The organism is Bradyrhizobium sp. 142, assembly GCF_023074015.1.
GTDB lineage: Bacteria > Pseudomonadota > Alphaproteobacteria > Rhizobiales > Xanthobacteraceae > Bradyrhizobium.
In genome coordinates, this window is record NZ_JADPKQ010000165.1 from 1 (window position 1) to 57,671 (window position 57,671).

Here is a 57,671-nt window from a genome sequence, read left to right on the forward strand (position 1 = left end):
CGCCTCGCGACGGCAGCCCTTGCGTTTCACTAACCCTTCACCTCCATCAGGTTGGGTGGAAGACTTTCACTTCCGAGCTATTGAGCATGCCCGGCACACGACTAAACCGCTCGCGCGGTAGGGCGCTGCGGCAGGCGACCCGACCAAGACGATAGCGCGACGGGGCGTCCTGTCTTGAGATGAGGGGTTCGCAACCTCACTCAAGACAGAGTGTGCCGTAGAGCGATCAGGCTGCAGTTCTGTTGCGACGGCGCACGATCGAAGCATGAAGATGCTCGATCTCGCGCCGAACATCCAGCAAGGCTGCATCCGCGGCGTCAACGATTTCGAATGACGAAACCGATGCAATCGGAGATGCGGCGATCCTCATCAGTGATGTATAAGATGACGTCTCGAAATAGTTTTCGTTAGACAAGCTCAAGGTCTTTTCGAGCCCTCAAGCATCGGTCGCCGGCCCCGGTGTGCGCGGCGCCACCTTTCATGGGGCCGGCATCCGAAAACCTTCACAAAATGCGAAGAACTCAACGTGAGCAAATCTAGCATTACAGTTGCCCTTCCGGAAGATTTCTGAATCCATGAGCAACCATGATTCGAAGATCGTGGGCGCAGGCAGCGTCGATTGAAGAGACGCTTGCGTTGTGGGCTGCGTCGCTTCGGGAGGTTAAGAAGCGGATACGTCCGTTGTTCGGGCAAGAACGTGTTGCGAGGAACGCAGGGTTGTTTCTTGAAGGTCTGCTCGGCGATGAGCAACGCAAGACCGGCTGGATGCGCGCGGAGGCGGCTGGCGATCCTGGTCCATGGCGGCAACAGGCTATCCTGGGTCGCAGGGATTGGGATGCCGATGCCTTGCGCGATATTGTCCGCGACTATGTCATCGAGCATTTGGCAGATGACGATGCGGTTCTCGTGATCGATGAGACCGGCTTTCTCAAGCAGGGCAAGGCGTCGTGCGGCGTGGCGCGGCAATACACCGGTTCGGCAGGCAAGATTACGAACTGCCAGATCGGCGTTTTCGCCACCTACGTTTCGCGTCATGGCCATGCGTTCATCGATCGCGCGTTGTATCTTCCGAAGGAATGGGTCGACGATCCAGATCGTCTGGAAGCCACATACGTGCCTGCCGACACGGGCTTTGCGACCAAACCGAAGCTTGCGACTGCAATGATTGCACGCGCGATAGTCGCGGCTGTGCCATTCAAGTGGGTGGCCGGCGATACGGTCTACGGTGTCGGAGATATCGAACAGCAACTACGCCAGGCAGGCAAAGGCTATGTGCTCGGAGTCAGCAGCGCTCATGTGTTCCGATCCTGGGGCAAGCGGCGATCAGTCTCTGGCACCGCCGCGGACATCGCCTCGACGCGGCGTTCGTCCGACTGGAAACGCCTGTCGGCAGGGGACGGAACCAAAGGACCGCGGCTGCATGATTGGTGCTATCTCGAACTGGCCGATCTCGATGCCGGGCAGTTCAACAGCGCAAATGACGGTTTGTGGACACGCGGTCTGCTGATCCGTCGTCGCATCGCAGATGATGACCTCGCCTTCTTCACCACCTGGTGCCCAGCAGGAACGGCCATTGAAACGCTGGTCGCAGTCGAAGGCCATCGCTGGGCGATCGAGGACAGTTTTGAGACTGCCAAGAATGAGTTCGGGCTTGATCACAACGAGAGCAGATCCTGGCATGGCTGGCATCGCCACGTCTCTATGGTGATGCTCGCATTCGCCATGATGGCGGTGATCCGCCATCGCGCCAATCCGCCGGCACCCAAAAAAACACCGCGCCGAACCACGGCAAAAGCACGGCCGTCACGTCATTGATCCGCTGGTCAATTCAGGAAATCCGCCGCATCGCCATCAGACTCGCTCGAAAGCGAATCCAACCCGCCCACGTCATCGCATGGTCACTCTGGCGCAGAGCTCACCAGGCGATCGCCCGGCGTGCGCACCTCAAAGCAAAACGGCAACTGTAATGCTAGGGCCGCCGCTCGCCTTCGAAGTAGTTCAACAGGCCCGTGCCCGGCGCGCAGTTGACATACTCGAAAAGCTGGTTGTTCTCCGGCAGCACGAACACTTCATGCCAGGTTCTGAGCTGGTTCTTCGCGCCGAACTTGCGGTAGCGGGCCATCGCGGCGCGGAAGATCGCCCCGTGCGACGGATGATGCTCAGCCCAGTTCTCCATGTGGCCAAGCGACAGAAAGTATCCGAGCGCATGAGTCTCGAGCTCGGGTGCCCCGCCGACATCGCATGTTTGCTGGAATCGAAGCGAGCAGCAACCCGTTGCCTCAGGACTTTCGCGCAAGAAGTCCATTCCGCGTTCGAGGGGAGCCCGCAGGTCGCGCATGTAATCTTCGGTTTGGTCGGCATCGCAGCGCCCCCAAAAGGCCGCCGACCGAATGACCGTGAGGTTCTGGGGCGTAGCGATCCGCCACCGATTGGACCTGGTCTCGCGCGGCGTCGCTGATGGTAGCTCAGGCAGCGCCGACGGCAAAGGATCGACCGCGGCGAGTGGGATCCGGTCGCGCATCGCGCCGTAATAGCCGCAATACGGCGTCGGGTAGAGCGCCACTTCACTAGAGCGACTTATCCCCGCTGGATAATCGTTCCAATACAGCGTCTCAAGGCGTTCGATAGGGACGGTCAAGCTCTCGCGGAAGTAGCCCGTCGCCTCCGAACACCTCGCCGAATCGTTCCACCAATTCGCCACGCGACTATCGTCGAGCCAATCATTACGACGGGTCTGGTCAACCCAATAGCTCGCAACCACATGCGTATAGAGGCCGTTGTGATCGACGAACCACGCATGATCGTGCACGTGCGGGCCGTTCGGCAGGAAGACGGCCTCTGATATCCACGGGATGAAGCCGGACTTGTAGACGGCTTCCGCGTTCGGTCCCTGGATGCCGTGAAATGCAAGGCACAAAGCTTCGCATTTGCGTGGGAAACCGACGGACCAACGCTGGACCACCGGCTCGAAACCTTTCGGTTTACGCAGCGGATTGATCCGCTCCAATACCTGAAAATTCATAGCGAGCTCCGTTCCCTAGTGGATTCCAAAATATGCCTTGTGAAGTTCGGAATTCTCTTTCAAGAGTTCAGCGCTTCCTTTGGCGACAACGAGTCCTTGCGCCAGCACGTAGCCGTAATCGGCCACGTCGAGCGTTTGACGCACGTTCTGCTCGATGAGCAGAACCGAAAGTCCGGCTGTCTTCAGTTGTCGGACTATTCCGAAAACCTCCGAGACAAATAACGGCGACAAGCCGAGCGAGGGCTCGTCGAAGATCACGAGCTCCGGATCGGCCATCAGCCCTCGCGCGATCGAGAGCATCGACCGCTCGCCGCCGGACAGTGTTCCCGCGAGCTGGCTTCGCCGCTCCTTCAGACGCGGGAACACCTCGAACATCTCATCCATCCGCGCCGCAACGCGCCTGTCGTCACGCATGATCAATCCGCCGACCTTGAGGTTCTCAAGGACGCTCATGCGCGGCATCACGCGATTGCCTTCCGGGATCGTCGCGATCCCGAGAGCCGCGATCTTGTGGGTGGGCATATTGGTTGTCGCCACCTGCCCAAAGCGTACCTCGCCTTTCCGAACACGGGTCAACCCGAGGATGGCCCGGATCAACGTGCTCTTGCCGGCGCCGTTGGCTCCCAGGATGGTCGTTACCGTACCGGGCCTGACCTCGATGGTCACGTTCTTCAGAACGTCGGCGCGATCGTAGCCGGCGTTGATCGCATTGACCGACAATGTCCGCGCCGCGGTTCGTCGCACGCTGATCATTGCCCTCTCCCGAGATAAGCCGCCTGCACTTCGGGGTCGGCTATCAACCCGTCAAAACTGCCTTCGAAGACTTTCCTCCCGAAATTGAGCACGATGCAGCGATCGGAGACACGCCGGATGACGTCCATTTCGTGCTCCACCAGGACCACGGCCAGATCCGGCATCTCGGACCTGAATGCGAGGAGGTCGTCCATGAGTTCGCGCGTCTCATCGGGGGTCATACCGGCGGAGGGCTCATCCAGCAACAGCAGGCGCGGCCCGCCGATCAGCGCCCGGCAGATCTCGATCCGCCGACGGTCGATCATCGGGAAAGAGCTCACAGGCTGGAACAGCCGGTCGGCTATCCCGGCGTTGAAGCGGGACGCAATCTCCCGTGCGCGATTGACCGTCTCCCGCAGCTCTCTGCCCCACCTCGCGCGGCGAAACAGATTTGTCAAAAGACCGAGATCGCAATGGCAGAGGGCTCCGACCGCAATATTGTCGAACACGCTCTGATCGAGCATCAGCCTCGATCGCTGAAACGTTCGCGCGACACCGGCACGACCGATCATCTGCGGCGCACAGCCAAAGAGGTCGTGGCCATCAAGCCGGATCGATCCCCCGCTCGGGTCGTAAAGCCCGGTAATCACGTTGAAGAATGTCGTCTTCCCCGATCCGTTGGGCCCAACCAGTCCGATCGTCTCGCCGCGGCCGATTTCGATGTCGAAACCGTCGAGCGCGACCAGCCCGCCGAACTGCTTGGTGAGACCGGCACATTGCAACAGAGTGCGGCTCATTTTGGCGCTCCGTCGATGAAGCGCGACAGGTCCCTCACCGGACGAGGCAGGATGCCGCCCGGGCGGAACAGCAAGATGACGAGCACGAGCAAGGCGAATAGCAACAGGCGGAATTCCTGGATCGTCTGCAGTTTTTCCGGCAGGACCAGGATGATCATGGCGGCCACGACCGAGCCCCACAAATTGCCGATTCCGCCCAGCACCACGATCGACAGCATCAGCAGGGAATCCCCGAGCCCCGCGCCGTTGGGTGTCACGAACCCGTTCATCATCCCGTAGACCGCGCCAGCCATGCCGATGATGGCGTTGCCGAGGACAAAGCCGACGACCTTCCACAGCCTGATCGACAGGCCGAACACCGCCGCGGCGGTCTCATCGCTGCGGACCACGTCCAGGGCGATGCCGACCCACGAGTTTTCCACGCGCCGGACGAGGATGAACACGAGGCCGAACATGCAGACCGAGAGCGTTGCATAGGGCAGATAGAATGACACGCTCCATGGACCAATCTGGTTGAGCCGGGCGAAATCCAGCCCCAGGATCGAGAAGCTTCCGATCTTCAGGCCCTGGGGGCCGCCGAGGACGTCGTTGACCTCGAGCCAAGTCCGCAGCAGCACGCCGAAGGCGATCGTCACGAGCGCCGCATAGTGCCCGCGCGTGCGCAGCACCGGCAGCAACAGCACGAGGCCCATTGCACCCGTCACAATCGTGCCGATCAACGGCGCAAATGCGCGCGGAACGGTGGTGTATGCACTCACTACGGCGGCCGTATATGATCCCATGACGAAGAAGGCCGCGCCTGCGAAGTTGGCGATGCCGGCGAATGCGAGCTGCAAGTTGAGCGCGATGCAGGCAGTCGAGAAGATTGCCACGGTTGCCAGCATGAGAAGCGCGTAGTGATCGGCGTGAAACAGGACAATCAGGATCAACGCACACAGCAATGCCGTTCCATTGGCAACACCTCGATAGTCGTCGCAGGTCGCGGCGATCTCCCGGCCCATCTGCGTTCGATCCGCCAATCCAAACGCCAGGATAAAGGCCGCGAGCAAGGCGAGAACCACGGGCTGGGATTCGGCGTGCATGATCACGCCGCCGGCGGCAAACAGAAGCGCCACCACAGCTGCGACGAGGGCGCGCGGATGACGACGAATCCGCGGGACGCAGAGCGACGGAGCCGCGCTTGAAAGGCTGCTCATGTCACACCCGGTCGCTGCGCTGTTCTGCAATCATTCCTGTCGGGAACAACGCAATCAGGATGATGATGACGGCAAAGGCCACGACATCGCGATAAGCGCTCGAGATCGGCATCGCGACCACGACCAGCGTCTGCACGCCGGCGAATAGAAATCCCCCGATGATCGGCCCGATCAGGCTTCCAAGACCGCCCACCACGGCCGAGGCGAATCCGATGATGCCGAGCAGAACGCCCATGTTGAAGTTGATCTCGCGGTAATACAGCCCGAGCATGCAGCCGGCAAAAGCGGCGAGCCCCGATCCCAATGCGAAGGTCCCCAGCACCACGCGCTGCTGGTCGATGCCTGCGAGGCGTGCAACCTCGTCATCCTGGGCCACGGCGCGGATCGAGAGCCCGAACCGGGTGCGGGTCACCAACAGATGCGTTCCCACCACCAGCAGCAGTCCGGCACATACGATGATCACGCTGTCGATACCCACACTGAAGGAACCGGCCCTGATCATGCCGCTCGGCAACAAAGCCGGAAACGGCTTCGGGTTGCCGCCGTTGGGCACGCCAAGCCGGATGGCCTCGCGCAGCACGGTGCCGGCCATCAAGGTCGCGAGCAGCACATTGATGCTGGGGGCGCTGCGCAAGGGGATCACAAGAACCCTCCCGATCACGACGCCCGCGAGCGCCCCGGCGCCGACCGCAGCCGACAAACCGGCGAGCAAGGCCAGCGCAGGGGGCAGCGCAAAGAGAGCTCCCGAAAGGCCGGCGGCTCCCAAAGCCGAGAAACTTCCCAGCGTCACGACGTCACCATGCGAGAACTTGATGACGTCGAGCACCCCAAAGAACAGCGAAAATCCAACGGCGATCATTGAGTAGATCACGCCCAGCATGAGGCCGTTGAACACCTGCTGCGCTACGATTCCGAGGTCCATCAATGTCTCCGCGCGCTAGGGCGACCCATGACGTCTTGGTCAGTTGAGGCGGAGTTTTCGTTTGCCGGCGGAATATTCGCTATCCGGCCAGTAGACCCATTTACCATCCTGGGCGACATAGACGTTGGCCCTCAGGATGTTCTGCCTGTGGTCGTCGAAATTGATCTCGCCGACCAGCGACTTGTATGCCTTGGTCGTATTGAGCAGGTCCTTGACTTTGGCCCGGTCGGGGCCAACCTTCTCGATAGCATCCATGATCAGATTGGCGGCGGAGTAGGCGAAGGGGCCATAGGCGTCCGGGTCCTCGCGAAAGCCGGCCTTGGCGTATGCGTCGAGAAACGCTTGGCCCTGCTCATATTTGCTGATGGGAGCGCCGTTGTGGAAGGAAATCGTTCCTTCCGCCGCGGCACCTGCGCCTTCCAGGAAGCCCGCGTTCATGATGCCGGAGACGCCCGCAAGCTGGGCGGTGACACCGACCCGATCCATTTGAGCCCGCAATCGCACGCCAAGCGGCGTCAGGCCGCCCACGATGATCAGATCCGGCTTGAGCTCCTTGATCTTGGTGAGCTCAGCCGTGAAGTCCTGCTGATCCGGGCTGACCGGAAAAGTCGCGACGATCTCGCCGCCGGCCAACTTGAGATATTCGCTGAAGTATTTGTTCTGTCCCTTGCCGTAGTCGGTGGTGTCGTGAACGACAACGTATTTCAGGAAGCCCTGCTTGGTGAGGAACTCCGCTGCGAGCTTGCCTTCATTGATCATCGTCCCGTTGACGCGATGGATTTCGTGGTAATCGTTGCCATAGGTGATCTCGGGCAGGATGGCGCCCCACACCACGACCGGCAATCCGAACCGGGCATAGGTATCAACCGTCGCGATGCCTACGGCCGAGCAATAGTGGGTCACACCGGCGATGATGCTACGATCCGATGCGGCCTTGGTTGCGACCTGGATGCCGATATTCGGCTTGCATTCGTCATCGAAGGTGACGAGCTCGTAAGTATACTTTGCCGTGGGATCGGCGTTTCGCAATTGCACGGCCAATTGCGTGGAGTTGCGGCCCCCGATACCGGGAGCTGAATTGCCGCCGGACAATGGTCCAATAAACGCAAGCTTTACGGTCTCCTTGGCCAAGACCGGAACCGTTCCGGTCGCTCCCGCGACCAGCGCGCGCATGTCAGCAGCAATAATTTGGTTATCAGCTTCATTGGCAATGCCCTCCCTCGCTCGCAAAACTGTATCCATCCCGGGCCGGCGAGGCAGTGCGAATCTTCGCAAACGGGCGTGCGCAACGGAGCACGAGCAGGTGCGCCGGCGTTGATCGCCTACAATCGAGACAGATTGCTGCTGCTTTGAGCATCGGGCTGCCTTCGACGAAGCAGATGCGGGTCTCAAAAAAACACCCCGTTGCAATCAGCAACGGGGTGACTGCGTCGCAGGACATCTGCGACAAGTCGAGGGAGGAATTCTTCGCAGTCACGACAGCCAGGGGCTCATCGCAGACGTCGAATGAATCCTTCATACCATCTTCGCGGCAAATTCCCGCCGGGTGTTCGTGCAAAGGGTATTGCACGAACACCTTGATGGCGATTGGCGGCTTCCCGGCTCATGCGGTCTGGCGGCCGGCTGCCGGTGTCGTGCCGAATTCACTTGAAAGGTCGACTGCGACAGCCTTGGGCAGGCAGAGGACATTAACCGCCGCCGTCATGAGTGCGATCGCGATCGGATAGATCAGGCCGGCGTAGATGTTGCCAGTGTAGCTGACGAGCGAGAGGCTGATCAGCGGAACGAAGCCGCCGAATATCCCAGTGCCGATGTGATAGGGAAGCGACAGCGAGGTATATCGCAGCCGCGCTGGAAAGAGCTCCACGAGAAACGCGGCATTCGGTCCATAGACCAGCGCTACGAAGATGAGTTGCGCCAGGATAAGCGCCGTGACGACCACGTAATTGTGCGCAGCCGTGGCGCTCGCAATCCCCATGTAGATGGGAACGTAGAGCGCGGCGGCGAGCAGCAGTCCGGTGACGATCAGCGGACGACGTCCGATACGGTCTGACAAGGCCCCGCTCACGACGATCAGCGGCGTGCCGATGGCTAGAGCAACGGCGACGCAGACATTCGCCGTCAGGAAGTCCACCTTGAGAACGCTCTGCAGGAAATACAGTGCGTAGAACTGCCCGGTGTACCACACGCATCCAAGACCCGCCGTCGCGCCGAAGAGAGCATAGAGCGCATAACCCAATCCTTGTCTCGTGCCGAAACTTTCGCGAACCGGCGCGCGCGAGACCGTGCCGGCCTGGCGCATCTGCGCGAAAACAGGCGACTCGCTGAGCTTGAGGCGAAGATAGATCGAAATCACGACGAGAAGTGCAGACAGCAAGAACGGGATACGCCATCCCCAAGCACGGAATGCTTCCTCCCCGAGCGATAGCCGACACGCCAGCACGACCAGAATTGCAACAAAGAAGCCCAAGGTGGCGGTGGTCTGGATGAAGCTAGTGAAGAAGCCACGACGGTTTGCCGGTGCATGCTCAGCCACATAGATGGCAGCGCCACCGTACTCGCCGCCGATGGCCAAGCCCTGTACCAGTCGGAGCACGACCAGCGCGACAGGTGCGGCAAAGCCGATACTTGCATATGTCGGCAAAAGACCGACCGCGGTGGTCGCAATTCCCATTAAGATAAGAGTCAGCAGAAAGGTGTGCTTGCGTCCCAATCGGTCGCCAAGACTTCCGAACAGGATGGCACCGAATGGCCGGATGACAAATCCGGTAGCAAAGGTTGCAACGCTGATCAGGACGGCGGCGGTGGGATCGTTGGCGGGATAGAAAAGGGTCGAAAAGAACACGGCAAGGCTTCCATAGAGATAGAAGTCATACCACTCGATAATCGTGCCCGCACTTGAGGCAAGCACCACCGTCCAGATTTCCGGGTTCGGGGCGTCCGCTTTAGGTTCGCTCATCATATCTCTCCTTCGGCCTTGTTGGGCACGTGTTTTCGCGGGCGCGTGCGCCGCAGCGCACGCGCCGTTTCCACCCGGCACTAGGTAGAAAGTTGCGGACCCGTTAGGCCGCGATAGAATTTCGCGTCGGCGCGTAGCGCGCAAGACATGCGCTTGCTTCTGCTGAAATGCGCTTCACCAGCTCACCGGCGGTTGGAATGTCGTTGATGAGACCGATTGCTTCTCCGACCGTGACATTGGCGGTATCGTAGTCGCCGGAGACCCACGCCTTCTCGACGCGCTGCAGCTCGGCTTCTTGCAATGTGCGGAGCTCGTCTTCCCGGCCATGCCACCTTTCGATGAAGCCGTTCTTCATCAGGCGCCCAGTGTACTCCGCGGGCCAAGCCTTCTTGCGGACAATGTCGTAGACACGCGTCCGGATCGTTTCATCGCCGGTGGCTGCAAGCACTTTTTCCTTGGCGTTGCGATGAATGACAGATTCTTGCGTGGCCCAAAACCGCGATCCGATCAAAGCACCGTCGGCACCTAGCATTAGCGCGGCGGCGAGACCGCGCCCGTCAGCAATGCCTCCGGCGGCAAGAAGGAGAACGCGCGGCGCTCGTTGCGCGATCAGATCGGCGACCGCTGGAACGAAGGGCATCGTCGAGCGCGCCGTGAGTCCGTGGCCACCGGCCTCCGTGCCCTGTGCGATAACAATGTCCGCGCCGACGTCGATCGCCCGCTGGGCATGCTCGAGCGTATGCACCTGACAGATCAGCGGGATGCCGGCCTGCTTCACTTTCGGGGCATATGGCGCAGGATCCGAGAACGACAGCATGATCGCTTTCTTGTGCCGCTCCAGAGCGAGATCGAGCAGACCCGGATCATTCGCGAGCGCCCACGTGATGAATCCACAGCCGACGTCTGGGCGGCTCACCTTTGCGGACTGTTCTTCGAACCAGGCGCGGTTGGCATAACCGCCGCCAAGAAGGCCCAGAGCACCTGCCGCGGAAACCGCGGAGGCCAGCTCGCCGCCGGAGGCCGGATCCATCGGCGCCAGCACGATCGGGTGCTCGAGCCCAAAAAATTCGGTCAATCTCGTCTTGATAGCCATGTCTCTTCCTCTTTCTAGGCTCGGTTCCCACCCTGGATACCGGGAAGCTAGATCGGCTATTGACAACATAAAAGTGATTATTATTGATCAGAGTCATCATTCCCGGAGATGACCATATGGACAGTACGGATCTGAATTTCTTTTCCGCGGTCGCCTTGGCCGGCGGAATCGGCCGCGCCGCCCACGATCTCCACACCGTCCAATCGAACGTGACCCAGCGAATTCGAGCGCTGGAGAACCAGCTCGGCGTCCAACTTTTTCATCGATCCAAGAAAGGCGTCACGCTCACCTCGATGGGCAGCAGGCTGCTCCCCTACGCCAAGCGGATCAGCGATCTGTTGGCCGAGGCGCATTGCGCAGTGAAGGACGAGGCGTGGCCGGGCGGCGAACCGCGCATTGGGTCGATGGAGACGACGGCGGCGTTACGCCTACCACCGTTGCTCACCCATTACGGCATCGCTTATCCCGATGTTGACGTCCAAATCGAGACGGGGCCGACCGCAGCGCTGGTTGACAGCGTATTGGCTCGGAAGCTTGATGGAGCTTTTGTCTCTGCACCGGTCACGCACGGTGAACTGACCTGCACACCGGTCGTGGAGGAGGAGCTGGTGCTGATCACGCCGCCGATGGTGACGTCTCCCCAACACCTCGGCAAATTCCTGGCTTCGGGAAGCGGCCGCAAGGTGATCGTGTTTCGCGCCGGCTGCTCCTATCGACAGCGCCTGTCGGAATATCTTGCGCATCGTGGCTTCGTCGACCTGCGCTGGATGGAGATGGGAACGCTCGACGGGATCATCGGTTGTGTGGCGGCTTCAGTCGGGCTGTCGTTGATGCCGCGCGTGGTCGCTGATTCTGCCGAACGACAGGGGCTGATCCATCTGCATTCGTTGCCGAACGGGACCGGCAGGGCCACCACGGTTTTCGTTCATCGCAAGGACGCATTCGTGTCCTCCGCGCTGCGGGCGTTCATGGAATGCGCCGGATCGGCAACGAACCACACAGCCCCGCCCGAGCAACCGGCAGCGGCGCTCAAGCAGCCTCAAAAGACGACCTCGCTGCCTTGACTGATGCCACGATGAAGCGATGCACTTCCGCAACGCGCCGCGTTTCGTGCGTATCGGGATGTGACGTCAGCCAGTAATTCCGCACGAAACGGATGTCGGGAAGCAGACGCGGCAATTCGGGATAGCGCTGGGCCACGTAATCATGAAGGATTCCGACGCCGTGTCCGCCGCGAACGGCCTCCATCTGCGCAACGACGCTGCCGCATTCATAGCGTCGCGACATGAGCCGGCCGAGCACCGAGGCATAGTCCAATGCCCTGCTGTAGACGAAATCCTCGACCTGGGTGACGAACAGGCGGCCGGCAAGATCGGCTTGCGTCTTGATGGGCCCCTCGCGCGCCAGATAAGCATCAGCAGCATAGACACTGAGCGTGTAGTCGGTGAGCTTGGACAGGATCAGCTTGCCCTGCTTGGGCCGGTCCAGGGTGATCGCAACGTCAGCCTCGCGCCTTGACAATGAGAACGTGCGCGGAAGCGGCACGAGTTGAATGACAAGGCCCGGGTGCTTCGCTGCCAGCGCGCCCAGCCGATCGGCCAGGAAGTAGTTGCCAAGCCCGTCCGGTGCCCCTACGCGCACCGTTCCGGTCAGGGCCTCGGCGGCGCCTCCAATGCTCGATCCCACTTTGAGGAATTCGCTCTCTGCGCGTTCGGCAGCCGCGACAAGCGCCTCGCCTGCCGCCGTCAGCGTGCAGCCTGAAGCGTGTCGTTCGAGCAGTTTGGCATTCAAGCCACTCTCAAGCGCCGTCAGTTGCCGGGCGACCGTTGCATGGTTTAGCCGTAGGCTTTTCGAGGCCTTCAGAATCTGGCCGGCACGCGCCACCTCCAGGAATATCCGAACACGCTCCCAATCCATTGACTACACTTTCTGCACAACGGAGCCGCGAATTCGGCCGTTGATGCAGCATTTTTATGCGCTGCATATCTGGCTCGATCAAGCATCATGTTAGGGAGAGCAGCCAATGCCCGTGACTATTTTGAACTTCATCAATGGCGAGCTGGTGCCGAGCCGGGGCCCTCGCACCGCGCCGGTTTACAACCCCGCGACCGGCGAGCAATCGGCAACGCTCGCACTCGCCACGACGCAAGACGTGCGGTCCGCCGCTGCGGCGGCCCGCAAGGCCTTCCCGGCCTGGGCGAACACACCGCCACTGCGCCGCGCTCGTATTCTCAACCGTTTCCTGCGGATCATGGAGGACCGAATCGATGAACTTGCCCAAGTGATCACCGCCGAACACGGCAAGGTGCTTTCCGACGCCAAGGGCGAGATCCAACGCGGCATGGAGGTGGTGGAGTTCGCGACCGGCGCGCCGCAACTGCTCAAGGGAGAGATCAGCGAGAATGTCGGGACCCGTGTCGACAGCCACTCGCTGCGTCAACCGCTCGGGGTGGTCGCTGGCATCACGCCATTCAATTTTCCGGCCATGGTCCCGATGTGGATGTTCCCGGTTGCGCTGGCCTGCGGCAATACGTTTATCCTCAAGCCGTCAGAGCGCGATCCCTCGGCCTCGCTCGTGCTTGCGCAGTGGCTGAAGGAGGCCGGGCTGCCCGACGGCGTGTTCAACGTCGTGCATGGCGACAAGGAAGCGGTGGATGCCATTCTAACGGATCCCGACATCGTGGCGGTCAGCTTCGTCGGCTCGACGCCGATTGCGCGATACATCTATGAGACGGCGACCAGCCACGGCAAGCGCTGCCAGGCGCTGGGCGGCGCCAAGAACCACATGATCGTAATGCCTGACGCCGACATGGACCAGGCGGTCGACGCTCTCATGGGCGCGGCTTATGGCTCCGCCGGCGAGCGCTGCATGGCAATCTCGGTAGCCGTTCCGATCGGAGACACGACCGCCGACCGTCTGATCGAAAAGCTGACGCCCAAGGTCCGCGCGCTTAACATTGGTCCCGGTACCGACCCCGATGCCGAGATGGGCCCGCTGGTGACGAAGCAACACCTCGACAAGGTCCGAGGCTATATTGACGCCGGCGTTGACGAAGGCGCGAAGCTGATCGTGGACGGGCGCGATTTCCATCGCCAGGGCTACGAGAAGGGCTACTTCATCGGCGGCAGCCTGTTTGATCGCGTGACCACGGACATGAAGATCTATCGCGAAGAAATCTTCGGACCGGTGCTCGTGGTAGCTCGGGCCAAGTCCTATGACGATGCGGCCAACATGATCAACCAGCACGAGTTCGGCAACGGCACCGCAATCTTCACCAGGGACGGCGATGCGGCGCGTGAGTTCGCGCATCAGATCCAGGTCGGCATGGTGGGCATCAACGTACCGATCCCGGTGCCGATGGCATTCCATTCGTTTGGTGGATGGAAAGCCTCTCTGTTCGGCGACCATCACATGCATGGCCCCGAGGGCGTTCGCTTTTATACCAAGCTGAAAACGATCACGACCCGTTGGCCGACCGGCATCCGGGCAGGCGCCGAGTTCGTGATGCCGACGATGTCCTGATCGTCTCCAAATGGAAGGCCGTGGCAGCTCCACGGCCTTCCAAACCTCCACTTGGCTCAGGCCTCAAATGGTGAACTCTGGCAAATTGCCGCCAGAGAGGCCGATTCGGCCGATCAATCCGTGAATATCGCCCTAGAATCGTCGGACCAGACGCAGATTTGCCCTGTCGATCTCCATCGGCGGCCGAGGCCCTCTGCTGTCATGCTCGCTCTCCTCAACTCCGTTGGGTCATTGGAAACGCTCACCCCTCGGCCAAGCTCCCGTGGTGAGCGCCCTCGGAGAATATTCGACCACCTCTCCGATGAGAGGGATCGCCGCAGCCCGCACTCTCCGGGCAGCTGTGACATGAAGCCGCCAGGCGCGCTCGGCGCCCTTGAAGCCCTGAATCGGCGGATCATTCCAGAGCAACTCGATCGTCCCCTGCAGAACTAGGACATCTCCGATGACAAAGTCGACAAAAAGCAGTCCCGCCCTGGGATTGGACACAAAATTGCCGAGCGTGTTGAAAAAGGAATTACCCGCAAAGTCCGGAACGGTGATCTGGTTACCCGCCACGTCAATGAAGCCCGGCTTGCCACCGCGGTGAGAGATATCGCAATCGAACGATGATCCGTCATCTGAAGGCGCACATGAGGCGACGAAGAAGGTCGCGGACCGGCGGATCAGGTCTCGTGCCGCATCGTCCAAGTCGTCGAACGCCTCCACCTCGCCGGGACCGAGTTGCTCCAGTGGCGCGGATCGTGCCGGGCTGATATGGCGCGTGTGGATGTATTGAGGGCAATTGCCAAAGCTCTGCACGACCGCCACCTCGAAACCTGTCTCGTTGACAGCTATCAGCGTTCCGTTCATGCGGTTTCGCCGGCGATTGGTCAGGTCTATGCCCAGCACGCCCACGCTGGCGCTCATGGAAAGATTCGTTCCGAGCTGGTCGAAGGTCTTCGGTAACGATTCGATGCATAGCCGTCCTGGATCCGGCGAAGAGACGAATCCGCGCGGGCCAAACAGGATCGAAGGGACCGGCCAGCCCGTTCGGTCCGACGAGCCGACAAGGAGGTATTCGAGTCCTGCGAAGAACGCGCGGTGCTGATCTGGCATCCATGTGCGGATGGAGGTTTTCCCGCGCTCGCTCACTCTGTCGGCAACGCCGACGCGTCGCTGCACGTCGATCTCGCCCTGGTGAAAAGGAGACGAGCTCCGTTCGGAAAGACTGGCCATGACCGCACCTCGAAGAAGGTTTTCCGATCAGCTCGCAGGCGCGCTTGGCATCCGCTGAAAATTCGGAAGTGCTTCCAGTCGCCCCAGCCAGGCGACAATGTTCGAATAGGACGACAGCTCAATGCCTCCCTCGGGAGCGGCTCGCGTGTAGCTGTAGCAGGCGAGATCAGCCACGGTCGGATGCGTTGCTGCGAGAAATTCGTGCTTCGCAAGATGACCATCCATCACGCTGAACAGACTGCTGGCGATCTCGGCCGCTTGCCGGCCATCGACGGGCAATTTGAACACCGTTGCGAGCCGAGCTGTCGCTGGTCCATATGCGAGCTGTCCCGCCGCCACGGACAGCCAACGTTGCACGGCAGCTGCACTAACGGGATCTTCCGGAAGCCACGTCTCGGTATTGTCGTAGCGCTTGGCCAGATAGATCAGGATTGCGTTGGAGTCGGCAACGATGGTGCCGTCATCGTCGATGACAGGTATCTGCCCGAACGGATTCATCGCGAGATAGGCCGGCGTCTTCCGCTCCGCAGGCGGTGTCGGGATCAACTCGTAGGAGAGCGAGAGAAGCCCGAGCAAGAGCTCGACCCGGTGGCTGTGCCCCGACAATTTACCGCCATAGAGCTTGATGGTAGCTGACATTTCCAACTCGCTTTCGCTATTCGAACATTGTCCCGGTCCTTATCATTTCCCATTCGGGCGATAATCGAATGTTCTTTCAATTTACCATTGCGGTTTTCGCAACGATCCAGACGAGCAAAATGACTGGCCGGTCGAGGTGTTGAACTGCCGGCCTCCGTTTCTCCGTCCAGAGCGTTTGCGCTTCTATCCTCTGAACTCCCCGAGATAGCGCTCGCACAACACGTTCTTCTGAATCTCTCCCCATGGTATTCGGGGGCAGCTCGATCGCGCAGAAATCGCGGTTCGGCAGCTTGTAGGCAGCCAGCCGCCCTTCAGCACCGCGACAATGTCCGTTTCTCGAGCAGCGCCTCCTGCCGTTGGACGACGGCCGCGACAACTCGCTCGCCGAAATCAGTATGCGGCAGTCCGACGACCGCGCTTTCGAGCACATCTGGAATGAGGTCGATCTCGATCTCGACCTCGACCTCCTTCGGATGAACGTTGTAACCGCCCGAAATGATCACATCCTTCGCGCGCCCACCTTCAAGGGGAGCCGATGGCGGAACACCCGACTTCTATCGGTCACTGCCTCCAACAGCTCGCTGAGAAAGCGCTTCATGTCGGCCCCCTTGATGGATCACTCAGTCCGCAACTGCCCGCTCGAGCTCGGCCGCTCTGGGTCTGACCGTCTCGCGCTGCGACGACTGGACCGGCCGTTCGTCCCCCTCGCCCGCCTCCATGTCGATAAAGATGGCCGGCTCGCGCTGCGACCGGTCAATCGTCAGCGAAAACACATCGAAACGATTGTAGTAGCCTACGACGTCGTGAAATTGTTTTGGTTCGACGCATTGCGCGACGTCGATATCGGCATATGCGATACCTTCGCTGTCTGAGAGAACGTCGCTGATAATCTGCCCGGTTGGATCGAGGATCATCGATACAGCATTCGGTGTGCCCTCGATCAGATCTAGCATGGCGGGGTTCGCCTGTCCGAGCGCATCCTTCATACCCACATCGATGCAGGCGGACGAAACGATGTTGAAGCATTTGGCTTCAAACGAATGAGCTCCAGCCCGGATCTCAATGGCCTTGCGTAGGTCATAGCCCCCCTTCTCCTTGGAGGGACGCGTCGGCCAGATCGGCGGGTAGGTCGAAATATGAACTTGCTCGCCCTGCGCCATCAATGAATAGCGGGCAAGTGGATTCGTATTCTCACCACAAATCAGCATGCCAATGCGGCCGATGGAGGTCTGCGCGACGCGCAATCCGCGCGCATCTCCGGCAGCCCAGACCAGCTTCTCGTAAAAGGTCGGAACGAGCTTGCGATGATGATTCAGGATTGATCCATCTTGGCCGATCAGAAGATTGGAGTTCCAGATGCAGCCAAGGCTGGCAACCGTTCCTTCCGTAAAACCGATAGAGACCACGACGTTGTGGCGCTTGGCCGCCATCCTGACCTTCGTCAATTCCGGGCTGTCGAGCCGCAATGCTTGGGCCGACAACGCTCTGAAGAAATCATGAGACATGATCGGCGCCTGCAGCGCCGCCCACACGGGAAAGCCGGGAATGAACGATTCGGGGAAAGCAATCAGCGAGGCGCCGTTGCGTGCTGCCTCGGCGATGAGGTCGCAGGCCTTGTCTGCACTTTTGGCCGCGTCGAGGAAAACTGAAGATGTGTGGCACGCGGCAGCTTTGAAGCGCGGCAAATTCGACGGCATTTGAGACGATCCTCTCGGTTTCTGGCACCACAGGTTAGTCTTTCGCCGGCGGGCGGCGAATGCGGAAAATCTGCACGAGCGGTTGCGCGTCTTCAGACGACCAGGACGGGCACGCGATAGATCGCGTTGCGCCGGCCGACAGCCGGCTGACTCTCGCCCGATTGCGAGGTCGCCCGAGACAGGAGACCGCAGCATCCCTCTTTTACAATCCAATCACAGATGAACTTGGTCCAGGATCGTCCTGACACCTTCTCCAACCGGCATCCCTGCCAGCTCCGTCCTTCATCGGCGCTCAGTTCGACCGCCGCAATTCCGTCTTCACCCCAGGCCCATCCCCAGACTTGCAAAACCTCGTCACGCCTGAGCTGACTATTTGGCTTTGGCGCCACGATGACCGATTGGGGCGCGATCGCCCACACCGGCTGGGTCGAGCCGTCGGGCGCGAGGTCGTTGTACCACGTCGTGGTGAAGACGCCCGGAGCCCGCTCCGAGCGCAATTCGATCTTGCGGAGCCATTTGACGCTGTTCGTGCCGTAGAAGCCCGGGACCACCAACCGCAACGGATAGCCGTGCTCAGGAAGCAGCGGCGCTCCGTTCATCTCGTAGGCGAGCAAGACGTCGTCGGATATTCGGGAGAGCGGCAGATCCTTGGCGTAATGTCCGCACTCGATGCCTCCGAAGTCGCCGGAGTCCGCCCCCTGCGACCAAAGGAAATTTGCGCTCCTCGCCACGCCGGCCGATCCTAGCACATGATCCAGACGAACGCCCGTCCAGCGCACGTTGCAGACCCGCTGCGTGGGCTTGTCGGGCGCCAGCGGGCTGCCTGCACATTGATGCACCGACACCACCTCGGTCTTTGGAAAGGACTTGAGCTGACCGACGGAGAAGCTCGCGGGCGTCTCGACCACGCCGGCGATTTCCAGCGTCCAATCGTCCCCATGAGCGACATCGAGAACACCGAGATGGCACAACACGATGCAGCCTTCGACTGGCGTGATGGGGTCGGTCAGCAGATGCGGTTCAGAGGGAATTCGGCCGAAGAAGCCGCGTACCTTGTACGTAAAGTCGTCAGCCATCGCAGCGCTCCCTCGCGCCGGCATTCTAATACATCCCGGGAGGACGCCGAGCGTAAGAAACTCCGCAGATACTCTTGCGGGAATTCGATCACTCGAAGTCGTTCAGATACGCTCTGTCCGCCTTGAAGATCTCATGAAGGAACCGCAGCAGCGTACGCACCCTACCCATATATTCGATATCCTCATGGACGGAAATGTATAGCGATCGCGTGACGACCACATCCTTCATGAGCCGCACAAGGCGAGGATCCTTTTTTGCGGAAAAGAAGGGCAGAAGGCCGATGCCATGCCCGACAGCGATCGCATTCTGCTGGGCCGCCATGCTGGTCGATCGAAAGACGACGCTCTCCGGCACCAGGACATCATGCAGCCATTGCACCGGCTGGATAGCCACGAGATCGTCGACATAATCAATGAAATCGTGACGCTTCAATTCTTCCATCGTGGCCGGCGCCCCCCGTTCCACGATGTACCTGGATGATGCAAACAGCCCAAGCTTGAACTCGCCCGCGTTTTTGACCGAAAGTTTGGGGCCTACGAGGGGAACGAAGCTGATGCAGACATCCGCCTCGCGTTTGGTCAGATTGATCAGATGCCTTTCGGTGACCAGCTCCACGACAACACCCGGGTGCTTCTCATTGAATTGGACCAACTTCTCTGCAAGGTAGAAGGCGGCAATACCCTCCATGCTCGTAAGCCGGACGCGACCAGTGGGCTCGGTTGGCGTGGCGCGGAAATCTTCCGATATCACTAGGGCAGCGCCCTCAATTTTCTCGGCAGCCTGGTAGAGCTTGTGCCCGTCCTCCGTCAGCACGAACCCGTTCGGCTTGCGGTCGAAAATCTTGATACCAAGATCCCGCTCAAGCTCTGAAATGCGCCGGCTGACCGTCGTGTGGTCGACCTTGAGGCGCCGCGCGGCCGGCATCAACCGCCCCTGCCGGGCGAGTTCAAGGAAGAATTTCAGGTCGTTCCAGTCGAACATTCGCTCCTGCGTGCCAATCCGGAAGAGGCCAACGACCCAAAATCCGACGGTGGGTGACCGCCAGGCGCCCGATCAAACAATCTTCTACGGCGGCTTTCAAGATGCCTGAAAGCAAATTCCATCTTCGGGGGCCTGAGGCCGCGGGCCGCAACCCGCTCTTGTGGATCGAGGCGCAGGACCTCGGCCGCTACCGCTCTCCCATTCCCTGCGGAACGCATTCTCTCTTGTAGAGATACTCGAGAATCTCCTTTCTGTACTGCAGACTCCCGGCGTGGGTCGCCAGCTTAAGCCGGTCCCGCGGTCGCAAGGTATCGATCTCCCAAATCCGGCCGATTCGCGCCGCTGGTCCGTTCGAGAGCGCGACAATTCGATCGCTCAGGAAAATTGCTTCGTCTATGTCGTGCGTGACCATCACAACGGTGGTCCGGGTCTTTTCCACGATGCGAACTAGTTCGTCCTGAAGGCTCGACTTGGTCAGCGCATCGAGCGCGCCGAACGGCTCGTCCAGCAGCAGCACCTTAGGCTCGACCGCAAAAGCGCGAGCGATGCCCACCCGCTGCTTCATTCCGCCTGACACCTCGAATGGATACTTGTTGATGGCGTGCTCCAGGTGAACAAGCTTGAGCGCCTGTTCCGAGCGATCCTTCAATTCGGATGCCGCGGCACCTTTGAAGGCCTGTTTGACCGCAAGGCGGACATTTTCGTAGCAAGTCATCCAGGGCAACAGAGCATGGCTCTGAAAGACCATTGCGCGCTCCGGCCCCGGGCCCGAAATCGTCGTCCCGGCGCAGCGTATTGCCCCCTTTGTAGGCGCCAGAAGGCCAGCAACAATGTTTAGCAACGTGCTCTTGCCGCAACCTGAATGGCCGATCAAGCAGACAAACTCGCTGTTCTCGATAGCGAGCGAGACTCTATCCAGCGCCAGAAGCCCCTTGCCAGAACGGTCAACAAACGACATTGACACATCGTTGATCTCGAGATCCGCCATCGTCCTATTCCCGGAAACTGAGGCCTTCGCCTATTCGCTTGAGCAAAATGTCTAGCCCCAACCCAATGCCGCCGACCAGGACGATGGCGACGATCATGCTTGCGATCTGAAGGTTATTCCATTCGTTCCAGATGAAGTACCCGATGCCGCTCTGCGCGCCGACCATCTCGGCGGCCACGATGACAAACCAGGCAATACCGATCGAGATCCTCATTCCCGACAGGATCATGGGTACACTGGCGGGAAAGACGACGCGCGTGACATGCTCTAGTCGGGGTAGGCCGAATACGCGCGAGACGTTCAGCCATTCGGCCCGCACGGAAGCTGTCCCGGTTGCCGTGCTGATCAACATCGGCCAGACCGCACAGATGAAGATGATGAAGATCGTCGAGACGGTGCTGTCGCGGAACGTATAGAGCGCCAGCGGCATCCACGCGAGTGGCGATACCGGCCGCAGGATCTGAATGAAAGGATCCAACGCGCGATGGCAAGCAGGCCATAGACCGAGCACGAAGCCTAGGGGCACCGCGACGAGCAAGGCCAGCATGAAGCCCAGTGCTACGCGGCCCATGGAATAGGCCAAGTGCCATGCGATGCCGAGATTGTTGGGATTGTCGCGATCGAAGGCGTGTGTGATCAGCTCCCGGCCGCGGAGCGCGACGGTCCACGGTGACGGGATGGCACCGGCCTGCTGACCCGGCGCGCTCTCACCGGCGAGGCGAGCATATTCGGCGTCGGCGGCGCTAACACCTCCCGATGAAGCGGCGGTGAACCAGCCCCAGACGCACACAAACACGATGAAAATCGCGACCGAGGATACCCAGGGCTGCTGCAGCCGGCGTGGCACCTCCATCAGCCCGCCTTCCGGACCGAAGCCAGATAGTCCTGCGGCATATTTGAATCGAATTCCTTCCCGAGAATTCTTTCGGTGCCGAAGCCGACGGTTGGCGGCGTCACGCCCTGCTCGCGCATGATCCGCGCGGCATCGGTCGCCAGCATCACCTTTTCCGCCAGCACCTTGTAATCGACGTCCTCCTTTAGCATGTTCCAGCGCCGGAGCTGGGTCATCAGCCAGACTGCCGCCGAATATTGCGGAAACGGCTGATAATCAACCCGCCGCGCATCTTTCCTGATGGTGCCAAGGCCGTCAGCATACGTGCCGCTCACAACCTGCTCGAGGACAATTTCGGGCGCGTTGAGATATTGCGGTTCCGACAGCACCTTCGCCATGCCGACCCGGTTCTCCGGCTTCGAGACATGAAGACTGGACGCGATGATGGCGCGGTAGAACGCCATGAAGGTGTTGGGATTCTGCTGGATCCAGCTTTCCGCCGCGGTGACGGAGCAACAGGGATGGCCATCCCAGATATCCTTGGAGATCAGATGAATGAAGCCAGCGCCCTCGTAGACCGCGCGCTGACCGCCCGGCTCGCCGCCGAAAAAGCCATCGATGCTTCCGACGCGAAGGCTCGCCACGTACTCGGTCGGAGGTACGATGCGGTATTTGACATCCTGGTCCGGATCGAGCCCGGCGGCAGCCAAATAGTTGCGGAGCTGCAGGGTCTGATGACTTTGCTCAAACGGGACCGCGAACGTGAAGCCCTTCCAGTTCTTGGGATCCCGATTGTCCTTGTGTTTGTTGGCCAGGACGAGGGAGTTGCCGTTCTGGTTCAAGATGGTCAGCACCTTGATCGACTGGACGTTGCCGCCGAGGCCGGCCGTCATCGTCAGGGGAACCGGCATCACCTGCTGCGAGACGTCCAGCTCGCCGTTGAGCATCTTGTCGCGGATTAGCGCGATGCCAGCAATCTTCTGCAAACTGACGTCCAGGCCTTCCTTGCTGTAGCTGCCGAGCCTCTCGCCGTAGATCAGCGGAACGGCGCAGGTGATCGGCAGGAAGCCAACAGCCAGTTTGGTTTTCTCGAGAGGCCTTCGCTCTTGGGCAATTGCCTTCAAGGTGTCGATTGGCAGGATGCTGGAGAGAGCGCCGATGAGTGCCCCAGCGCCAACGGTGCGAAGCAGTTCACGTCGCAAGATCGGCCGCGGGAAAAGACCATGCAGAAGTGCCTGCTGAACGCTGTGGGACACGGCCTCTTCGACAGTCGGCTGCGCGGGAGCATGCGCTCCGCAACTGCATAGGTTCCCGGTGAAGCGATGGTGATGTGAGGCGTCGCGCATGTCTGTCCCCTCTGGTCAAAACGTCCGGCTCAAAATCGTAACATTGACGCTCGAATGGCCTACGGCCGAAATTCTGCAGGAGCGTCTGCAATCCCGCGCACGCCATTCGGAGTTACCAGCTTTGGCTCACTCCGCCGATTGCGGCACCGTCCTTGAGCGCCCGAACAGGATGCGATGCTGCATCTCGTCGAAACGGCCATCCGCGTTCGTTTCCCGCGTCATCAGCGAGACCGCGATCGCCACGGCAAACGACAGCGGCATGCTGATGATGGCCGGGTTGCGCAGCGAGACGAACCACCAGGCGCCGCTGACCTGCGCCAGCGGCTTGCCGAGCACGTCGACCTGGATGGTCGGGGACAGCGCAATGAGCACCAGCGAGCTCAGCGTGCCGATCATGATGCTAGCGACGGCCGCTGGCGTGGTGAAGCGACGCCAGATGATGGCGAGGACCAGCGACGGAAAGTTGGCGGCACAGGCGATGGAGAAGGCGAGCCCGGCCATAAAGGCCACGTTCTGGCCTTCGAAGGTGATACCGAGCACGATGGCCAGCACCGAGATCGCAACCGTGGCGATCCGCGCCACTTTGAGCTGCTCAGCCTCCGATGCCGCGCCGTGGCGAATGACGTTGGTCCAGACGTCATGACACAACGTAGCCACGCCGGAGAGCGTCAGGCCCGCCACCACCGCCAGCATGGTGGCAAACGCAACCGCGCAGATGAAACCGAAGAAAGCGTCGCCGCCGACCGCGAGGGCGAGCAGAGGTGCGGCCATGTTGCCGCCACCGCCGGCTTTCGTCACCGCCTCCGGGCCGACCAGCACCATGGCACCAAAGCCGATGATGAACACCATTAGATGGAAGAAGCCGATCAGCCCGGTGGCATAAAGTATCGATAGTCGGGCGGCCTTGGAGTCCCGCACCGTGTATACCCGCATCAGGACATGCGGCATCGCCGCGGTGCCGAACATCAGCCCGAGGCCGAGGGAGATCGCGTCCCATTGCCCGGAAACCACCTTCGAACCTGGCTGCAGCACTCTTGTGCCGTACTTATCCGCCGCTGCGGCGAACAGCTTGAGTGGGTTCATTTCGAAATGCATCAGGACCAGGACTGCCAGGAGCACTCCGCCGGCGAGCAGCAGCGCCGCCTTCACCACCTGCACCCAGGTGGTGGCGAGCATGCCGCCGAACAGCACATAGATGAGCATGGCGGCACCGACCAAAGCCACCGACCAAGTGTAGGGCAGGCCGAACAGCAACTTGATCAACGATCCGGTCGCAACCATCTGCGCGATGAGGTAGAACAGGATCACCGCCAGCGTACCGATCGCCGCGGCGAGCCGCACCGGCTTTTGGCTGAGCCGATAGGCGACCACGTCCGCGAACGTGAACTTGCCGACATTGCGCAGTGGCTCGACAATCAGAAAGAGGATGATCGGCCAACCCACCAGCCATCCAATCGAGTAGACCATACCATCGAAGCCATTCGAGGTGACAATACCGGCAATGCCGAGCAGCGCGGCCGCGCTGAGGAAGTCGCCGGCGAGCGCCCAGCCATTCTGCCAGGCAGTGATTTCGCCGCCCGCGGCAAAGAAGTGCTCCGTGGTACGGGTGCGCCGCGCCGCCCAGTAAGTAATCAGGAGCGTCAGGACCATAAACGCGAAAAAGAAGCCGATCGAGAGCGAGTTGTCGGCCATCGCGAGGTCCTAACGTTCGAGGTCACGAAGGCTGGGATCAAATACCCGGTTCGCCCACAGCACATAGATCAGGCAGAGCAGGAACGACGAAATGATGACGAGGGGGCCGAGCACGATGCAGAGCGAGAGTCCAGGCGCAAGCACGGTCCCCAAAAGCGGCTTGTCGAACGCGAACAACGCCATGAAGCCGAAATAGATCGCGATCATCGTCGCACAAAGCAGCAGCGCGAGCCTGAGGCGCCTCCTGGCGAGCGTGTAAGAACGAGGCGCGACGCCGGAATTGACGGAAGTCTGCGCGTCCATCCACCCCCCAAGAGTTCTTGATATCCACACTACCAGGCAGCTTCCGCCGAGCCGTAAGCAAAGGGAACCACGAAATTTTGCAATGTGCCGTGCGGATTTGCAGCCTCCGGAGAGGATGCAGTCTCGCTGGCAGCGTAGTGCTTGGCCAACCATTCGACCGTTTCTAGGCGTGTCGCCGACGCCAGGGTACGGGCACCGCATTGGCGGCTCGCCGCCGCGGTCCAGGCCAATTATTGCAACTTCGGGTTCGAGAGGGGGCGAACGCCGGTCGCAGCTTGACAGTCGGAACTGAGCGAGACTCCATGCACGCAAGGTCCATGTTGTTCGGATGAGCGGCCTTGCTGGGAGCGGCTGACGGCGGAAAAGTGAACTGTCCACGTCAGACGGCCGCTACCAGCAAATGTCAGCGTCGGTGGTTGCGAGCCCCTGATCTACTGTGGCCCCCTTCGCATGTCCGCCCTGGCGCGCCATCTTATGATCGAGCGCTTGGTGCCGTCCGATGCGCCCGCACATCAGATAGAAAGCCGATATGCTACCGCTTTGCGGATATGAGAAGCATCATCGGCCTCTCGATTTCCTCCTCCAAAGCGGGGTTTTCTCTGATCTGATCCAGCGATGGCGCGAACTCTTCAACGGCTTTAATTTCAAACCCGGCTTGGATCAGTGCGTTCAGGGTCGTGCCAATGGTCCGATGATATTTGACCACTCCTTTTACAAACCAGTCGGTCTGGCGCTCGCCCTCAACAGAGTAACGGTTCACGGGCCAGGTCTTGCGACCGTCCTCATCTTCGGTCCATCGCGGATAGGTGGCCGCCATGAAAATCGGATGTTCGATGGTAAAGACGAAATCGGCTCCGGGGACGAGCGATCGATGAACCATGCGAGCGAGCCGTTCGAAGTCGCGAACGTAGTGGAATGTCAGGGCGCTATAAGCGAGATCGAACGTCGCTTCGGGCAACTCAAGTGTTTCGAGATCGGCCATTTGGTACGTGATCGCGTCCTCGCGCGTGAACTCTTGCGCACGGGAGATCATGTTCTCGGACAGGTCGATTCCGAGGACTGACGCGGCACCCTGTTCGCGCATCCAGCGGGAAGCCCAGCCGAAGCCGCAACCAAGGTCGACGATCCGTTTGCCGACCAGGCTAGGAAGCAGAGCGCGTATCGCCGGCCATTCGGGCGCGCCGGACAGCCCCTGAACTTGTCTGGGAAGCTGACAATAGCCAGAAAAGAAGTCGGGATTGTCGTAGATATTTTGTGCCATGATGGACTCCATCGAAGATGATGGGACGAGGCACAGGTCAGGCGAAAAGCCTCGTCCACGAAGGGCGCGAGGCTCGGTATCGTTCCGCTGTCGATATTAAAGCGGTCGACATCCCGGCATCCCGCCTATTGGGATGCCGGGGAACAGGGAGACAATATGAGTATCCTTCTCGACCATGCAGAAATGATATTATCCCGTGCTGTCGGCGTCAACGCCGCATTTGCCGTTGCTTCCATTGGCCTCACATCGACTCGGAATGGCGCCGCGCCTGCGACCGCTCTCCTAACGAGGTTTGCCGACCAGCGCCGGTGAGGTCGCCTTTTGCAACGTTAGCCCCCTGTCTCAATAATGGCGACAAATGCGAACGCCCGTACGTCGGCTGTATCGTGATCGCTGGAAGCGGGCGGATCTTTCGGCGGCGATCTCGATCTGTATGCACGAGCACTGCGCGCGAGCAATTGACGAGTCGACTGCGACGTATGATCGGCAGCCAATATCTTGTGATCGAGCGTTTCACCAGCATCGATACGCTGGTGATTGCCATTGGCGCGGCGGTGGACGGGCCTGCTCTACACCGCTGACATTGCAGTGGCGGTCGATGATGCCCGCGGTCTGCACTCGGCAACGGCGCTGAGCCCCGGCCGATGGCGGCCAACACTTGGTTCGCATTACGCGTGCTTAGCATACGACGTGCGCAGGAGCTGTCCTGTTCAACCGCCACCTCGCAGATAGAGCTGGAACGGGTCGAGCAATCCGCACTTAATCTTGCTTCTGAGAGCCGCAGGCTAGACAGGTGAATGTAGCTCACCCATGCTTGCAAAGTTCTCATTTGTCGAAGAGTTCTGCGACAACGCAGACTGGCCCCAAAATCAGAGCTTAATTGCGTTTTGGGGGAGGATGCATGCTTCAAGGAAGCCACATCGCGTGCACTCGGGAAGCCCAGTCTGGCTGATCCAGACCTGGCCGAAAGACGCTGAGTGGCAATTCTCGCCATAGATGACTCGATTTGCCCGCGACGTCGGATCTGCCCGTGCGTGCTCGCGCCGCGGGGCGATATCCGCACCTGCTGATCAGCCAAAAGTCACGTGAGAAGCGCTCCAAAGCCGCCTGGCGGTTTGCGGACGCCAGGAGGAGGAAGAAGGGATGAAGTTCAGGACGTTTCTCTGCGCCGCCGCTGTCCTGGCGCTCACTGGTGCCTCGGCGCCAGCCGCCGATAAGGATGCCGCCGACGTCGCTGTCGAAGCCGCAAAGAAGTATGCGGGAACGACGATCAGCATCGTTTGGGAGGCCGGTCTTCAATCGCTCGACCCGCTGAACTATTCGGGCCCGAAATGGGAGAAACTCACCGGGATCAAGGTGAAGGTGGTCGAAGTGCCCACCGACCAGATGTTCACCAAGATCATGCAGGACTTCAAATCGGGTGCCGGCGCCTATGACGCGGTGAACGTCATTCCGTCCTGGATGCCCGACCTTGCGCGCGCTGGCGCGCTCGAGGCTCTCGACAAGTATGTCGACAAGTTCGGCTATCGCGACGAGTTGCAGGATATCGCGGCCGCGTACCGTGACAACCAGATGCAGTATGACGGGAAGATTTACGGCTTTCCGGACGACGGCGACGTGATGCTGCTCTACTACCGGAAAGACATCTTCCAGGATCCAAAGATGAAGGAGGAGTTCAAGGCCAAGTTCGGCTACGAACTCGCTCCGCCAGAGGACTGGAAACAGTTCGACGAGATCGGCCAGTTCATCACCGCCAAGATGGCTCCCAAGGTTTACGGCGCCGGCTTCTTCCGCACAGCGCCCTATCCGCAGTACATGTTCCAGGAACGCTTCCGCATGGAAGGCGGCAAGTTCTTCAATGCGGACACCATGAAGGCGACGGTGAATAGTGACATCGGCCTCAAGGTGTTCAAACAAATGCTGGCGGAAAACAAGTTCATGCCGCCGGGCGTAGAGCAGTGGAATTTCGTCGACAATCTCGCGGCATTTCTTCAGGGCACAACCGCGATGACGATCTCCTGGCCGCCCTATGGACGGTGGGCCGCTGGCTACGGTTCAGGCGAGGAAGCGTTGAAATGGGTGCCCAGATCACAGGTCGTCGGCAAGGTCGGCTACGCACTCACGCCTCTCGGCCGTCCGGAGCTCGGCGTCGGTTTCGACTTGTCGGTGTCGGCGACCAGCAAGAACAAGGAGGCCGCCTATCTCTTCATCCAATGGCTGAACAGCAAGAAGACCAGCCTCGAGCGCGTCCAGCTCCCCTATACGCTCCGCGATCCGTTCCGCCTGTCGCACTACGCGAGCGAAAAATACCGTGCGCTCTGGCCCGACGCTCCCGCCTATCTCGATGCGGTCAAGACTTCCGGCGAGAAGGGCCTGCTCGATCTCTCGCTGCTGCAACAGGACAAGTACGACGAAGCAGTGACCAAGGCGATCTCGAGCCTCTGGGCTGGCGAAGACCCCAAGGCTATCCTCGATCGCCTGGCGCAACAATTCGACGCCATCACTGAGAAGGTCGGCATCGACAATCAAAAGGCCGTCTACAAGGTCTGGGCGGCAAAGCCCGGCGCTTATCCCCAATAGTTGCCTTGGACACAGCACGGGAGGCGTAGTCCTCCCGTGCTGTGCTGTGCTGTTTCCTGGACTGATGATGACGCTTTCCGCAAGTCTCAATGGTGCCGAACAACGTCGGCCTAGCCGCCTCGGGCGCATGCTCGAGGACCGCCTGCCCTATCTCATCGTCGCGCCGGCCATTCTGATCCTTCTCCTGGTCGGCTTGTTCCCCTTGATCTATTTGCTGATCGTGAGCTTTCAGCGCATCACGATGACCGAGAACGACACGTCCTTCGTTGGCCTCTTGAACTATGCGGAGCTGTTCAGGGATGCTCGCCTCTGGGCCTCGCTCGGCCACACTGCCATCGTCACCGCGATCGCCCTGCCCCTCGAGCTGCTGATCGGCTTCCTGATGGCGCAGCTTTTCATCGATCGCATGCCCGGACGTCAGCTCTTCGTCGCGCTGCTGGTGCTTCCGACTGTGATCTCTCCGATCGTCGCGGGAGCAACCTGGCGGCTGATGTTCGACGTTCGCTTCGGTCCAATCGGTGAGATCCTGAGCTTCATTGCGGGCGAGCCGGTGCGGATCCTTTGGACGGTAAATCCTGCCTACGTCTATCCGGCGATCATCGTCTGTGAAGTCTGGCAGTGGTCGCCGTTCATGTTCCTGGTGCTGCTGGCAGCCTTGTCGAACGTCGACCAATCGCAGCTCGAAGCTGCGGAAATCGACGGTGCATCATACTTTCGCGTGCTTCGCGCAATCGTTCTCCCGGCGATCGCCCCCGTTGTCGCCGTGGCCTGCCTGATCCGAGGCCTGGACCTCGTCCGCATCTTCGACATCATCTGGGCTCTTACCGAAGGCGGCCCGGGCTCGATGAGCGAGACCATATCGCTCTACACCTATGTGCAGGGCTTCTCGCAATTCGAGACGAGCTATACGGCGGCGATCTCATTCCTGGTAATTGCGCTGCTGACGCTCGTCACCACCCTGGTCCTTAAGCGCATGGAGCTTGCGCGATGAGGGTCGCCAAGCTTCCGACGAGAAAAGCCCGCATCCTGGCGCTTCGCTATCTCGGCGCCGGCGTCGTAACCCTGCTGTTTCTGTTTCCGGTCTACTGGCTATTCATGATTTCGTTCAAGACGCCGGACGAGATCTATCATGTGCCGCCCTTGTGGATTCCCGGTCAGATCCAGTTCTCGAACTATTACGTGCTGTTCAAGGACGGTGATGTCCTTGCCATCCTGAACAGTCTGATCGTCGCCGGCGTCAGCTCCGGCATTGCGATCGTTCTTGGGACGCTCTGCGCCTACAGCCTCGCCCGGTTCGGCACCGGCGGCGAGAACCTGGCAATGTGGATCATCTCCCAGCGCATGATCCCACCAATTGCGGTCGTCTTTCCGATCTTCCTGATCTACGTCTATTTTGGTCTCGTTGACGGTTACTTCGGGCTGATCCTGCTCTACACAGCGTTCAATCTCCCTTACGTCATCTGGATGATGCGCGGCTACATCGTCGACGTTCCACTGGAGCTCGAGGAAAGCGCGCTCGTGGACGGTCTGAATCGATGGGAAGTGATCTGGAAAGTCGTCTTTCCGATGGTCCGCCCGGGACTCATGGCGACGTCGGTCTTCACCTTCGTCTTCGCCTGGAATGACTTCCTCTTCGCGCTGGTGCTCACGCGTACCGAGGTCATTACCTTTCCCGTCATGCTGACGCACTACTTCGGCGGACAATCGAATTTCTGGGCAAAGATCGCGGCGATGTCCGTCCTGGGGACTTTGCCGATCTTCGCCGCGGTCTCGGTGATGCAGCGCTATCTCGTGCGCGGCATCTCCTTGGGCGCAGTCAAGGGTTAAGGAGGGCGGAGTGGCTGACGTCAAGCTGTCCGGGGTGCACAAGTACTACGGCAACGTGCACGCGGTTCAGGGTGTGGATCTCACCATCACCGACGGCGAATTCGCGGTGCTCGTAGGGCCGTCAGGCTGCGGCAAGAGCACGCTGTTACGAACAATAGCCGGTCTTGAAGACCCGGACGACGGAACGATCACCATCGGCGGCGCAGTGGTCAACGATCTGCGCCCGCGCGAGCGCAACATCGCGATGGTGTTTCAAAATTACGCGCTCTATCCCTATTTGACCGTCAACGAGAACATCGGGTTCGGTCTACGCTCCCGCAAGACTCCAGAGATGGAGATCAGGAAGCGGGTCAGCGAAGCCGCCGAAATGCTCGGCATCGGCAATCTTCTGCAGCGCTATCCTCGGCAGCTCTCCGGCGGACAGCGCCAGCGCGTCGCCATCGGCCGGGCCATCGTCCGGAAGGCGGACCTCTTCCTCTTTGACGAACCTCTCTCGAATCTGGACGCTCAGTTGCGCGACGAGATGCGGACCGAGATCAAGCGTTTGCATCACGAGATCACGACCACGATGATCTACGTCACCCACGACCAGGTCGAGGCGATGACGCTCGCTGACCGCATCGTGCTGCTCCGTGACGGAAAGATCGAGCAGCAAGGCGCCCCGCTTGAACTGTTCGAGCAGCCCCGTACGGGTTTTGTGGCCGGCTTCCTCGGGTCTCCGTCGATCAACCTCATCCCGGCGACCCTCAAGACGAACGGCGGCGTTGCAGCAGTTGTGTTTCAGTCCGGCGATGCGCTGACACTTCCGCCCGCAAAGGCCACATTAGTCACCCACGAGGATGGACGGGAGGTTCTCGTCGGCATTCGTCCCCAGCACCTTACCCGGGCTGGCGGCGGACCTCTGCGCGCCGGAGTGGTCTCTTATTCAGCCGTCGCCGATCTCATTCAGCCGACCGGCACCCGCACTTTCACTACCATCAAGATCGGCGGAGTGGATGCGGTTGCCGAGCTGCAAGCTCATGACGTCAGCAGCCATGGCGAGCGGATCGACCTCGCCATCGACCTCAATCGTGTGGTGCTGATCGATCCGGCCAGCGGCCTGGTCATCGTATAACGAGAGCCAATGATATGGAAAAGGGGGAAGGAAAAATGGCGCCGAGCCACTTTGCCACCGGAATCGGAGCGCCCGAGGGCCCGGTGTGCCTGCCGGATGGATCAATGTATGTCACGGAGATGTCCGCGTCGACTCTTTGCATCACGCGGCTTGACTCTCGCGGCAACCGCAGGGTGATCCGGACAACGGGCGGTCGTCCGAACGGACTGACGACCGATGGTCACGGCCGGATCTGGATCGCGGAAGCCGGCCTGCGAGCGCTGATTTGCATCGACGAAAGCGGCACCGAGATCCGGCGCATGCAGGGCGAAGGTACGGACCGCTTTCTGTTTCCGAACGATCTCTGCTTCGGTCCGAATGGACTGCTCTACATGACCGACTCCGGCATGGTCGCTGAGGATTTCATCAACGGCCAGGCCTTCGTCGACGACTATATGAATCTTGACTGGGACGGCCGTGTGTATGAGATCGATCCAGCGGCCATGAAGGTCCTCCGCGTGCTCGATCGCAAGATCCGGTTCACCAACGGCATTGCCTTCGGTCCCGACAATCAGCTCTATGCCAACGCGTCCTTCACCGGCGAGATCTACCGATACGACGTGCTCGGCGAAGCCTCGCCGACACGTGCGGTCTTCGGCAACGTCCTGCAGCCTGATTCCAATCCCGACTTCAAAGGGCCGGATGGTATGGCCTTCGGGACGGATGGCCGCCTCTATTGCACGGTCTACAACCAGAAGAACGTCACGGTGCTGGACCGACGGGGTGAAGTGGTCGACCGGCTGATCCTGGATGGGCCGCAGCCGACGAATTGTGCCTTCACGCTCGATGGCAAGAAGCTGCGTGTCACTGAAGTCGGCAAGGGCCAGGTCGAGGAGATCGATATGGCCTGTGACGGCCTGCCGCTGTATCTGCCGAAATTCGCTTGACGAGGTGCCTCGCGGTTTTGTCCCGCGAGGCGTCCCGCCGAAGCTCAAAGGAAGCCGATCGATAGCCAGGGCACGGCCGCGACGATCAGTGTGCCGATCAAGAGCGCGATCATGTAGCCCACGATCGGCTTCATTCCCTCGTCCGGGTTGATGCGGCTGATCGCGCAGGCCGCGTAGTAGCCGACGCCGAAGGGTGGCGCGAACAGCCCGATTCCCATCGCGAGAACGACCACCATCGCGTAGTGGACGTCGTGCACCCCCACCTGCCGCGCAATGGGGAACAGGAGCGGACCGAACAACACGATGGCCGGGATCCCCTCCAGCACGCTGCCCAGGATCACGAAGGTCACGATCGTCACCGCCAGGAAGACAGGGACGCCGCCGGGAAGGCTGGTCATGAACTTTGCAAGAGAGGCAGAAAATCCCGACTGGGTCAGCGCCCAGGCCATGCCCGTCGCCGCGCCGATGATGAGCAGGATCGCCCCCGACAGCGAGGCCGTCTCGACCAGCATCGGATAGATGCGGCGCCAGTCAAACTGCCGATAGATGAAGAGACCCGCACAGGCTGAGTAAAGGATCCCGATGGTCGAGACCTCCGTCGCCGTCGCAACGCCTTCAACGACGGCGGTCCGGATCACGAATGGCAGCGCGATGGCGGGAAGCGCGATCACGAAAGCGCGGCCAATCTGCCGCCCCGTGGCTCGTTTGACGTGAGACAGATCCTCGCGCCGATATCGCCACCAAACGACGGCGGCGAGCATGCCCGCGAGCACCACGCCGGGGAGCAACCCGCCGGTGAATAGCGCGGAGATCGAAACACCCGTCACCGAGCCGATCGTGATCAGAACAAGTGACGGCGGAATCGTTTCGGTTTGGGCCCCCGTCGCGGCCAGGAGCGCAACGAGATCGCCGGGCTTGGCCCCCCGCTGCCGCATCTCGGGAAACAGCACCGGAGCCACCGCAGCCATGTCCGCCGCCTTGGAGCCGGAAATGCCCGAGACCAAATACATTGCCCCGACGAGCACGTAGTGCAGTCCGCCGCGGACGTGACCGAGAAGGCTCGCCAGGAAGCTGACCATAGCGCGTGCCATGCCCGTCATCTCGATGAGAAGGCCAAGAAAGACGAAAAGAGGTACGGCAAGCAGGATCAGGTGGCTCATGCCCTCATCCATCCGTCCGATCATCACCACGTCGGGCGTGTTGGTTGTCAGGGCGAGATAGCCGACCGTGGCGAGGCCAAATGCGAACGCGATCGGCACGGCCGCAAAGACCATCGCGCCGACCACGAGAACGAAGAAGATCAGGAGATTCAGATTGCCGAGCGGCTTCAAGACCGGCGCCAGCAGAACGAACGTCCCGATGACGCCTGCGACGATCGCCAGAGAGGCCAGCAAGCTGCGCAGGTTCGCGATGCGGATGAGCCGGAGGACGGCTGCGATCAGCATCAGCCCGATCCCGATCGGCAGCGCTGCCGCACGCCAGGTGTTGACGATCTCGAGCGCCGGAGTCGTGACGAATGCCTCATCGGCCGCGAATTCATAGGCCGGCCAAACGACGAGCACGAGAAATGCCAGCGACGCCGCGGCCGCTATGACATCCAGGAACGCGCGAACCTCCGCACCGAGCACGCCGACGATGGCGGTCATCCGCATGTGCTCGCCGCGCTGGAACGCAATCACCGATCCGAGCATGGCGAGCCAGAGGAAGAGAATACCGGCGAGTTCGTCGGACCAGACGATCGGCGAGCGGAACACGTATCTGCCCACGATGCCCGAGGACAGGACCGCGATCTCCGCCAGGACAATCATTGCTGCCGGGACTGCGACGACGTGACCGAGCACCGTATTCGCTTTCACTATCCAACTGCGCGAGCCTGCTTGAGACGCGCCGGCCGCCATACTGGCATCTGCGTGCGGCGTATGGCTCACGCTGGTCATGATAGCTGACCCGCGGCTTTTTCGAGCTGCGACCACGCCTCCTCACCGAACTTGCCCTTCCAGTCGGCATAGAAGCTGGTTTTGGACAAGGCCTGGCGGAAAGCGGCACGATCGACGTCGATGAACTTGAGGCCTTTGGCCGAGAGATCGGTTCGCAATGACTGGCTGAGCTTTGCGATATCGGCTCGCTGATCGACGGCAGAGCGGTCGAGCTCGCGAGTCACGATCTCCTGCACGTCCTTCGGTAGGCGGTCGAAGGCGCGCTTGTTGCTCAGGATCCAGTAGCCGTCCCAGACGTGCCCGGTCAGGCTGCACGTGCTCTGCACTTCATAAAGACGCGCGGTGGCGATGATCGGCAGCGGATTCTCTTGGCCGTCGACGACCTTGGTCTGCAACGCGGAATAGACCTCGTTGAAGTTGATCGGGGTCGGACCGGCGCCGAGCGCCTTGAAGAGTGAGGTCAGCAGCGGCGCGGGCGGTACGCGGATCTGGAAATTCTTGAGATCATCCGGCGTTCGCACCTCGCGGCCGGACGAGGTCACCTGACGAAAACCGTTGTCCCAGGCCTTCGACACCGCCATGATCGGCGTCTTGGCAATCTGCGCCCGGATATAGGTGCCGAGGTCGCCGTCCATCGCCTTCCAGACGCTGTCGTAGTCGGCGAATGCGAAGCCGGTGTTCACGATGCCCGCGCTTGGCACCAGGGTGGCAAGAATCGAGGACGATTGATTGAAGAACTCGACGCCGCCGCTGCGAACCTGGGTCAAAAGCTCGGTGTCGGAGCCGAGCTGATTGGCCGGGAACAGCCTGATCTCCAGCCGGCCGCTCGTGGCTTCGCGGATACGGTCGATCGCCTCCTGCGCCCGGATATTCACCGGATGGGTCGGGTCCTGTCCGGTCGCGAACTTGTAGACGAACTCGGCGGCGGACGCCGGGCGGGTCAGAATCCCGCAGAGAGGGACGGCCGTGGCCGCCATCAAGAGCGAACGGCGGCTGATGCTTCCGGGCTTCGAGATAGTCATGTCTTCCTCCTGATCCTGCATTGACGTTGGTGCCGACTGCATCAATCTGCGCTGGCATGCAGCCTTCCGGGCTCTTCGTTCACCGGCTCTCGACCGCCGGCATTAGGGCAAGAACCATCGCTCGCCCCCGCAACATGCGACGGGCGTAGCTCCTCACTCGGGCTTGGATGGGTTGACGCTTAGTGCCGGTGCGCTAAAGCCACTGCTTGATCTGCCGTGCGACCTCTGCGGTGGAAATCCCGTAGCGGTCGTGCAGCGTCGGAAGTGCGCCAGCGTCAAGAAATTCGTCCGGCAATGCGATCTGGCGGAAAGGCGGATGGACGCCTGAACGCATCAGAAGTGTGGCAACCGCCTCGCCAAGACCGCCAATCGTTGTGTGGTTCTCGGCAACGACGACAAGGCGGCCCGACTTGCCAGCTTCACGCAAGATCGTCTCGGCGTCGAGCGGCTTGACGGTTGGAACATGCAGCACCGCAATATCGATATTGTCGTCCTTCAAGGTTTGCGCGGCCTCGAGCGCACGCATGGTCATGATGCCGGATGAGATGACCAGGACGTCCTTCGCGTCGCGGATCAGCTTGGCCTTGCCGAGCTCGAACTTGTAATCATATTCGTCCAGCACGACCGGCACCTGGCCGCGCAGCAGGCGCATGTAGACCGGCCCCTGATGCGCCGCGATGGCGGGCACCAGCTGCTCGATTTCGTGGGCATCGCAGGGATCGATGACCGTCATGTTCGGCATGGCGCGAAACAGCGCAAGATCCTCCGCGGCCTGATGACTCGGGCCGTAGCCCGAGGTCAGGCCCGGCAACGCGCAGACGATCTTCACGTTGCGGTCTTCCTCCGCGATCGTCTGGTGTATGAAATCGTAAGCCCGCCGCGACGCGAACACCGCGTAGGTTGTCGCGAATGGCATGAAGCCTTCGGCCGCTAGGCCGGAAGCGGCGCCGAACAGAAGCTGCTCGGCCATGCCCATCTGATAATAGCGGTCTGGAAATTCCTTCGCAAAGATGTGCAGGTCGGTGTACTTGCCAAGATCGGCCGTCATGCCGACCACATCAGGACGGCTGCGTGCGAGCTCAACGAGTGCGTGTCCAAAGGGCGCCGGCTTCGTCTTCTGTCCTTCGGCCGCGATCGATGCGATCATGGCGGAGGTCGTCAGGCGCGGCTTGCCCGGCTGCGGCGCTGATTTGACGGTCTTCATGCCTGCCTCCCGGCTTCCAGCGCGGCAAGCGCGAGCTGCCACTCGTGCTGCTCAACGCGGATGAAATGGCTCTTCTCGCGCTGCTCCAGGAAGGGAACGCCTTTCCCCATGAGCGTGTCGGCCACGATCATCCGCGGCTTGGGCTCGGGATTGGACTTGGCCGCGTTGAAGGCGGCAACCACGGCATCGAGATCGTTGCCATCAACGCGCTGCACGAACCAGCCAAAGGCCTGAAGCTTGTCCACCAGCGGCTCGAATGCCATGACCTGCGTGGAAGGGCCGTCCGCCTGCTGATTGTTGACGTCGACGATGCCGATCAGATTGTCCAGCTTGTAATGGCCCGCCGACTGGATGGCTTCCCAGACGGACCCTTCATCCAGTTCGCCATCAGAGAACAGCGTGTAGACCAGCGCCTCAGACTTCTTGCGCTTGAGGCCCAGCCCCATGCCGACCGCGATGCTAAGCCCAAGTCCGAGCGAGCCGCCCGACATTTCCATTCCGGGTGTGTAGGAGGCCATGCCCGACATCGGCAGTCGGCTCTCGTCGCTGCCATAAGTTTCGAGCTCTTCCTCGGGCACAATCCCTGCCTCGATCAGCGCTGCGTAGAGCGCGATGGCGTAGTGCCCATTTGAGAGAAGGAAGCGGTCGCGTCCTTCCCAGGACGGATCTTCCGGCCGGTAGCGCATTGCGTGAAAGTAAGCCACGGCGAGAACGTCGGAGATGTCCAGCGCCTGTGCGATATAGCCTTGGCCCTGGACTTCACCCATGCGCAGGGCATTGCGGCGGATGTTATAAGCGTGGTCCGCCAGCTTGGGGGTGTTGGTAAGCGTCTTGCTCGGTGTTTCCATCGATTCGACCTTGTCTCGCTGGCTCAGTGGATGAGCATGCCGCCATTGACGTCAATCACGGCGCCGGTCACGTAGGCGGACAGATCCGAGGCCAGGAACGTGTAGATGCCGGCGACGTCTTCCGCCGTGCCGAGGCGATTGAGCGGAATGCCTTCCAGGATCTTCGCTCTCATCTCATCGGTCAGCTTCCCTGCCGTGATGTCAGTGCCGATCAGGCCGGGCGTGACGCAGTTGACGCGAATGCCGTCCGGACCGAACTCACGGGCCATCGCCTTGGCGAGACCAAGCACGCCGGCTTTCGCCGCGGAGTAGTGCGGGCCGCCAAAAATTCCACCGCCGCGCTGAGCCGAGACCGACGACATGCATGCAATCGATCCGGATTTCCGTGCGCGCATATGCGGGATCACGGCTTGGGAGAGGAACAGAACACCCTTCAGATTAACGTCCTGAATGCGATCCCAATCGGCCGCCGAAATCTCCAGGAACTTCACCGGCTGGGTGATGCCGGCATTGTTGATCAAAACATCAATGCCGCCAAAGGATTCGATCACGCGGTCGACCGCCTGCTCGCAGGACGATTTGTCGGCGACGTCGCACCCTAGTCCGATGTGGGAGTTTCCAAGCGATGCCGCAGCATCCGCCGCAGCGCTTGCGTCGATATCGAGAATAGCGACCCGAGCGCCCTCCGCCGCGAACCGCCGGGCGGTGGCAACCCCGATCCCGCGCGGCGAGGCCGCGCCCGAAATGATTGCCGTCTTACCGCTGAGCAGCATCAGTTCCTCCCACGAATTTATTCTTCCTTGGCAAGGCTAGGAATGACCCGCGGAGGGCGAACGGACAAGCGCACAGTTGTCACGGATCGATGAATCTGGTTCACTTATGAGATGCTGTCGAATATCCCTATATCGGCAATTCGCGCCTTCGAAGCTGCTGCCCGCACCGGATCGTTTCGCGATGCGGCGAATGAGCTTCACCTGACGCCAAGCGCCGTCAGTCACGCGATCCGCAAGCTGGAGGGCACGCTTCGCACAGTTCTGTTCGAGCGCAGTTCGCGGTCTGTGCGGCTCACGCCGGCCGGCGAGAACCTGATGCGTCACACGGGAGCGGCATTCGATCAGCTCCGCCGTGGCCTGGAGGAAGTCGCTGCGCGCGGGCCACAATTGGTGCGCGTCCATTCCGCGCCCAGCTTTGCCGCGCAATGGCTGGCGCCACGGCTTGCACAGTTTCTCGCCGCTTACCCGAAGCTGGAAGTTCGACTGGCTGCAAACACCGACTACGCACGCTTCAGCAACGATGATTTCGATATCGACATCGTCTACGGTCCGCCGCGCGCGGAAGGTGTCGAAATTATTCCTCTGCCGGAGGAGACGGTAACGCCGCTCTGCTCTCCCTCGCTCGCAAAATCGATACGAAAGGCTGCCGATCTCCTCGATCAGACGCTTATCCGTTCCGACGTGAAGCGGGTGCAGTGGCACCAATGGTTCACCGGGAATGGATTGGAAGCGCCTGCGCTTCACGGCATGAGATTCGACCGGAGCTTTCTTGCGATTGCGACCGCTGCGGAGGGATTGGGCGTGGCGCTGGAATCAACCCTCCTGGCCGAGCGCGAACTGGCGAGCGGACGATTGGTCGCTCCGCTGGCAGGACGCGCAAACGATGTCCGCTACGTCGGTCACCGCCTTATCTACCCGCGCGCCAGCCGACAAAGATCGGCGGTACGAGCCTTTGCAGATTGGCTCATGGCGCAACTCGGCGAAGAAGAGGCGGCACCACCGAGCGAACGCGATCGCAGAGAATCGTAGGCCGGCGCAGGAAATCGTGGAAAAGAGAGAGGGTGAAGCGCTCCGATGCGGAAATTTCCTTCGCCCTCTCGACGATCGCTGCGACCGCGAAGGCGTTCGGCGTGAACACGATACCGCCGAGATAACTCACTTTCTCCAGCTACGTCTCAGCGAGCACCTTGTTGGTCGTTCAAGGCCGATCTGGCGCGCCTTGATGCATCCGTGAGAGCATGGTGCTCACGGATGGCTTCCCGCAGTGCGAGCCATCGCTCAATGGGCAACGGAAGCCAATCGCTCACTCGACGCGAAGAACTCACCTGTGAGCGGCCGCGCGCGCTTCACGGCAGCTCGCCAGCGTTCGCCTTCCGTTGCCTGGCGCCGTTCGCGGAAACGCTCAAAAGGAAGAACCACATCTCACTCCTCAGGTCTAGTCAGCGCGGAGCGCCTCAATCCTTCGCTTGGCGAGGCGGACATCGCGCTCAGGATGCAACCGTCCGATGAAATGATCTGATCGCGGTGGACGAAGTTCTGGTTCCGATCGGCGCCTATGCGAGCAGCGGTTACGTGCGGCGACCACAGGCAACATACGATTTCCGGGACGTCGACTGGGTCGCGTAGGCAGGCCAGCACGAGATGGCGAGCCCGAATCCAGAGCTCGCGGCCAGGATCCCGGACTTTCGTCCCGCTTTCACGTCACTCGATTACACCGTGCTGGTCGTGGCCGGTCAGGCCCGTCTCGGCGCGATGATCCTTTCTAAAGACCTCCCATCGGCTCACACGTCCGGGTGTGCTCGAGGCGCTCAAGCTCCAGCTTCCGACCGCAATCCGCGCACCACTCGCGATCATCCGCGAGTGGATTGAACCAGATTACCGCCAATAGTGCGAAATGGTCCAAAAATCGTTTTTGCCAAGCCATGGAGCGGGGGACTGGGAGCGCAACGCGCGGTCACGCCTCGCTTGCGGGTAGCAAGCCAACAAGCGCCTGCGCTTCCAACTTGAGCGATGTCAGCGCGAGCTTTTGCGCCCGTGCGTCGAAACGGCTTCGGATGGCTGATACCGATAATGCGCCGCGTAACTTGCCCTGGCCATCGAGTACAGGAACCGCAGCAGCAGCAACCTCCGGATCGCGCTCGCCGAGCGAGACGTAATAACCCTGGGCCAGCACTTTCTTCCGGCTCGCGCCGATGCCTTCTCCATAGGCGGCGAGCACATGCCCCGCCGCGCCGCGATTGAGTGGCAGTCGTTGCCCCTCGTCGAGATGATGCCTCACGGCGCGCGGCGAGTTCACGCGGTAAAGGCAGATGCGCTGGTTGCCGTCGCGGATATAGAACGACGCGGTTTCACCGGTGGCATCGACCAGCCGGTGCAACGTTGGCCGAACGAGATCGCCGAGATCCAGGCTCTGGCGATACAGCGTCCCGAGCCTCCATAGCTCTGGACCGGGACGGTACAGCCGGTCATCGCCGCGTGTCACGAAACCGCCCTCTTCCAGCGTCGCCGTGAGCCGCAGCACGGTGCTCTTGTAGAGATCGGTCGCCGTCGCGAGCTCGGTCAGGGTCATTTCGCGGCGCTCAGGCCCGAATGCCTTGAGAATGGCGAGCGCGCGCGCCACCGCATCCACACCGATTCTGGCCATTCGTATCCTGTTCTGTCCTACAGAACTACTGTCTGCTGGTATCGAGAAAGGCAACTGATCAAGCTGTCAAGCCGTTCTTTGTAACAGAACAGACTTGACTCGGGGGCACGCTGATGGTTTGAGGGTTGCGCACAACAGAATAAGTTCTATGGAGCGAAACAATGGAAGGGCGCGCGGCTGCCGTTGATTTGCGCGACGTGATGATCCGCTTCGGCGATTTCACTGCGGTCAAGAGCATGAACCTGACGGTCGGCGAGACCGAGTTCGTCGCGGTGGTCGGCCCGACCGGCTGCGGCAAGTCCACCATCCTCAACACTGTCACCGGGCTGCTGAAGCCCGCCGCCGGCGACGTGCGCATTTTCGGCAAGCCGCTCGCCGGGCTGAACGATCAATCCGGCTACATGCTGCAGCAGGAGGGACTGCTGCCCTGGAAGACCGCGCAGGACAACGTTGGCCTGGGCCTCGTTTTTCAGGGGAAGTCGGTTGAGAAAGCGCGCGAGTGCGCGCGGCCGTGGCTCGCCAAGGTCGGGCTGAAGGGATTCGAGGAACGCTACCCGCATCAGCTCTCCGGTGGCCAGCGCAAGCGGGTGGCGATGGCCCAGACGCTGATCATGGAGCCCCGCATCGTGCTGATGGACGAGCCGTTCTCGGCGCTCGACGTCCACACCCGCCGCCTGATGCACCGCATCCTGCTCGATCTCTGGCAGGCCGACCGCCGCTCGCTGATCTTCATCACTCACGATCTCGACGAGGCGATCACGCTCGCAGACCGCGTCGTCGTGATGTCCGCGGGGCCCGCGAGCCATATGGTTGGCAACGTCAGGATCCCCCTCGCCCGGCCGCGCGACGTCTCGGTCCTACAGACCACCGACGAATTCGTCGCCCTTTACCGCGAGATCTGGTCGCTGCTCGGCGCCGAAGTGGAGAAGAGCTATGCAACGCAGAAGTAAGGTCGTCCTCACTCAGGCCGCGATCGTGCTCGCGCTGCTGCTGACGTGGGAGCTCGGCATGCGCGCCGGCCTGGTCGATCCCTTCTTCTTCCCGGCGCCGTCGGCCCTGATCGCACGGATGAGGGAGTGGATGTCGACCTCCGACTTCTGGACTGACGTCGGCATCACGCTGCTCGAGACCGTGCTGTCCTTCGCGGTCGGTATCGCGATCGGCACCGCGTTCGGCATCTGGCTTGGCCTCAGCCCATTCGCCGCGGAGGTGGTGCAGCCGTTCATCAAGATGTTCAATGCGATCCCGCGCATCCTGCTCGGGCCCATCTTCGTGATCTGGTTCGGCCTCGGCCTGACCTCGAAGGTCGCGCTCGGCGTCACGCTCGTCCTGTTCGTCGCTTTTTTCAATACTTTCCAGGGCGTGCGCGAGGTCAACCCGGTGGTGCTGGCTAACGCGCGGCTGTTGCGCGCGTCGAAATCCTCGCTGCTGCGCCACGTCTATCTGCCCTCGGCCACGACCTGGATCCTGTCGAGCCTCCGCGTCTCAGTCGGCATGGCCGTAATGGGCGCGGTGGTCGCCGAATATCTTGGCTCGTCCGCCGGCCTCGGGCACCTGATTGCACAGGCCGAAGGCGTGCTCGACGCCACCGGTGTGTTCGCGGGCATCGTCGTGCTCTCTGTCTTCGTCGTGGCACTCGACGCCTTGGTCGACCGCGTCGAACGCCACCTGCTGGTCTGGCGCCCCGCTCCCGACCACGAAACCTGATTTGCACGACAGCTTCACGGGAGAAACTACTATGCGTTCCTTGACTCGGCTGATGCTTGGTATGACCGTCGCCGGCCTCTCGGTGGCATCCGCTCATGCGGTGGAGCCTGAGAAGACGAAGCTGAAAATCGCCGTCGGCTCCCAGATCCTCAACTACATGTCGCTTGAGCTCGGTGTGACGCTCGGAAACTTCAAGCAGGAAGGTCTCGACGTCACGGTCGAGAATTTCCAAGCCGGCGGCTCGAAAGCACTGCAGGCGCTGATCGGCGGCTCGGTCGACGGCACTGTCGGCTTCTACGACCACACCATCCAGATGCAGGCTCAAGGCAAGATAATTTCCTGCGTCTTCTTGCTCAACGACATTCCGGGCGTGCTCATGGGGGTGCGCAGCGACCTCGCCGACAAGGTCAAGACCGGCGCCGACCTGAAGGGGTTGAAGCTCGGCATCACCGCGCCGGGTTCGTCGACGGACACCATGGCGCGTTACTACATGAAGAAAGCCGGTCTCGGCCCGCGCGACGTCAACATCATTGCAGTCGGCAGCGGGGCACCGGGAATGGTCGCGTTGGAGGCCAAGAACATCGACGCGCTGGTCTACTTCGACCCGATCGCCACGATGCTCGCGCGCAAGAAGGCGGCCGTACCGCTGTTCGACGCACGCACCCACGAAGGCTCGAAGCAGGCGTTCGGCGGCGTCTACCCGACCGCCTGCCTCTATTTGCAGCAATCCTTCATCGACAAGAATCCGGAGACTGTGCAACGGCTCGTTAACGCGTTGCTGAAAACTCATCGATGGATCAATTCAGTGCCGCTCGAACAATTGGTCGAGTCGATCCCCGCCGGCTACAAGACCGAGAACACCGAGGTCAACATCGAGATCCTCAAGGCATCGAAGCATCTGTTCTCGCAGACCGGATTGATGGACCCGGAATCGGCCAAGGTGCCGCTCGCCGTGCTGAGCGATTACGATCCCAAGACCGCCGCAGCGAAGATCGATCTCTCCAAGACCTTTACCAACAAGTTCGTTGAGCAGGCGGCACAGCAATTGAAGTGACTACGCGCTGCGTTCGCCTGACCTTTCGGAGTTGATCAGATGTCCCTGCCGCTATCGGGCCTTCGTGTCCTCGATCTGTCGAACGTGCTCGCCGGTCCGTTCTGCGGCTATCACCTCGCCCGCCTCGGCGCCGAGGTGATTAAGATCGAGAATCCCAAAGGCGGCGATCTTGCACGCCGGCTCGGGGCCGACCCGAAAATGTCCGACCGGCTGCAGGGACTGTCCTTTGTCGCCGTCAACGCCGGTAAGCAATCGATTGCGATCGACCTAAAGTCGAAGGACGGCAAGCAGATTTTCCTGCGCCTCGTCGCCACTGCGGATGTCTTGCTGGAGAACTTCCGGCCCAAAGTTATGGAGCGGCTTGGACTCAGCTTTGCGACGCTAGCGAAGCACAATCCGCGTCTGGTCTATTGTGCGATTTCCGGCTTCGGGCAGACCGGCCCCTGGGCTGGACGCCCAGCTTACGATCAGATCGTGCAGGGCCTGTCCGGCGCGATGAGCGTGACCGGCGACACCCGCTCGGCGCCCCTGCGCACGGGCTTTCCGATCTCCGATACCATCGCGGGCCTGACCGCGGCATTCGCCATTGCCTCGGCGTTGATTGAGCAACGCCAGACCGGCCGCGGCCGGTTCATCGACGTATCGCTGCTGGAATCCACGATTGCCGCGATGGGATGGGTGGTTTCGAACCATCTCAACGCCGACGTCACCCCGCAGCCGATGGGGAACGAGAACTTCACCGCCGCGCCATCGGGCACTTTTAGGACCGCGACCGGGCCGCTCAACATCGCCGCAAACGAGCAGAAGCAATATCAGACGCTTTGCGACCTGATCGGTCGGCCGGACCTCAAATCCGATCCGCGCTTCGCCGAACGTCAGACCCGCAAGACCCATCGCGGCGCGCTCACGGACGAACTGAACCGCGCGCTTGCAGCAAAGCCTGCCGAGGAGTGGGAGGCACAGTTCAATGCGGCTGGCGTACCGGCCGGATGCGTGCTCACGGTCCCCGAGATTCTGACCGAGGCGCAGGTCGTCGGAAGACATTTCATCGAAACACTGCCGGCGACGCGGAGCGACGGCAAGGCCTTGCGCGTGGCGCGACCGGGCTTTCGCTTCGAAGAGGACTTTCCTCCGCCGCCTGCACCACCCGCGCTCGGCGCCGATACTGTGCACTGGATGACACAGCTCGGCTATTCGGAACGGGAGATTGACCAGTTCGTCGCGAACGGAGCCATCGGCGTGGCACCGATCGCGGCGGCCGTTTCGACGCGAAGCGCCTAAACTATGGCGATGCCTGAGAAGAATAATCTCAATGAGCCGTGGCTACTAGCCGACTAAGACGATAAGCCGGAAAATGGGGACCTAACGATGACCGATGCTTCCACATTGGAACTGGCTGCCGCGCAATGGTGGCGGACCTCGATCTGCGACATTTCCCCGGGGCGCATCGCCTATCGCGGCTATGACATCGAGGAATTGATCGGCGGTATCTCGTTCCCGGCGATGATCTGGCTGATGCTGCGTGGCGAACTGCCGACGCCGCAACAGGAGAAGCTGTTGCAGGCCGCACTCGTCGCATCCGTCGACCACGGGCCGCATGCGCCGTCGATCGCGATCGCGCAGATGGCGGTGAGCTGTGGGCTTCCGCTAAACGGCGCGATGGCGTCAGCGATCAACACGCTCGACAACGTCCATGGGGGCGCCGGCGAGCAGGCGATCGAGCTCTATGACGATGTGCTCCGCCGCAGCGAGGCACAGGAGATCGACGCAGCGGCGGCGGCCGCCGTCGACCACTTCACCGCGAGACGAAGCAAGTATCTGCCAGGGTTCGGCCATCGCTTCCATCCGGTCGATCCGCGCGCGGCGCCGCTTCTGGCGTTGGTGGACGCAGCGGTCGCAGACTGCAGTGTCGGCGGCCGCTATGCCAAGGCGGCGCGCGCGATCGAACGCCTGATGCAGCAGCGCAAGGGCAGGCTCATTCCGATGAACATCGATGGCGCCACCGCCGTCATCTATGGCGAACTCGGTTTCGCCGCGCCGCTGGCTCGCGGCATTTTCTGCCTATCGCGCGCAGTCGGTATCCTGTCCCATGCCTGGGAGCAGACCGCACGCAAGGACCGTAACAAGGGACCGATGCCCAAGCTGTTCGGTTACAAGTATGAGGGCCAGCAGCGCCGCCATCTGGACGTTACGCCGTGATGTATTTGGAGCAGCCACCGAAGCTCGTTCCTTCACGAGTGTTCTCGGCTATGCCGGACGAATTCCGTCGCCGGGGGGTGCGCTCCGCATGGGCGGATGCCAACAAGGGTGGCGCACCCGTCGACTGCTTCATCGAGGGGCCGGCGTTTGATCGCGACGGCAATCTCTACATCGTCGATATCCCGTTTGGACGCATCTTTCGGATTTCGCCGGACGGGACCTGGTCCCTCGTCGCCGAATATGACGGCTGGCCGAACGGTCTGAAGATTGCCGGTGACGGCCACATCCTGGTTGCCGATTACATGAACGGCTTGATGGAGGTCGATCCGCAATCAGGCGCAGTCCGGCCGCTGCTGCGGCATCGCAATTCGGAATCGTTCAAGGGATGCAACGATCTCCATATTGCATCGAATGGAGATATCTACTTCACCGATCAGGGACAGACCGGCCTGCATGATCCCACAGGCCGCCTCTATTGCCTGCGCCCGGATGGCCGACTGGATTGCCTGATCGCGAGTGGGCCAAGCCCCAATGGTCTCGTGCTCGATCGCGAAGAAGCGGTTCTCTTCGTGGCAATGACCCGCGACAATAGCATCTGGCGCGTTCCACTGACGAAGGACGGCGGAGTCGCGAAAGTCGGACGGTTCAGTTCGTTCTTCGGAACGAGCGGTCCTGACGGACTGACGTTTGATCCTAAGAGACACCACCTCTTCGTGGCCCATGCCTCGCTCGGCCATGTCTTTGTCATGCAAGCGAACGGCGAATGCGTTGCCCGCATCAAATCTTGTGCGGGCCCAACATGCACTAACGTCGCACTGAATTTAGCAGCCGACATGTTGGTGGTTACGGAGTCATCGACCGGTTCGGTGCTGATCGCAGATATTGGGACCATCTGACATTCTCTGCCGACTGTCCGGAGCCAAAAGCCATGTGCGCCCGTTCCAATGTGCTTTCGTTTCTCTGCGAAACGTTGCGCACCTTCTGGCGCATCCGCAGAGGCAGGCATCGCGTTCATGACCTCGAGGGTCTAGCGGAAGTGCCGTCTGGACGACTTGTCGAGGGACTATCGACCGAGATCGAAACGCTGTCCCGTCAAGACCAGGCCTGCCGGCTAGCCGAGCTAAGCGGACCCACCAGCATGACGCCACGCTTGCTCGTTCCGGTCTCACCGGTAACGGCATCTCTCTTGCGGTCAGGCTCGAAGCCGCGATTGACAGCATGTGGCCTCTGTCTTCTGGACGCCCGCGCCGATCTTTAAGAGCGGCAGCGCCTCCTGGTCGTCCCGTACGAGTGGCTGGACCGGGGTCGTCGCGGCGGTCATCGCAACGGGTCCGAATGCCAGGAGAATTCGCCTTCGTCGGACCATCGGGGAGACGACGCCGAACTTGATGAAAATGGTGGCGACACGAAAAGCAGAACGTCGGCGATCACCGGCGCCATGACGGGTTCCCATCCCGGACCGACCCTTGTCCGCCTGTTTATTGGTGGACGCGTTTTCCGTCGTTAGTGAAATATTTTCACGAGAATGGCATTGAGAGATTGTTTTTCACGTGGCATGATGTGATTTCGGAAATCGACGCCCTGAGTGACGAAAATTCGAGGACAGAAAGTGTTTTTCAGAGGAAAGTAAGTGAGCGCAGAATTTTCAGGGTCAGTGAATGTTTTTCACGATAGGCGATTGCCTGAGCCCGCTGTCCCGGCGGGTTATGCCGCGCTCATCGACGCTTACAAGCTGGCCGTGCCGGTCCCCTGTACCCTTTCGGCCATCGGAGTCAGGCACCGCATCATTGAACGGGATGGTTGGCGCATCTACACGCCTCGCCATGCTCCCCAGGCCTCGCTTGAGGGACACCTGACTTTTGCCCTCAAGAACGAAGGGGTCGATCTTTCCGTCCTGAAGCGGCTTTTCCTCGCCGTCAACGAGGGCGATATCGCTGAGCTTGTCCGGCAGAAGCCAACCGGCATTTACACGCGCCGCATCTGGTTTCTGTACGAGTGGTTGCTTGGCCGCGAGCTGAATCTGTCGCTTACAGACAAGGTCTCATATGTAGACGCCATCGATACCGATCTCCAGTTTGGAGGGGTTGGCAGGAATTCCGCCCGGCATCGCGTTCGCAACAACCTTCCCGGCACCCCGGAATTTTGTCCGCTCGTTTTCAAGACGCCTGCGCTGAACCAATTTATCGCGCAGAACTGGAAGGAGCGCGCGCGCGCTGTCGTCAGCGAAGTCCCGAAGGATTTGCTCGCGCGCACCGCCGCCTTTCTGCTGCTGAAAGATTCAAAGTCCAGTTACATCATCGAAGGAGAAAGGCCGCCTCAGGATCGCATTCAAAGATGGGGACGCGCCATCGGCGAGGCTGGACGCGCGCCGCTCGACGAGCAGGAGTTTTTGCGCCTGCAAGGCATCGTCATCGGAGACGAGCGTTTCGTGAAGCTCGGGTTCCGGCAGGAAGGAGGCTTCGTCGGAGAGCATGACCGCGATACACAGCGGCCTATCCCGGACCATATCAGCGCGAGGCATGAAGACATCGCCTTTCTTATGGCGGGATTGATCGCATTCGATCTCGCCGCCGAGAACGAGCTCGATCCCATTATCGCGGCGGCGGTGCTCGCCTTCGGCTTTGTTTATATCCATCCATTCGAGGATGGCAACGGACGCATCCATCGATATCTGATGCATCATGTCCTCGCGCGGCGCGGGTTTAATCCGGCTGGGGTCCATTTTCCAGTGTCGTCGGCGATTCTTGACCGGATCACCGAGTACAAAGGCGTGCTGGAAAGCTATTCCAGCAGGCTACTTCCGTGCGTTCAATGGGAAGCGACCCCAAAGAATAATGTGAAGGTTTTGAACGACACCGGGGATTTTTACCGCTTCTTCGACGCGACCCCGCATGCGGAATTTCTGTACGAATGTGTACGCCAGACGATTGAGCTGGACCTTCCGAATGAGACGAGCTTCCTTCGCAACTTCGATATGTTCCGATCCGGAGTCGAAAACATCATCGACATGCCCGAGCGAACGCTCAACAACTTGTTTGGCTTTCTGCGACAGAATCAAGGAAGACTTTCAAAGCGGGCACGAGAGAACGAATTTGCCGAGCTCACTCAAGATGAAGTTGCGAAAATTGAGCAATCGTACGCGGATTCATTCGGCCAAAGCGGAGCCGTAAGTGAGTGACGGCGCGTCTTGCTCAGACGCGGAAAGAGACGCAAAGCATCGTAGCGTCAAGCATTGCGTATTACGGCACATACTCGATTGACGAAAATACAAAAGTGATGGTGGTCAGCCTTGGGGCCAGCACCTACGCGAATATCGCGGCCATTCCCAATCAGAAAAGAACGATTACTTTGCTTGGGATCGGCACTCTCGACTCTGTGCGATACGGCATAGAGCGCCGCCGCGAGCAGGCTGACAATTATCGCCGCGACTCCGGCGCGGGATAACCGATGGCCTGCACGAGCACCCCGTCGGAGAGCGGCGCGATCGTGAAGCCCGACATGATCATGGCCGGGGTTGCAGCGACCGCGCGTCCGGCCGGCTCCAATGGCCAAACGGCCAAGGGGCGTCTCGCTTCATTGCATCGATCCGAGTCTCGACAGCCAGCCAACCGAGGCCGCAAAGCGATTGAGCCCGACGAAGAGGCATGTACCGATCAAGAATGAGGTTCGTCGCGTTGGGCGGCCCTGCCCTCAACCGCACCCGGAACATCGCCCTCGCTTTTGACGTAGCTATCTATTCCGTCCTACTAGATCCGCCCCGCAGACACGAGGCCGGTCAGGATCACAAGAGATTCAAACAGGTAGTAACTACCGAATATCAATTCTGCGTCATGCGCTGTGTCGATATCCCGCGCGACCGCTTTCCGGGTGAAGCATCCCCCAGTGAGCATTCCAGGCGGACGCTGGTCGTCAGGACCGACAGGCGTCAGATAACCCGAGACCAGCTGAGTGACGGTACGTTCCGCGAAGTCTCGGTACTTGGCGCCACCACTGGGGCCGAGTGCTGACGCAAGTCGCAGGGATGCTGCCGCAGCGATAGCAGTGGCCGCGGTATCCCTGTTGCTCGTCGGAATTGCCGGGTCATCAAAGTCCCAGTACGCAATGAGGGCCGCGGGAACGTGGTCGATCCACCAGTTCAGCACGCGCACGGCATATTCGCGCCACAAAGGCTCCTCTGGACGAACCATGGCAGCATGGGCGGTATAGAGCATCGCCCAAGCCTGCGCACGTCCCCAGGTGCTAACGTCGCTGTATCCCTTATGCGTATGCGTTCTCAGCACCCTCGCCGTTTGCGGGTCGAGCGTGGATGATTGGATCACCGAGTCGTCGGGGCGCACGTGGATTTCCAATACCCTCCGCATGTGGGCGTTGGCGACCTCCTCCATGTGCGAGTCGCTTAGCTGGTCCGCGGCCCAGTAAAGCAGGCCGGTGGCCTGGAGGGAGTCGATGCTGCTTTCGGCTGTCCCCACCGCGCTGGCTTCTTCGGCATCCTGGCCGAGAGGGATCAAGCCCAATTGTGGGTCGAACATCTCCTCCAGGGATCTAGCTGCCGTGAGCGCGGCATCACGTGCCGTTTCATCCCCGAAAAGGATACTTCCAAGCGCCGCACCGTGGTAGAAACCAAAGCCCTTGAATGCCGTCCGGCGCTGGGCACGAGGCAGCATGCGGGCCAGAGCTGCATGCGCGTCAGAAATGGGGAAGCGTCGCGGATCCGCCAAATGCGCTAGCCACAGTTCGCCGACGAAGGCTCCGCCAGTCCAATCACCATCGGGTGTGGATATCCATTTTCCATCCTCAGTACCGGCCCAATGCGGCAGGCCCACCGTGACAGCATCCCGCGTTTGCGCAATGCGATCCAGCATGCGCTGGCGTGCAGATGAGAAATTGCTTGTCGACATAATTTCTCCCAAGAAGATTCTGGGCTCCAGGCTGAGCCGAATTGCAGCTACAAGGGCTTTGTCATTAGTCGCCGATGTAGACGTGGCCGCGCTTCTTCGCGACGTGATAAACGACCACGCTCAGCACCGCGACCACCGATCCATAGACGGGAAATATCCAGGCCATATTCGCGTGCTGCAACCACACCAGCAAATAGGGTGAGGTCCCGCCGAACAGTGATACCCCGAGCGCATACCCGACAGCGATGCCCGTCGTGCGCACCGCTCGTGGCATCAGCGTAGTTGCGATGAAGTTGTAGAGAGCCATGTTGAAGCCGACGATCGCGCCTCCGAACACCATCACAAAGAAGAACGTGGAAATGCTCTTCTCGGAGTAAACCAAAGTGAGAAAGAAGCACGCGACGAGCAGTAGCCGGAGCAGCGTGAATGCGCGCGAGGGGCGGACCCTGTCTGCGAAGGCGCCCACGAAGGGCGCTGCGACGATCCAGATCAGGCCCATGAGAGTCGTTATCCCGTACACCCAGGTGCTGTTCTCCTTGAACACGCCGTTGGCGAGGTTGGGCAAACCAGCATTCCACGCGTAGTTCGCGATCTGCACCGCTCCGACAACCAGGATGACGGCGAGCAGCGAAAGCCGTACGCTCCAGAGCGTCTTCCACACGTCGCCTGTGGTCTCCTGAGTGCGCGACAGTTCGTCGCGATGCATGACGTGCTTGATTAAGGTCTCTGGCAGTTTGCTACGCAAATAGATGATCAGCAGGCCGAGTACTCCGCCGACTGCAAAGGGCAGCCGCCAAGCCCATTCATGCATTGTCTCGGGAGCTACCGAGGCACTCACGAAAAAGGCGACCAAACTGGATGCGAAGACACCGAGCTGGATAAATGTGCCACCGATCAGACCAAGATATCGCCCCTCCTCGCCCGGCGGTGCAAGTTCGATCGCGATGGCGTTAGCGACACCCGCTTCAGCGCCGGTGGCGAGACCCTGGATGAGTCGGACGAGCAGCAGAATCACGGCCGCCGCGACGCCAAGCTCCTTGTAACCCGGCAAGACGGAAATCAGCAGCGAGCACAAGGCCATTGCGGTCACTGAGATCATCATCACTCGCTTGTGGCTGATGCGATCGGCAATCGGACCGAGTATCGCTGCTCCCAGCGGTCGCGCGAAGAAGCCCGCGCCGTACACGGCAAGTGCGGCGAGCAGCGACGTCGTCGGATCACTAGAGGGAAAGAAAAGCGGCGACAGAAATGAAGCCATCATTCCGTAGACGGTCCAGTCGTACCACTCCAAAGCTACGCCACCGCCCAAAGCTATGGTCATGCTCTTGGTGGCAACCTGCTTTTCATGCGGCGTGGCTAACGCCATGGTTTGCGAGGTGACTGGAGTGATGGGCTCGATAATAGTAGTCATTCATTCCCTCCGGTTCATTTTATGGTGAAAACGTTTACATTTTGGCGCGAGCAGCCCGCTCTGAATGCTCCCGCATGCGGCCGACCACTAAGTCATGGGGCGGCCTGAGTCGTGCCCCTCCGTCAACGTCCGCAGAATACCGCTGGCCGTTTTGCGACGAAGGCAGCCATGCCCTCCTTTTGATCGTCGGTGGTGAAGGCATACCGGATCGCGCGCCGCTCGATCGCCAAGCCGGCCGAAAGCGGGGTTTCATAGGCGGCTTGGATCGATTCCTTGACCAAGCGAGCAGCGATCGGCGCGTGATTCGAGATGACGCGAGCTATCGCCAGCGCCCGTCCGAGCAACTCTGACGCCGGCAGCATTTCAGATGCCAGTCCAGCAGCCACTGCTTGTTCCGCGCTAATTGGTTCACCCGTCAACATCATCTGCATAGCCAGCGATTTGCCGACAATCCGCGTCAACCGCTGCGTTGCGCCATCGCCAGGCATGATCCCGATCGTGATTTCCGGTTGCGCGAGTACGCTGTCTTCTGACACCAGCAGGATGTCAGCGAGCATCGCGAGCTCAAGGCCGCCACCCAGGCACACGCCTCGAACGGCCGCAATGAGCGGCTTAGGGAAGCCAGCGATGCTATCCCATGCATCCTGCCGTGTGGGATCGCTCAGCGCCTCGAAGCCGTCCTGCCGCATTTCCTTGATGTCAGCACCAGCGGAGAAGGTACTTTCATCGCCACTAAGAACTACGCATCGCACAGCCTCGTCGAGACGAGCTGCACGAAGCGCATCGGCAAGTTGACCCAACAGAGCCGCACTCAATGCGTTTCTTTGCCTTGGGCGATTGAGCCCCAGCAGGAGTATGGCTGGCTCAGGCCGCTGGACGAGGATGAGTGATTGTGTGGCGAGATTCATATCATTCCTTCGGGACCAAGACCCTTTTGTTCATGCACCCTGAGGCTAGGCGCCGGCCGTCTTCTTGGGAAGGAAGCGCTGCATATTCGCTCGTGCCGTCTCGTGAAGGATATCCTGAGCAAAGTAGCGGTTCGCCAAGTGATCCATGACTTCTGCCCTCGCTGTTACCGAAGTGGAGAAGAATTGTTTCGTGGTCAGCACGGCATGAGGCGGCATTGCCGCTAGGCCTTTGGCGTAGCGGAGCGACGCCTCGCGCGCAGTTTCAGTTGGGAGCGACTGAATGTCAGCCAGCCCCAACCGATGAGCCTCCACGCCATCGATCGGTGTCGGGCTCCAGCTCAAGGAGCGAGCCGCGAACGGTCCAACGCGTGCAGCTAAAGTGTCCAGTCCAAAGCCCGGCAACCAGCCTAAAGACACTTCTGGCAAATGCCAGCGCGCCAATGGAGCGGTTACGACAACGTCGCACGATGCTGCGAGCATGAAGCCGCCACCCAAAGCAAACCCATCGACAGCACAGATGACAGGCTTCCTGACAAGAGCGAGAGAGCGCACAAACGCGCCCAGTCGGCGGTTCAGATCAAACGTGCCGTTGATGTCGCCGGCCGAAAAGTCCTTAAGGTCTGCACCAGCCGAGAAACCGGGGCCGTTTCCAGCGAGCAATATCACGTTGACGTCTTTGTCGTTGGCCGCTCTGCTCATGGATTCAAGCAGATCTTTGAGCATGTCTTGGCCCAGAGCGTTACGTCGCTCTGGCCTGTTCATCGCCAGGATTTCGACCTTGTCCTCGTAATCTCTTGTAACGAACGTCACGATGGCTCCTCCCCTACGCCTGTCCGGCGCCATCGTGGAACCGCACCGCCAAATTCATCGGCTCATTCTTGAAAATCCTTGCGTCCATCAGCTTCAGGTCGGGCGACACGGCTATCTCGAATTCAATGTTCGGCAGCACGTGCTTTTCGAGTGATACGCCAGGCGCTACTTCGGTCAGCATCAGGCCGTTCGGCGTAAGCTTGAACACGGCACGCTCGGTAATGAATACGACCTCTTGCTGGCGCTCTTTTGCGAAAGCGCCACTGAAGGTGATTTGGTAGACGTCCTTCACCCATTTTTTGACCGTCCCCTCATTGGCAATGACGAGAGAGCCGCCTTCCGGGATCGCCTTCAAGCCGGACGCCGTGAGAGTGCCGGAGAAGACGACTTTTCGCGCGCCCTGACTGATGTTTATGAAGCCCCCAGGTCCTATGATCTTGTCGCCGAAGCGGCTGACGTTGACGTTGCCGTGTCGATCGACTTCCGCAGAAGACAGGAATGCGATATCGAGCCCGCCGCCATCGTAGAAATCGAACTGATCCGGTTGCGGTGCTATCATGTCGTAGTTCGTGCCGGCGCCCGCATCCTGTCCGGGTGCAGGAATGCCGCCAATCACTCCCTGCTCGGCTGTCAGTGTGACTGAGCGATATATTCCTTCTTCGGCGGCGACGACCGCAATCCCGTTCGAGATGCCATAGCCGATGTTGACGGTAGCTCCGGGGGTCAACTCAAGCGCCGCGCGACGCGCGATCACCTTTCTCACGTCGAACGGCTGCGAGGCGAATTTGCCATCCGGTACGCGCATTTTGCCCGCATAGGCTGGGCTATACTCCGTCGCATATGTCTGTCGCTGATTGGGATCGACGACGAGGTAATCGACCAGAACTCCAGGTATTCTTACTTCTCGTTGATTTAGCGTATCGGATGCGGCTAGCCGCTTGACCTGGACAATGACTATTCCACCTGAGCGGCGCGCTGCAGCCGCGATCGACATGCTTTCGCCGACATATGCCTCGTCCTCCAGGGAGATGTTTCCCTTCTCGTCCGCAATGCTGCCTCTCAGGATCGCGACCTGGATTGGGAAGGTCTTATAGAGCAGGTGCTCTTCTCCTTCGATATCGACAAGCGCAACCATATCCTCTTTGCTACACTCGCTTTGCTTGCAGCCCCCGATGCGGGGATCGGCGAATGTCCGCAGCCCGACCTTCGTGATTACACCGGAGCGCCCCGCTGCATTTTCACGGGCGAGCTGTGCCAAGACTCCCTGAGGGAGAGTGTACGCTTCAATTTCATTGGCCAACGCCCGCCGTCCAAGCGCAGGACAATTGTTCAAACCGCTCGCCACAACTCGACGAACCAGGCCCGGAGCAGCCAATTTGTTGAATCCGGTCGTGGCCCAATCGCCAATTGCCACCGTACCAACCAGCATCAAGTTCTTAGGAGATGCCTGCTCGGAATGAACGTCGCGGAGCGCGTCGATGATCAGCTCCGGGATGGCGACGCCAGCAGAACCACCGAAATAAACGCAATCACCATCGGAGATCAGCGATACGGCTTGCCTAGCCGTAATAATTGGCACCTGACCCGTTCGTTTGTCCTTCGCTTGCATGCCTTCTCCACTGCCAAATCGCCGGCTCATTGCTTCTGACCAGCCCAGCTTGCCTCGCACCGGAAGCCGTTGCCGCACGCGAGCGCATTGTGCACCGGGCGCCGAGATATGAAAAGGTTTACATCGGAGCCAGCAAGAGTGCAACAAAAAAGATAGGACACAGAGAAAAGTGATCATTACAGCCCAATATGAGGGCATTCTAGCGCGTTTTTTTTTGGTTCCGTTGAGCCGTCTGATATGGTAACGATTTCAGAACCGATCTGACGCGCAGCCTCTCAAAGCTGGCGGCGAGGAAGAAATAGGCTCATGGCTTTGGATAAAATGCCCCGTGTGGACCAAAAACAATCACCGACTGTCGTCGAAGTAGCCAAGCGGGCGGGCTGTTCTATCGCCACAGTTTCGCGTGTGTTGAATCGACCGGAAACCGTCGCGATCGATATGAGAGAGCGCATTTTGCGGGTCGTTGATGAGCTCGGGTACGTTCCCAACGGGTCGGCACGCGCGCTACGATCCTCGCGTTCCCGGCTGATTGGCTTGATAGTTCCGACTTTAGACAGTGCGATCTTCACTCGAATGCTGGAAGGCCTGGAGAGCCGGCTGGCGCCGGCGGGTGCGTCTCTGGTCTACTCTGCAACAGGCTACGATCTGGACCGCGAGATCCGCGTTGTACGTAATCTTATCGAAAAAGGCGTGGACGGCATTGTTCTCGTGGGCTCCTGCCATCGAAAAGAAACCCTCAAGCTGCTGCGTGAACACAAGGTAAGATTTGCAGTAACCTACGCGCTTTCGGAAGATGCCTCGATTCCCAGCATGGGTTTTGACAATCGCAGTGGCGGGGCTTTGGCAGCAAGCTACCTTGCAGACCTCGGTCACAAGAATCTCGGAGTCATTGCTGGTGTAACGCGCGAGAACGATCGTGCATCTGGTCGCCTTGAGGGCTTTCTGGCTATGGCTGAACGTCGTGGAATAGACCGCTCCAGCATTGTCGTTGTGGAATCCCCTTACGAATTCAGCCGTGGCCGAGCCGCAGCTAAAATCATTCTCAATCAAAATAGAAATGTAACGGCGATATTTTGCGGAAGCGACGTGCTTGCTGTCGGTGCTTTGCGCGGCTGCCAGGATGCAGGACTACGTGTACCTCAAGACATATCGATGATCGGTTTCGATAACCTCGATATCGCCGAATATCTCACTCCCGGCCTCACGACGGTTGACGTCCCGGCTCGTCTGATGGGCGAACAGGCAGCTAATTACTTTCTGGCAGACCGAAATTCGCTGGATATACACTCCAGAGTAGATCTCGAGACGCGGTTGATCGTTCGAGAATCAACTGCGCCCGCGAGAGATCGACAGTGACCGAAAGCGCATCCGCATATTGTCACGGGCTGATCTCCTCGCGGATCGGAATGCACGTGCCAACGAACTCGTCTGTCGAACGACAGTTGTTAGTGGTTTTGCGTTCCCTGTCGATGTTCGCGCCGAATGTTCAAAGCGCGGCCGAACCGTAGGAGAACTGACCGGCAATAGTCCGATCTCAGCCGGATAGTAATTTTTGGCAGGTGCTCCGTGACCACGACTGAGGCCCGTTCTTACATATTGTGCGAGCCATAGAACATTCGCGATACCGGATCGATGAACCCGATACAGCCGCTCATTCCTATGCTCCGCACCCTAGAAAAGAGATCCTGACCCATGCAAACCCATAAACGTGCGCCCTATAGTGGCTTGTTTCCCGTTGCGCCAACGCCATTCACCGACTCTGGAGATCTCGACCTTGAGGGGCAACGGCGCGTTCTGGATTGCATGATCGATCAGAAGGTCGACGGAATTTGCATCCTGGCCAACTATTCTGAACAGTTCCTGTTGTCTGATGAGGAACGCAGATTGCTGGTTGACCTCTGCCTATCACATGTGGCTGGCCGCAA

Annotated in this window: 51 protein-coding genes and 1 pseudogene (1 of these 52 running past the window's edge); 20 read left to right on the top strand and 32 right to left on the bottom strand. The window is 60.4% G+C overall.

The genetic code is table 11. The annotated features are described in order from the left end of the window. Window positions 1-585 precede the first annotated feature (585 nt). Window positions 586-1,815 (top strand): IS701 family transposase, encoded by a 1,230-nt coding sequence (locus tag IVA82_RS15035; RefSeq protein WP_247384433.1) that lies wholly within the window; start codon window positions 586-588, stop codon window positions 1,813-1,815. A gap of 154 nt (window positions 1,816-1,969) precedes the next feature. Here IVA82_RS15035 and IVA82_RS15040 read toward each other — a convergent pair whose 3' ends face one another. The 8 genes from IVA82_RS15040 to IVA82_RS15075 all read right to left on the bottom strand — a co-directional run bounded on the left by IVA82_RS15040 (window position 1,970) and on the right by IVA82_RS15075 (window position 10,721). Continuing rightward, complete coding sequence (locus tag IVA82_RS15040; protein ID WP_247493363.1) at window positions 1,970-3,007, bottom strand: phenylacetaldoxime dehydratase family protein; 1,038 nt, start codon at window positions 3,005-3,007, stop codon at window positions 1,970-1,972. 30 nt (window positions 3,008-3,037) lie between these two features. Beyond that, a complete protein-coding gene (locus tag IVA82_RS15045; RefSeq protein WP_247493364.1) occupies window positions 3,038-3,775 on the bottom strand; it encodes an ABC transporter ATP-binding protein in 738 nt (245 codons plus the stop codon). Continuing rightward, complete coding sequence (locus IVA82_RS15050) at window positions 3,772-4,551, bottom strand: ABC transporter ATP-binding protein (RefSeq protein WP_247493365.1); 780 nt, start codon at window positions 4,549-4,551, stop codon at window positions 3,772-3,774. The genes IVA82_RS15045 and IVA82_RS15050 overlap by 4 nt, the downstream gene beginning before the upstream one ends. Next, window positions 4,548-5,747, bottom strand: coding sequence for a branched-chain amino acid ABC transporter permease (locus IVA82_RS15055; RefSeq protein WP_247493366.1), 1,200 nt, complete (start codon window positions 5,745-5,747; stop codon window positions 4,548-4,550). The genes IVA82_RS15050 and IVA82_RS15055 overlap by 4 nt, the downstream gene beginning before the upstream one ends. Before the next feature lies 1 nt (window position 5,748). Continuing rightward, a complete protein-coding gene (locus IVA82_RS15060) occupies window positions 5,749-6,669 on the bottom strand; it encodes a branched-chain amino acid ABC transporter permease (protein ID WP_247493367.1) in 921 nt (306 codons plus the stop codon). 39 nt (window positions 6,670-6,708) lie between these two features. Beyond that, window positions 6,709-7,842, bottom strand: coding sequence for a branched-chain amino acid ABC transporter substrate-binding protein (locus IVA82_RS15065; RefSeq protein ID WP_247493368.1), 1,134 nt, complete (start codon window positions 7,840-7,842; stop codon window positions 6,709-6,711). A 430-nt stretch (window positions 7,843-8,272) separates the two neighbouring features. Next, window positions 8,273-9,631, bottom strand: a complete 1,359-nt coding sequence (locus IVA82_RS15070) for an MFS transporter (protein ID WP_247493369.1) — start codon at window positions 9,629-9,631, stop codon at window positions 8,273-8,275. A 100-nt stretch (window positions 9,632-9,731) separates the two neighbouring features. Then, complete coding sequence (locus IVA82_RS15075; protein WP_247388591.1) at window positions 9,732-10,721, bottom strand: nitronate monooxygenase; 990 nt, start codon at window positions 10,719-10,721, stop codon at window positions 9,732-9,734. A gap of 116 nt (window positions 10,722-10,837) precedes the next feature. Here IVA82_RS15075 and IVA82_RS15080 point away from each other — a divergent pair. Together IVA82_RS15080 and IVA82_RS15085 are read left to right on the top strand one after the other, a co-directional pair. Next, window positions 10,838-10,960 (top strand): annotated as a pseudogene (locus IVA82_RS15080) (LysR family transcriptional regulator); the annotation flags it as partial. 99 nt (window positions 10,961-11,059) lie between these two features. Next, on the top strand, window positions 11,060-11,785 hold the full coding sequence (locus IVA82_RS15085; RefSeq protein WP_247493406.1) for a LysR substrate-binding domain-containing protein: 726 nt from the start codon (window positions 11,060-11,062) through the stop codon (window positions 11,783-11,785). On the opposite strand, the gene IVA82_RS15090 is transcribed toward IVA82_RS15085, so the two are convergent. Further along, a complete protein-coding gene (locus IVA82_RS15090; protein ID WP_247493370.1) occupies window positions 11,751-12,638 on the bottom strand; it encodes a LysR family transcriptional regulator in 888 nt (295 codons plus the stop codon). The two genes, IVA82_RS15085 and IVA82_RS15090, sit on opposite strands and share 35 nt — an antisense overlap. Window positions 12,639-12,744: 106 nt before the next feature. On the opposite strand from IVA82_RS15090, the gene IVA82_RS15095 reads away from it, so the two are divergent. Beyond that, the gene (locus IVA82_RS15095; RefSeq protein ID WP_247388593.1) at window positions 12,745-14,244 is read left to right on the top strand and encodes a CoA-acylating methylmalonate-semialdehyde dehydrogenase; all 1,500 of its coding nucleotides are present in this window, start codon (window positions 12,745-12,747) and stop codon (window positions 14,242-14,244) included. A gap of 228 nt (window positions 14,245-14,472) precedes the next feature. Here the strand turns inward: IVA82_RS15095 and IVA82_RS15100 are convergent, their stop codons facing one another. The 12 genes from IVA82_RS15100 to IVA82_RS15155 form a co-directional block, all read right to left on the bottom strand. Beyond that, window positions 14,473-15,459, bottom strand: coding sequence for a pyridoxamine 5'-phosphate oxidase family protein (locus IVA82_RS15100; RefSeq protein ID WP_247493371.1), 987 nt, complete (start codon window positions 15,457-15,459; stop codon window positions 14,473-14,475). Between the two features lie 27 nt (window positions 15,460-15,486). Next, the gene (locus tag IVA82_RS15105; protein WP_247388595.1) at window positions 15,487-16,098 is read right to left on the bottom strand and encodes a glutathione S-transferase; all 612 of its coding nucleotides are present in this window, start codon (window positions 16,096-16,098) and stop codon (window positions 15,487-15,489) included. 311 nt (window positions 16,099-16,409) lie between these two features. After that, window positions 16,410-16,601 carry a hypothetical protein gene (locus tag IVA82_RS15110; RefSeq protein ID WP_247388596.1) on the bottom strand — a complete coding sequence of 64 codons (192 nt, stop codon included), beginning with the start codon at window positions 16,599-16,601 and terminating at the stop codon, window positions 16,410-16,412. 117 nt (window positions 16,602-16,718) lie between these two features. After that, entirely contained in the window at window positions 16,719-17,795 is a 1,077-nt protein-coding gene (locus IVA82_RS15115; RefSeq protein WP_247493372.1) for a carbon-nitrogen hydrolase family protein, read from the bottom strand. A gap of 92 nt (window positions 17,796-17,887) precedes the next feature. Continuing rightward, complete coding sequence (locus IVA82_RS15120; protein WP_247493373.1) at window positions 17,888-18,871, bottom strand: molybdopterin-dependent oxidoreductase; 984 nt, start codon at window positions 18,869-18,871, stop codon at window positions 17,888-17,890. An 88-nt stretch (window positions 18,872-18,959) separates the two neighbouring features. Further along, window positions 18,960-19,853, bottom strand: coding sequence for a LysR family transcriptional regulator (locus IVA82_RS15125; RefSeq protein WP_247493374.1), 894 nt, complete (start codon window positions 19,851-19,853; stop codon window positions 18,960-18,962). 187 nt (window positions 19,854-20,040) lie between these two features. Then, window positions 20,041-20,841 (bottom strand): ABC transporter ATP-binding protein, encoded by an 801-nt coding sequence (locus tag IVA82_RS15130; protein WP_247493375.1) that lies wholly within the window; start codon window positions 20,839-20,841, stop codon window positions 20,041-20,043. 4 nt (window positions 20,842-20,845) lie between these two features. Then, complete coding sequence (locus IVA82_RS15135; RefSeq protein ID WP_247493376.1) at window positions 20,846-21,694, bottom strand: ABC transporter permease; 849 nt, start codon at window positions 21,692-21,694, stop codon at window positions 20,846-20,848. Further along, the gene (locus tag IVA82_RS15140) at window positions 21,694-22,929 is read right to left on the bottom strand and encodes a CmpA/NrtA family ABC transporter substrate-binding protein (RefSeq protein WP_247493377.1); all 1,236 of its coding nucleotides are present in this window, start codon (window positions 22,927-22,929) and stop codon (window positions 21,694-21,696) included. Before IVA82_RS15140 ends, IVA82_RS15135 begins: the two co-directional genes overlap by 1 nt. A 216-nt stretch (window positions 22,930-23,145) precedes the next feature. Continuing rightward, the gene (locus tag IVA82_RS15145) at window positions 23,146-24,711 is read right to left on the bottom strand and encodes a sodium/solute symporter (RefSeq protein ID WP_247493378.1); all 1,566 of its coding nucleotides are present in this window, start codon (window positions 24,709-24,711) and stop codon (window positions 23,146-23,148) included. A gap of 9 nt (window positions 24,712-24,720) precedes the next feature. Then, entirely contained in the window at window positions 24,721-25,014 is a 294-nt protein-coding gene (locus IVA82_RS15150; protein ID WP_247493379.1) for a DUF485 domain-containing protein, read from the bottom strand. A gap of 532 nt (window positions 25,015-25,546) precedes the next feature. Further along, window positions 25,547-26,275, bottom strand: coding sequence for a class I SAM-dependent methyltransferase (locus IVA82_RS15155; protein WP_247493380.1), 729 nt, complete (start codon window positions 26,273-26,275; stop codon window positions 25,547-25,549). 1,143 nt (window positions 26,276-27,418) lie between these two features. On the opposite strand from IVA82_RS15155, the gene IVA82_RS15160 reads away from it, so the two are divergent. From IVA82_RS15160 to IVA82_RS15180, 5 genes are all read left to right on the top strand, one after another. Then, a complete protein-coding gene (locus IVA82_RS15160) occupies window positions 27,419-28,855 on the top strand; it encodes a sugar ABC transporter substrate-binding protein (protein WP_247493381.1) in 1,437 nt (478 codons plus the stop codon). A 67-nt stretch (window positions 28,856-28,922) separates the two neighbouring features. After that, a complete protein-coding gene (locus tag IVA82_RS15165) occupies window positions 28,923-29,846 on the top strand; it encodes a sugar ABC transporter permease (protein WP_247493382.1) in 924 nt (307 codons plus the stop codon). Continuing rightward, entirely contained in the window at window positions 29,843-30,682 is an 840-nt protein-coding gene (locus tag IVA82_RS15170; protein ID WP_247493383.1) for a carbohydrate ABC transporter permease, read from the top strand. Before IVA82_RS15165 ends, IVA82_RS15170 begins: the two co-directional genes overlap by 4 nt. A 10-nt stretch (window positions 30,683-30,692) precedes the next feature. After that, window positions 30,693-31,796 carry an ABC transporter ATP-binding protein gene (locus tag IVA82_RS15175; protein WP_247493384.1) on the top strand — a complete coding sequence of 368 codons (1,104 nt, stop codon included), beginning with the start codon at window positions 30,693-30,695 and terminating at the stop codon, window positions 31,794-31,796. A gap of 35 nt (window positions 31,797-31,831) precedes the next feature. Beyond that, a complete protein-coding gene (locus tag IVA82_RS15180) occupies window positions 31,832-32,722 on the top strand; it encodes an SMP-30/gluconolactonase/LRE family protein (protein WP_247493385.1) in 891 nt (296 codons plus the stop codon). Between the two features lie 44 nt (window positions 32,723-32,766). Here the strand turns inward: IVA82_RS15180 and IVA82_RS15185 are convergent, their stop codons facing one another. The 5 genes from IVA82_RS15185 to IVA82_RS15205 form a co-directional block, all read right to left on the bottom strand. Then, window positions 32,767-34,620 carry a TRAP transporter large permease subunit gene (locus tag IVA82_RS15185; protein WP_247493407.1) on the bottom strand — a complete coding sequence of 618 codons (1,854 nt, stop codon included), beginning with the start codon at window positions 34,618-34,620 and terminating at the stop codon, window positions 32,767-32,769. A 35-nt stretch (window positions 34,621-34,655) separates the two neighbouring features. Next, a complete protein-coding gene (locus IVA82_RS15190) occupies window positions 34,656-35,681 on the bottom strand; it encodes a TRAP transporter substrate-binding protein (RefSeq protein WP_247493386.1) in 1,026 nt (341 codons plus the stop codon). A 193-nt stretch (window positions 35,682-35,874) separates the two neighbouring features. After that, on the bottom strand, window positions 35,875-36,885 hold the full coding sequence (locus IVA82_RS15195) for a transketolase family protein (protein WP_247493387.1): 1,011 nt from the start codon (window positions 36,883-36,885) through the stop codon (window positions 35,875-35,877). Then, window positions 36,882-37,733, bottom strand: coding sequence for a transketolase (locus IVA82_RS15200; RefSeq protein ID WP_247493388.1), 852 nt, complete (start codon window positions 37,731-37,733; stop codon window positions 36,882-36,884). The genes IVA82_RS15195 and IVA82_RS15200 overlap by 4 nt, the downstream gene beginning before the upstream one ends. 23 nt (window positions 37,734-37,756) lie before the next feature. Beyond that, window positions 37,757-38,506, bottom strand: a complete 750-nt coding sequence (locus tag IVA82_RS15205) for a glucose 1-dehydrogenase (protein ID WP_247493389.1) — start codon at window positions 38,504-38,506, stop codon at window positions 37,757-37,759. A 111-nt stretch (window positions 38,507-38,617) separates the two neighbouring features. Between IVA82_RS15205 and IVA82_RS15210 the strand changes: the two genes are divergently transcribed. Beyond that, complete coding sequence (locus IVA82_RS15210) at window positions 38,618-39,535, top strand: LysR substrate-binding domain-containing protein (protein WP_247493390.1); 918 nt, start codon at window positions 38,618-38,620, stop codon at window positions 39,533-39,535. 925 nt (window positions 39,536-40,460) lie between these two features. On the opposite strand, the gene IVA82_RS15215 is transcribed toward IVA82_RS15210, so the two are convergent. Continuing rightward, entirely contained in the window at window positions 40,461-41,126 is a 666-nt protein-coding gene (locus IVA82_RS15215) for an IclR family transcriptional regulator (protein WP_247493391.1), read from the bottom strand. Between the two features lie 185 nt (window positions 41,127-41,311). On the opposite strand from IVA82_RS15215, the gene IVA82_RS15220 reads away from it, so the two are divergent. The 8 genes from IVA82_RS15220 (at window position 41,312) to IVA82_RS15255 (ending at window position 49,554) form a co-directional block, all read left to right on the top strand. Continuing rightward, entirely contained in the window at window positions 41,312-42,100 is a 789-nt protein-coding gene (locus tag IVA82_RS15220) for an ABC transporter ATP-binding protein (RefSeq protein WP_247384483.1), read from the top strand. Further along, on the top strand, window positions 42,084-42,857 hold the full coding sequence (locus IVA82_RS15225; protein WP_247493392.1) for an ABC transporter permease: 774 nt from the start codon (window positions 42,084-42,086) through the stop codon (window positions 42,855-42,857). The genes IVA82_RS15220 and IVA82_RS15225 overlap by 17 nt, the downstream gene beginning before the upstream one ends. Before the next feature lie 31 nt (window positions 42,858-42,888). After that, a complete protein-coding gene (locus IVA82_RS15230) occupies window positions 42,889-43,911 on the top strand; it encodes an ABC transporter substrate-binding protein (protein ID WP_247493393.1) in 1,023 nt (340 codons plus the stop codon). Window positions 43,912-43,950: 39 nt separating this feature from the next. Continuing rightward, window positions 43,951-45,192, top strand: coding sequence for a CoA transferase (locus tag IVA82_RS15235; RefSeq protein ID WP_247493394.1), 1,242 nt, complete (start codon window positions 43,951-43,953; stop codon window positions 45,190-45,192). A gap of 87 nt (window positions 45,193-45,279) precedes the next feature. After that, window positions 45,280-46,110, top strand: a complete 831-nt coding sequence (locus IVA82_RS15240) for a citryl-CoA lyase (protein ID WP_247493395.1) — start codon at window positions 45,280-45,282, stop codon at window positions 46,108-46,110. Then, window positions 46,110-47,006, top strand: coding sequence for an SMP-30/gluconolactonase/LRE family protein (locus IVA82_RS15245; RefSeq protein WP_247493408.1), 897 nt, complete (start codon window positions 46,110-46,112; stop codon window positions 47,004-47,006). The genes IVA82_RS15240 and IVA82_RS15245 overlap by 1 nt, the downstream gene beginning before the upstream one ends. Before the next feature lie 734 nt (window positions 47,007-47,740). After that, the gene (locus tag IVA82_RS15250; protein WP_247493396.1) at window positions 47,741-49,288 is read left to right on the top strand and encodes a Fic family protein; all 1,548 of its coding nucleotides are present in this window, start codon (window positions 47,741-47,743) and stop codon (window positions 49,286-49,288) included. Further along, window positions 49,285-49,554: a hypothetical protein gene (locus IVA82_RS15255; protein WP_247384473.1), complete on the top strand. Its 270-nt coding sequence runs from the start codon at window positions 49,285-49,287 to the stop codon at window positions 49,552-49,554. Before IVA82_RS15250 ends, IVA82_RS15255 begins: the two co-directional genes overlap by 4 nt. 302 nt (window positions 49,555-49,856) lie before the next feature. On the opposite strand, the gene IVA82_RS15260 is transcribed toward IVA82_RS15255, so the two are convergent. The 5 genes from IVA82_RS15260 to IVA82_RS15280 form a co-directional block, all read right to left on the bottom strand. After that, window positions 49,857-51,008 carry a hypothetical protein gene (locus tag IVA82_RS15260; protein WP_247493397.1) on the bottom strand — a complete coding sequence of 384 codons (1,152 nt, stop codon included), beginning with the start codon at window positions 51,006-51,008 and terminating at the stop codon, window positions 49,857-49,859. Window positions 51,009-51,072: 64 nt separating this feature from the next. Beyond that, window positions 51,073-52,419 (bottom strand): MFS transporter, encoded by a 1,347-nt coding sequence (locus IVA82_RS15265; protein ID WP_247384469.1) that lies wholly within the window; start codon window positions 52,417-52,419, stop codon window positions 51,073-51,075. A 122-nt stretch (window positions 52,420-52,541) separates the two neighbouring features. Continuing rightward, window positions 52,542-53,327: an enoyl-CoA hydratase-related protein gene (locus IVA82_RS15270; RefSeq protein WP_247493398.1), complete on the bottom strand. Its 786-nt coding sequence runs from the start codon at window positions 53,325-53,327 to the stop codon at window positions 52,542-52,544. 45 nt (window positions 53,328-53,372) lie between these two features. Further along, window positions 53,373-54,137 carry an enoyl-CoA hydratase/isomerase family protein gene (locus IVA82_RS15275; RefSeq protein ID WP_247493399.1) on the bottom strand — a complete coding sequence of 255 codons (765 nt, stop codon included), beginning with the start codon at window positions 54,135-54,137 and terminating at the stop codon, window positions 53,373-53,375. Window positions 54,138-54,150: 13 nt separating this feature from the next. Then, window positions 54,151-55,746 (bottom strand): CoA-transferase, encoded by a 1,596-nt coding sequence (locus tag IVA82_RS15280; protein WP_247493400.1) that lies wholly within the window; start codon window positions 55,744-55,746, stop codon window positions 54,151-54,153. Between the two features lie 306 nt (window positions 55,747-56,052). On the opposite strand from IVA82_RS15280, the gene IVA82_RS15285 reads away from it, so the two are divergent. Both IVA82_RS15285 and IVA82_RS15290 read left to right on the top strand, forming a co-directional pair. Continuing rightward, window positions 56,053-57,102 (top strand): LacI family DNA-binding transcriptional regulator, encoded by a 1,050-nt coding sequence (locus IVA82_RS15285; RefSeq protein ID WP_247493401.1) that lies wholly within the window; start codon window positions 56,053-56,055, stop codon window positions 57,100-57,102. Between the two features lie 336 nt (window positions 57,103-57,438). Next, window positions 57,439-57,671, top strand: partial view of a dihydrodipicolinate synthase family protein gene (locus IVA82_RS15290; protein ID WP_247493402.1) — the 5' end (the start) only. 697 nt of this gene lie beyond the right edge of the window; only the first 233 of its 930 coding nucleotides appear in the window; the start codon lies at window positions 57,439-57,441; the stop codon falls past the right edge of the window.

What these genes read in the sequence shown, in the direction of transcription:
- IVA82_RS15090 (WP_247493370.1), bottom strand. Translation starts at nt 12,638, where the DNA reads ATGGATTGGGAGCGTGTTCGGATATTCCTGGAGGTGGCGCGTGCCGGC.
- IVA82_RS15115 (WP_247493372.1), bottom strand. Translation starts at nt 17,795, where the DNA reads ATGCCGTCGAATTTGCCGCGCTTCAAAGCTGCCGCGTGCCACACATCT.
- IVA82_RS15130 (WP_247493375.1), bottom strand. Translation starts at nt 20,841, where the DNA reads ATGGCGGATCTCGAGATCAACGATGTGTCAATGTCGTTTGTTGACCGT.
- IVA82_RS15190 (WP_247493386.1), bottom strand. Translation starts at nt 35,681, where the DNA reads ATGACTATCTCGAAGCCCGGAAGCATCAGCCGCCGTTCGCTCTTGATG.
- IVA82_RS15195 (WP_247493387.1), bottom strand. Translation starts at nt 36,885, where the DNA reads ATGAAGACCGTCAAATCAGCGCCGCAGCCGGGCAAGCCGCGCCTGACG.
- IVA82_RS15075 (WP_247388591.1), bottom strand. Translation starts at nt 10,721, where the DNA reads ATGGCTATCAAGACGAGATTGACCGAATTTTTTGGGCTCGAGCACCCG.
- IVA82_RS15125 (WP_247493374.1), bottom strand. Translation starts at nt 19,853, where the DNA reads ATGTTCGACTGGAACGACCTGAAATTCTTCCTTGAACTCGCCCGGCAG.
- IVA82_RS15155 (WP_247493380.1), bottom strand. Translation starts at nt 26,275, where the DNA reads ATGGCACAAAATATCTACGACAATCCCGACTTCTTTTCTGGCTATTGT.
- IVA82_RS15160 (WP_247493381.1), top strand. Translation starts at nt 27,419, where the DNA reads ATGAAGTTCAGGACGTTTCTCTGCGCCGCCGCTGTCCTGGCGCTCACT.
- IVA82_RS15045 (WP_247493364.1), bottom strand. Translation starts at nt 3,775, where the DNA reads ATGATCAGCGTGCGACGAACCGCGGCGCGGACATTGTCGGTCAATGCG.
- IVA82_RS15095 (WP_247388593.1), top strand. Translation starts at nt 12,745, where the DNA reads ATGCCCGTGACTATTTTGAACTTCATCAATGGCGAGCTGGTGCCGAGC.
- IVA82_RS15280 (WP_247493400.1), bottom strand. Translation starts at nt 55,746, where the DNA reads ATGCAAGCGAAGGACAAACGAACGGGTCAGGTGCCAATTATTACGGCT.
- IVA82_RS15135 (WP_247493376.1), bottom strand. Translation starts at nt 21,694, where the DNA reads ATGGAGGTGCCACGCCGGCTGCAGCAGCCCTGGGTATCCTCGGTCGCG.
- IVA82_RS15120 (WP_247493373.1), bottom strand. Translation starts at nt 18,871, where the DNA reads ATGGCTGACGACTTTACGTACAAGGTACGCGGCTTCTTCGGCCGAATT.
- IVA82_RS15205 (WP_247493389.1), bottom strand. Translation starts at nt 38,506, where the DNA reads ATGCTGCTCAGCGGTAAGACGGCAATCATTTCGGGCGCGGCCTCGCCG.
- IVA82_RS15055 (WP_247493366.1), bottom strand. Translation starts at nt 5,747, where the DNA reads ATGAGCAGCCTTTCAAGCGCGGCTCCGTCGCTCTGCGTCCCGCGGATT.
- IVA82_RS15165 (WP_247493382.1), top strand. Translation starts at nt 28,923, where the DNA reads ATGACGCTTTCCGCAAGTCTCAATGGTGCCGAACAACGTCGGCCTAGC.
- IVA82_RS15185 (WP_247493407.1), bottom strand. Translation starts at nt 34,620, where the DNA reads ATGGCGGCCGGCGCGTCTCAAGCAGGCTCGCGCAGTTGGATAGTGAAA.
- IVA82_RS15060 (WP_247493367.1), bottom strand. Translation starts at nt 6,669, where the DNA reads ATGGACCTCGGAATCGTAGCGCAGCAGGTGTTCAACGGCCTCATGCTG.
- IVA82_RS15285 (WP_247493401.1), top strand. Translation starts at nt 56,053, where the DNA reads ATGGCTTTGGATAAAATGCCCCGTGTGGACCAAAAACAATCACCGACT.
- IVA82_RS15235 (WP_247493394.1), top strand. Translation starts at nt 43,951, where the DNA reads ATGTCCCTGCCGCTATCGGGCCTTCGTGTCCTCGATCTGTCGAACGTG.
- IVA82_RS15035 (WP_247384433.1), top strand. Translation starts at nt 586, where the DNA reads ATGATTCGAAGATCGTGGGCGCAGGCAGCGTCGATTGAAGAGACGCTT.
- IVA82_RS15265 (WP_247384469.1), bottom strand. Translation starts at nt 52,419, where the DNA reads ATGACTACTATTATCGAGCCCATCACTCCAGTCACCTCGCAAACCATG.
- IVA82_RS15200 (WP_247493388.1), bottom strand. Translation starts at nt 37,733, where the DNA reads ATGGAAACACCGAGCAAGACGCTTACCAACACCCCCAAGCTGGCGGAC.
- IVA82_RS15180 (WP_247493385.1), top strand. Translation starts at nt 31,832, where the DNA reads ATGGCGCCGAGCCACTTTGCCACCGGAATCGGAGCGCCCGAGGGCCCG.
- IVA82_RS15260 (WP_247493397.1), bottom strand. Translation starts at nt 51,008, where the DNA reads ATGTCGACAAGCAATTTCTCATCTGCACGCCAGCGCATGCTGGATCGC.
- IVA82_RS15100 (WP_247493371.1), bottom strand. Translation starts at nt 15,459, where the DNA reads ATGGCCAGTCTTTCCGAACGGAGCTCGTCTCCTTTTCACCAGGGCGAG.
- IVA82_RS15225 (WP_247493392.1), top strand. Translation starts at nt 42,084, where the DNA reads ATGCAACGCAGAAGTAAGGTCGTCCTCACTCAGGCCGCGATCGTGCTC.
- IVA82_RS15245 (WP_247493408.1), top strand. Translation starts at nt 46,110, where the DNA reads ATGTATTTGGAGCAGCCACCGAAGCTCGTTCCTTCACGAGTGTTCTCG.
- IVA82_RS15240 (WP_247493395.1), top strand. Translation starts at nt 45,280, where the DNA reads ATGACCGATGCTTCCACATTGGAACTGGCTGCCGCGCAATGGTGGCGG.
- IVA82_RS15150 (WP_247493379.1), bottom strand. Translation starts at nt 25,014, where the DNA reads ATGGACGCGCAGACTTCCGTCAATTCCGGCGTCGCGCCTCGTTCTTAC.
- IVA82_RS15170 (WP_247493383.1), top strand. Translation starts at nt 29,843, where the DNA reads ATGAGGGTCGCCAAGCTTCCGACGAGAAAAGCCCGCATCCTGGCGCTT.
- IVA82_RS15065 (WP_247493368.1), bottom strand. Translation starts at nt 7,842, where the DNA reads ATGCGCGCGCTGGTCGCGGGAGCGACCGGAACGGTTCCGGTCTTGGCC.
- IVA82_RS15050 (WP_247493365.1), bottom strand. Translation starts at nt 4,551, where the DNA reads ATGAGCCGCACTCTGTTGCAATGTGCCGGTCTCACCAAGCAGTTCGGC.
- IVA82_RS15145 (WP_247493378.1), bottom strand. Translation starts at nt 24,711, where the DNA reads ATGGCCGACAACTCGCTCTCGATCGGCTTCTTTTTCGCGTTTATGGTC.
- IVA82_RS15210 (WP_247493390.1), top strand. Translation starts at nt 38,618, where the DNA reads ATGCTGTCGAATATCCCTATATCGGCAATTCGCGCCTTCGAAGCTGCT.
- IVA82_RS15105 (WP_247388595.1), bottom strand. Translation starts at nt 16,098, where the DNA reads ATGTCAGCTACCATCAAGCTCTATGGCGGTAAATTGTCGGGGCACAGC.
- IVA82_RS15270 (WP_247493398.1), bottom strand. Translation starts at nt 53,327, where the DNA reads ATGAATCTCGCCACACAATCACTCATCCTCGTCCAGCGGCCTGAGCCA.
- IVA82_RS15070 (WP_247493369.1), bottom strand. Translation starts at nt 9,631, where the DNA reads ATGATGAGCGAACCTAAAGCGGACGCCCCGAACCCGGAAATCTGGACG.
- IVA82_RS15220 (WP_247384483.1), top strand. Translation starts at nt 41,312, where the DNA reads ATGGAAGGGCGCGCGGCTGCCGTTGATTTGCGCGACGTGATGATCCGC.
- IVA82_RS15230 (WP_247493393.1), top strand. Translation starts at nt 42,889, where the DNA reads ATGCGTTCCTTGACTCGGCTGATGCTTGGTATGACCGTCGCCGGCCTC.